We start from the raw sequence: 57,671 nt of genomic DNA, 5'->3' as shown, positions 1-57,671 counted from the left end.
AAGCTTCCTTTTCTCCCGCACTTAAGACATCGGGATGTAATAATTTTCCTGTGATGGTACGGATTCCTAAAGTGTATTCGGGAGTGATTTCTACTCCTGTATATTCTTCTGGTTTATTGGTTACTTGTAAATAGCGATCGCTGGTTACTTGATTAATCATTTTTTGGGAATTATCGATATGCCATTCGATTAATTCGTTAGTGGCATTTTTTAAACCTCTGGCCATTTTAACCTGATTAGATAACATCAATGTGGTTTTATTTTCACTAGCTAAAATTTCCACTTCTTTGCGTAAATCTTCTAATTGCTTTTCTTTGATTTCAATTTCCTTTTGCAAGCGTTCGATCCTTTCTTGGATAACCTTAACTTTTTGTTCCGATTCGCCAACTTTTCGCCAAATCTCATTAGTTGATTCTTGATTGGTTCCCGTGGTTTCCTGTTTTAGCTGTTTAATATGTTGATTAATTTCTTCGATTTCTTCTTCTAAAAGATATCTTTGTAAAAGCAATTGACTATAATTGCTAAATTTGGCATTATTTCGGATAATTCCCTGTAAATCAATTCTGATTAGGTCTTTTCCTATTCTGGTGGCGTTGTCCACTTCTAAGGACTCTAGTTCGGCAATTTGTTGCAGGATAAAGTCACGAGAATTTTTATCTAAACAACGACCACATAAACAACTTTCATCGTCAAGTATTGCTTTTAAAATTGCTGTAGAATTAGTTTTATAAGTGCTTTTTAAGCTAGTAACTTGCAAATCATCGGCCATTTCCTGCACAAAGTTAATCAGCAAAGGTATCGAAGCTTTTTTTAACCAAGAATCAATAGACTTTTGTAGGTTATTTAACTGAGTTTGTAAACCGATATGCTTTTTCTCTAAGTTATGAATTTCCTCTAATTTTTCTCGTAAGCTTTCAATCTGAGCGGCTTTTTCTTGAGCATCCTGATGGATGATTATAGCATCTTTTTCGTTATTTTTGGCATTTTTAATCTGACCTTTTTTAAGATCAATGTCTTCTTCTAATTCTCGCAATTCTTGCATCTTATCTTTAAAAGTTTGACTGGTTCCCTTGGCTTTATCTAAACGGTTTTCTAATTCTTGTAAGGCTTTTTCTGTATCATCACGCAGATTTCTTAATTCAGGGATACCCAAAACTTTTTCAATTGCTTCTTTTGCTTCTTTAGTTTGAGTTATCTGGGTATATTGTTCGATTTTTAAGCCATCAAAACAGAAAAAATCTCGAATAGATTTAGGAAGCAATGCTTCGATATATTCCCTAGAGTTACTTCTCATGGTTCCATCTTCATAAAATAATGCTTCCTCTACGCTGGGATAAAAAGTGCTGCCATTAACTTTTAGTTTCGCTGTGCGACTGATAAAGTAATTTTTATCGTTTTTAGTAAAATTTAATTCTACCCGCATTTCTCTTACTGATGATGAATCATCCTTACCTCGATAAAAATAGGTTTTCAGAGTCTCTTTAGATACAATATCTCCCCCATAGAGACACCATAAAATCGCCGTCATCAGAGAAGTTTTACCGTGGCCATTATTACCGAAGATGATCTGAATTTTTCTGTCGGGATGCAGGTTAAAAGTAATATTTTGACTGGGATAACATTTCCAATTAGTTAAGCGAATTTGTTTCAGTCTCAAAGTCATAGAGTTTATTTATTGTGAGGAGTCGGTATATTTTTCGATAAGTTCGACAATTTTAGGTGATAGCCGCCGATTTTGTAGAGTAATTTTTTCTACTTCTAAAGCCATGGCTTCCTTGAGCAGTTGGGGAGGTATCTCATATTTTTGTGCCAGTTCTTTAATTTTAGCAGTTATGTCCATGGATTTTCTGGGGGTTGGGGAGTGGGTATTGTCAAGTCTTAATGCTTATTTGCCAAGAGATACCTTGATGAGGATAAATTTTATAACAGATCTGAGTAGGTAAGGCCATAGTAACTTAATTCTTGGACTAATCTGTTGATAACTGTAGCTTGATTGCTGGCTGCCCGGGCAAAATCAATAACTCTTTTGATCTCCGATGCGATTAATTTTACCTCACCATCGCCCCAAGGAGGAACCACCAAGACATCGATTAAAATCGCTTTCTTCTTGGCCACGGCTGCCCGGAGAATTCTGCCGCGACGTTGAATAAATTGACGAGGAGAAGCATCGGCAGCGAGGATAATTCCCTGACTGACTTGTGGGATATCAACTCCCTCATCGAGACATTTTACCGCCACTAATGCGTCAAGATTTCCCGAAGATAACTGTGATAATAACATAACTCGATCGCTGTCTAAGGAACTATAGCGAGCGACTCTTTTTCCCTGACGCGCCAATCGGGTACTAATAGCAGTTGCTTGGGCAATATCGGCACAATAAATTAATGTTTGTTCTAAGGTGTGTTCAGCCAGAATACGATCAATTATAGTTAATTTTGCCCCCGCTGCTTTAATTAATTGCGCCCGTTGAATTAATAAACAATTCACGGCTTTACTGTCTTCTTGGCTAAATAAGCGAGCAATTTTTGCAGTTAACTGACGATATTTTTCCTGTTCTTCTTCTGCGAGATAGGTGACATAAACGTGATAATCGTACTCGCACAAAATCCCCTGCTGAATAGCTAACTCTAACCCGTATTCATAGACGATTCCCCCAAAATAATCTAAAACTTTTTCCGTACCGAGTTCATCGTAGGCACGCAAAGGAGTTGCTGATAAACCCAAACGATAACTAAAATCATCGCGTAAAAGACGCTGATAAACTCCCGCACCAGTAGCGTGAACTTCATCGGCAATTAATAAAGATTCTTTTGGCAAACCTCCCGCATCGGTAATTAAATCACTAACGGTATTTTTAGCTAACTCTCCATAGGTTCCCACCACAATTACAGGATATCTCTGAGAGGGCAATTCTTGATGATTAATTAACCGTAATTTGCGAAATAAAACCTCACGCCAAGCACGAGAATTACCCATCGCTACCACAGGAAAAGCATAGGTAGTTCGACAGTTTAATTCTTTCACCCACTGCTGGACTAATTCTTTAGTAGGTACACCGATAACAATTAATTCTAACCTTGATAAACCACTAGCGGCAGCTAGGGCTGTAATCGTTTTTCCCGCCCCTGTTGCCATGGCGAGTATCCCCTGATATTTGGCTTGTTTCCATGCACTTATTGCCTCAATTTGACGGGGCTGTGGTCTTATTTTTAGGGGAGAGGATAACTGATATTGGCTGGTATCGGCGGCAACTTTAAAAGTTTTTTTGCTACTGCTATCGGGTTCGGTAGTGGGTGGAAAATCAGGACGAAATTTTAAGAGAGATTGGGCTGCTGCTGCGGGAAAATCCCAAATATCTAGATGGGGAGTTTGATTGTGCCAGAGTTTTTCAAAATTATCAATTTTTCTCTGGACTCTTAACTGTTCCTGAGATTGCCAAGAGCGAAAAATATCGATACACTCGAAATTATCCTGTAAACTGCTGTGACTTTCATTCGCAGAACCAGTAAAAGCGATCACATTTTCAAAAGCATCAATAAATAGGCCTAACTTTTCATGGTATAAGCCAAAATTAGCTAAGTTTTTCGGGATGGCTAATTTAATTTCTAAGACTCCCTGACTTAATAACCAAGCTAAACAAGCAAAACGATTTTTAGTAATTTCGTCTAAGTCAATTTCTAGAACTGATAATAAAGATTTATTAATCACTTCTTCCCTTTGCTTTAATCCCTGGCTAATGGCCTCGATATCTTCTTTCGAGAGATAGGGAGAAGCAATTAAACGCATTTTTCCACCTCCGCGAATTAAAGCGGTTAATCCTTTGGCTAGAGAGACAAGGGAAGAACTAGAAAAAAAGCCGACTGCTCGACAATAGAGGGTAGATTGTGCTAAACAAGGTAGATAAAAATCGGCAATGAGATTATGGCGATCACTACGGTATTCTTCTAATAAGTCTAATTGTTGTAGTGGCAATTTAAATTCCTCCTCGATCTCGTTTTAAATCATAAATAACTTTTTCATAACACCAGCTTTTACTGCGTTGGGGATTTCTCAATCTAATATTTAAAAGCAATCGAGTCGCTAAAGCTTTATCTCCATTCACGAGGGTTAAAAGTTCTCTTTCTAAGTAGAAAAACTGATGCTGACTGATTGGCAAATTTTGACGATTATTTTTAGAAGTAGCTCTTTTCGGTTCACTGGGGGATAAAGATACGGTATCGACTAACCACCAGATAGCTACAGCTAACCCCAACAACAGCACCCCCATAAAAGAGTATAAAACGATGCCTAGTAAATTCATTAATCAATTCCCGTGTTTGTTAATGATCAAGGTTTTAGGCTAATCTACCCTATACAAAAACACCATAAAAGCTAAAATAGATAGCTGACAGTGATTCTGAACACAATAGTAATATAGACTAAACCGCCTTGTATTATCGTCTTCTTCTTGATTTTAATACCCTAGAAAACGGGTTAATTGCCTTAACACCCGAACAAAGTCATTATCTTAAAAAAGTTGTTCGTTTAAAATCCCATGACCGTTTTATTGCCCTAAATGGACAAGGACAAGCTTGGTTAGCGGAAATAATTGATAATTCGGCCTATCTTTTAGAAGCGATAAACGAAACTACCGAACTACCAGTACAAGTGAATTTAATGGTAGCAATTCCCAAAAATGGCTTTGATGATATCGTTCGCGCTGCCACCGAATTAGGAGTTTATCGGATTATTCCCCTGCTGACAGAACGCGGTTTAGTTAATCCTAGTCCTCAAAAAATCGACCGTTGGCGAAAAATTGCCCGGGAAGCTGTAGAACAATCAGAAAGACAGATTATTCCCATTATCGAAGAACCACAACCATTTTTAGCCATCCTTAACCGGGGAGCTAACCCACAGACAACTTGTTATATTGGTGTTACGCGTAGAACAGTGGCCCCGCTACTTTCTCAATTGCAAACATCAACCGAGATAACCATGGCCATCGGACCGGAAGGGGGATGGACGGAGGCAGAAATAGAACAAGCGATCACTGCTGATTTTCTGCCTGTATCACTGGGAAAACGCATTTTTAGAACAATTACCGCTCCCTTAGTGGCTCTCGCTATCATTAACGCCTATTTAGACAGCTAATTGACTAGAGTTTCTATGACCAAGACCAGCAATCGAGATAACTGGAATCATTTCGCTTCTTACCTAAAGCAAGAACTAGCAGCAGTTACCCTGTGGTCAGATTTTCCCTTTTTTGCCGAAACCACCCTGGTCAATCCCCATTAAAGACACCTACTGGGACACCGCCTTGCAACTCTATAGCACCCTTATCTTCCTCGAAAAAACTCCCCCTACCGCAACTTTATGACCCCTAGTAGCCCTTCTAACCCCTCTTTTGACTGGTTTAACCCCTCGCCCCAGCAAGACAGCGATTTACTGGCACAAATCGGCTTTATCCCCGGTTTCAAAGAATTTCTGACCCTGCGACAGGTTCACGCCTTGGAACACGCCACCGTCTGGGTATTGAGCGAAATGGCTGCCCGTCGTCAATCGCCTTTTGACCATTCCCAAGCGGATAACGAGGCCCTGGGGGGACTCTCCACCGATAGGGGTTTTTATCTCTACGGACAGGTTAATACAAATGAACTGCAAATTGCGGCCAAACAGGCGCTCCATCGTCTCAAAAATGGCGAGGGGCAATTGGCATTACATCCGCGTTGTGGCACCAATTTATCGGTAACTTTAGCCTTAACCGCCGGCTTAGTCTTAGGAACTCATCTTATCTTCCCCAGAGGTCTGATTTCTCAGTTATTAGGCTTAGGTTTAGCCACTGCCGCCGCTTTTCAAATCGGGCCGGATGTGGGAATGTCGGCCCAAAAATACCTGACTACGGCCATTCCTTTTAACTTAACAATCGTTAACATTGCACCAAAGGCAGACCTATGGGGACGTTCGGGGCATTTTGTCCAAACAGAGTGGCAAGATTTGCAATAAAACTTAAAGTAAAAACCCTTTCGGCAAACTCGCTCTGATTGTAACCTGTTAACTAAACCCTTAAAAAAAAACAACAGCTATGCCTGGAATCGAACGCGGAGCCGAAGTTAGAGTCAAACGGAAAGAGTCTTACTGGTACAACGATGTAGGAACCGTAGCCAGTGTTGATAAAAGTGGTATCCTCTATCCCGTTATCGTCCGTTTTAATACTGTTAACTACCACGGTTTTAGTGGTAGCGCCGGTGGACTGAATACCAATAACTTCGCTGAAAGTGAATTGGAACTCGTTAAGGCTGCCCCCGCTAAGAAATAAAGCTGACTAAAATTCAGCCTATCATCACCGACTGACTGACAGGAATTCTCTCTTGTTGGTCGGTTTTTTTTATAGTTATCAGTAATCAGTTATCAGTTAAGTAGTCGTGCAAAATAAATTTCCTAGTGAAGAAAGGCAAAAGGCAACAGGCAACAGGCAAAAGCTTTATCGAAATGTGTAATTAATTTTGCTTAGGTAGTTATCAGTAATCAGTTCACTGTTTACTGTTTACTGATATTACATTTTGGGCGCATCGCTTGCGCGCCAACCATATAAAAACTGACTAACAAATTATCTAAAAGTCGCTTGAACCTTTAGCCAACAAGAGTTAATTAGTTTAATTATCCTAGATAAGTTTTTAAATACTTGACAAAATATATCAAATAATTTATAATGTTAGATAACCAAAAATTATGATAATGTGCTATCAACATAATCGGTTTTGAGGTGTTTGAAAAATAGTTTTTCGGTAATCAAATCTGGAATTTATGAGCATTTTAGAACTGATAGAAAAAAGACTAGAAGAAAACTTTGCCCTCCACGAACAATACCTAAACCCCCAGATGGTTAGGGTACTAAAAACGATCGGCTATGATCGCCACTACGTTAAAGCTCAAGGTCCGTACCTATTCGACAATCACGGGGAAAAGTATCTGGACTTACTGAGTGGTTTTGGTGTTTTCGCTCTCGGACGCAATCACCCCAAGATCGTGCAAGCTTTACAAGAGGTATTGACGGCAGCATTGCCCAATTTAGTCCAATTGGATGCTTCTATCCTAGCGGGATTGCTGGCGGAACGGTTAGCAGCGATTGCACCTCCCGGATTAGAACGAGTTTTCTTTGCTAATTCCGGCACAGAAACCGTCGAGGCTGCCATTAAATTCAGCCGCTACGCCACCGGACGCAGCAAAATTGTTTACTGTCAGGGAGGCTACCACGGGTTAACCATGGGTTCCCTTTCCGCCACCGGCGATCCCCATTATCGCCAGGGATTTGGGCCTTTTGTCGCCGATTTTGAGGAAATTCCCTTCGGCGATCTGGCTGCGCTCGAAAAAGCTCTAATTAACCAAGAAGTAGCGGCTTTTATTACCGAACCGATCCAAGGTCACGGGGTGAGAATTCCCGAACCGAACTATCTCCCCGCGGCGGCTGCCCTTTGTCGTCGTTACGGCACTCTTTTTGTGGCCGATGAAGTGCAGACTGGTTTAGGCCGGACTGGCAAAATTTGGGCAGTGGAACATTGGGGGGTAGAACCGGACATTTTATGTGTTGCCAAGGCTCTTTCGGGTGGTTTTGTGCCAGTGGGAGCGGTTCTCTGTCGTCGCTGGATCTTCGATCGAGTATTCGATCGCATGGATCGTTCTGTGGTTCACGGTAGCACTTTTGGTAAAAATAATCTGGCCATGGCCGCCGGTATTGCCACTTTACAGGTGATTGAAGAGGAAAAATTAGTCGAGCGATCGGCCGTAATCGGTCAACAAATTATCGCAGAACTACAGCCGCTCGTAGATCAGTACGAATGTTTGCAGGAAGTGCGGGGATTGGGTATGATGATCGCCTTGGAATTTGCCGAGCCGAGCAGTTGGTCACTAAAAGCCGCCTGGAAAATGCTAGAAACCGCCAATAAAGGGCTATTTTCCCAGTTAATCGTCGTTCCCCTCTTTACCCGCCACCAAATCCTCTCCCAGGTTTCCGGCCACGGCATGAATATCATTAAGTTTATCCCCCCCCTCACCCTCTCCGACGAGGATTGCCGTTGGCTTGTTGCCGCCGTTAAAGATGTGGTCGCTGATGCACACCGCCTCCCTGGGGCCGCTTGGGAATTCGGCAAAACCTTGGCCAGCCAAGCTATACGCCAAAAAACCGCCAAAAAATAGGTTAATATGTCCAGTTTGTTTCATCCCCTCTGCGGTAGTAACCTTAGCACTCTCCTTCGTTTGTTTTTGACCAATGGCGGCATTGATCGCCCCAATTTGGCCCCAGCAACCCTGGCGCTGGCAGTTACCCTAGCGCGACTGCCTTTTTCTACCCTAGAACGGATTTTAATGACAGGGTTTTATGAGCGCCGCGTGGAGGTAAAAGCACCCATTTTTATTGTCGGCTATTGGCGCAGCGGCACGACCCATCTGCACAATTTACTCGGTCAATCGGAGCATTTTGGCTATATTTCGCCCCTAGCGGTGGGATTACCCTGGGATATCCTCGGTATCGTCCGCTTATTTCAACCGCTGCTAGAATTGGCCCTACCTAGCGATCGCCATGTGGATAACGTCGCCGTTACTCCCGATTCACCCCAAGAAGACTCGATCGCCCTGGCCAGCATGATCCCCCTTTCCTACTACCATGGTTTATACTTTCCCCAACGTTTTCAGTACCATTTCGATCGAGGGGTTTTTTTTCAGGGCTGCAGCGAGAAAGAAATTGCCAATTGGCAACGTTGGCATACTCATCTATTAAAAAAAGTTTCCATCCATCAAAAAGGCAAACAATTACTACTTAAAAACCCCGTTTATACGGCACACATCGCCAGATTGCGAGCTATCTGGCCCGATGCTAAATTTATTCATATCTACCGCAATCCCTATCTAGTTTTTCCCTCAACCCGCCACTTTTTTACCCGCATCCTACCAGAACTAGCACTACAATCCTACGATAATTTATCTATTGATGTCATCGAGCAAGCGATTCTGAAAAGTTATCCCCTAATGCTCAATTCTCTCCTGCGAGATAGTGCCGATTTACCCGCCGATAGTTTTGTAGAAATTCGTTTTGAAGATTTAGAAAAAGACCCCCTAGCGCAAATCGAGAAAATCTACGATCAACTGCAACTTCCCGACTTAAAAATATCTATGCCTCGCTTTGAGAAATATATCAGCAGTCTGCAAGGATATAAAAAAAATAATTATCCCCCAGATGCAAAAGCGATCGAATTAGTCGAATCTCATTGGCTACCATTTATTCAACGTTGGAACTATTTTTAGTTATCAGTTATCAGTTATCAGTTATTAGTCATCAGTTATCAGTTATCAGTTATCAGTCACAATTCACAATTCACAATTCACAATTCATAATTCATAATTCATAATTCATAATTCACAATTCACAATTCACAATTCATAATTCATAATTCATAATTCATAATTCATAATTCATAATTTAATATGAAATATCTTAAATTTATCTTTCTGGGTTTAGGTTTTGTTTTACTAGGGGTAATTTTACGTCAAACCAATCTGCAAGAAGTTTGGCAACAAATCACCCTAGTCGGTTGGTGGGGAATGACAGTAGTAATTATTTTTTATTTCCTAGAATTCCTCACCGATGTTTTTACTTGGCAACTAACTTTTAAAAGTATTCCTATCCAACCTCGATGGACAATTCGCCTATTATTAATTTACATGGTAGGGGCAGCCTTTAATCGGGTGACTCCCTTCGCTTCTTTGGGAGGAGAAGGTTTTAAAGCAGTGATGTTGAAAACTCACTATCAGATTAGCTATAAAGAAACCAGTGCCTCGATCATTCTGACAAAAACGTTAAATACTGCTTCCCTTGTCTTCTTTGCAATTATCGGGTTTTTTCTGCTCCTAGCTTCCCCAAAATTTTCTAATTCTTTTAAAACTTTGACTGGATTAAGTCTAGCTATATTCTCCAGTTGTATCCTGATATTTTTCTTGATTCAGCGATTCCGTTTATCCTCCCGAATAGTTAATCGATTAGGTCATTCTTTTTTAGGCGATCGCCTAGCTAAACCTTTAGAAAATCTTCGCAGTGTCGATGATCGTTTAGGGGAATTTTACCGGAATCTGCCCCTATTTAGAAATGGCTTGATTGTCGGTTTTCTCAATTGGCCCCTCGGAGTTTTAGAAATCTATGTTTTAATGCAGTTTCTCCAACATCCGATCAGTTTTGCCGATGCTTGGTTATTCGATTCTGTTGCCCAATTGGTGCGCGCTGGAACCTTTTTTATTCCCGCTAATATCGGTACTTTAGAAGGTTCTTTAGTGCTGCTGGGTGCTTCCTTAACTGGTAGTCTAGAATTAGGTTTAGCGATTTCTGTAATTCGCCGGGTTAAAGATATTCTCTGGATTATCTTAGGTTTATTGATCTGGTGGCTATTTTCCCTAAGACCGACTTTACCCGATCGCTCTTCAAAATAATCTCCATCAGTCAACTCCCGGCTCTTCTAGGTTCTCTGTGATAAGTTTAACTTACATAGGATCGATCGATCTTTGTGTCCTCTGTGTCTCTGTGGTTCCTTCCACTCCCTCGCCAGCGGTACTGTATCTTAGAATACATTTTACCCACCAAATCCAAGAGAGCCAACTCCCGATTATTCATCCTGTAATTTTTCGCGTACATTGCGAACAATCCGCGATAATTCAGTCTTTTCATCGACGCTAATTTTAGTCGGAGAACCACTAATAATCCGCTCGTAATTGCGGAAAGAATCCTTGATATCCGCCCCATCCTGACTGATAGTATATTCACGAATCCCTTTATCGTGCCAAGAACCGCGCATCTTAAAGACGTTAATCGCTCGCGACATTTCGCCACGAATTTCCACATACTGCAACATTAAAATCGTGTCGGTAATCGTAGAAATATGGGATTCGGTGATCGAGTGCGCTCCCATAAATTGGTCGGTGGTATTGGTGAAAAATCCCGTAATTTCCTCCTGTTTGGCGTATCCTGTCACCCCGATCACAAATTGCCGAAAAGCATTATTTGTCACCCCCCGCGCGAGTGCCGATAGAGAATCGATGGCAATACGGGAGGGTTTAAATTCCGAGATTTCCGACTTAATCATCTGTAAATGGTCTTCTAATCCCGCCGATTCGGGGTAAGAACACAATAATTTTAATAATCCCTTGCGTTCCATCTCCTCAAAATCGATCCCCCAAGAAGAAGCATTTCGGGACAATTGGGCGCGAGATTCTTCATAAGCGAACAAAATCGCCCGCTCACCGCGCCGACAGCCTTCTTCTAGAAATTTACTGACTAAGAGAGTTTTACCCGTACCTGTTGCTCCTGTGGCCAAAATAATCGAATCCTTGAAAAAACCGCCCCCACACATATCATCGAGGGTTTTTACTCCCGAAGAAATGCGGACATTAGAAGAGCGCTGAGTTAAACGCATGGCTCCGAGGGGGAAGATATTAATGCCATCATTGGTGATAGTAAAGGGATATTCCCCCTTCATGTGGGTTGTTCCCCGTAATTTGAGGATTTCCGCGGTTCTGCGTCGCCTTTCTCCCTCTAGCACGTTCCGCATAATTACCACATTATCAGAGACAAATTCCTCTACACCAAAACGCGCCACCGCTCCGTATTCTTCGATACGTTCCGTGGTCATAATTGAAGTCACTCCTAATAATTTTAACCTGGCGACGAGCCGAAAAATTTCCCGCCGCACCACTGACACCGCTTCGTACTGCTGAAAAACGGCAGTTACAGAGTCAATTGATACCAGTTTGGCTTTATATTTGGTAATTGCGTATTGAATGCGCTCGATCAGGGCCGAAAGATCAAAACTACCCACCACCTCTTGACCTTCCGGATCCGGAGAAGCATCGAGAATAAATAACTTACCCTGGTCAATTAATTCTTCTAAATCCCAACCAAAACTATAGGCATTTTGGATAATATCGGTGGGAGATTCTTCAAAAGTAACAAACAGGCCCGGATAGTCAAAATACTTGATCCCGTGGTAGAGAAATTGCACAGCAAGCAGGGTTTTTCCCGTGCCAGAAGTGCCACTCACTAAGGTAGTTCGCCCCATGGGTAAACCACCGTGAGTGATCTCATCAAAGCCTTCAATTAGGGTTCTAATTTTGCGAACACCTTTCGGTTTAATCGGTGGATTTGGTTGGCTATTAGAGTTAGATTGAGTCATTATTTATCCAGCGAGTATTTAAAGAGTAGGATTTTTATCTAATTTTTCCACAGAAACATATCGGGACTGACTAGACACTTTACACTATCTCGATTGCCATTGACTCTTGACTTTCCCCTAGAGGTACTAGATTATGTCCCGATCATTTCTTCTTCAATAAATATAAACCGTCTAATCACCTATTGCCGAAGGCCTAGCTATCATTTTCTCGTTCGCGAATTTCCTCGTACAGTAAGTCTAACCCGATTAGAACCTTCTCTCGATCGGACAAATCACCGATAATTTTCCGCACTGGGGGAGGGAGGACTTTCGCAAGGGTAGGAGTGGCGAGAATCTTGTCTTCCTCCGCTAGTTGCGGGTTTTTCAGCACGTCAATCACCTTGAGCGCATAAACTCCCTGAAATTCCTCTTCTAGGATATTTTTCAGGGTTTTTAAGGCTCGCACGGAGTTGGGGGTGTTTCCGGCGACGTACAGTTTTAAAACATAGGTTTTTTTAAAGACGCTCATAGGTTAGGATTAAAGGGGCTGGGGATAGGAGTTCATCGCTATTTATTGGGGAGATTTTAATCTATTCCCAATGATAAATCATAAGGGATATCCTCGCGAGGTATGGAACGACGGTACATTTCCCCTAGATGAGCAAGGATATCAATGAGAGCGAGACGATAATCTAGGAGAATTTCCTCACTTCTGCCTTCCAATTTTAATTGTTGGGAAAATTCATCCATTAACTCCATGTGAATTTCCAGAATTTGCGACACCGAGAGATCGGTAAAAAAGACATTATTAACCAACTCATCGATCGCTTGATTAATCGGATAATCCTGTAGGAAGTAATTTAAAATAATCTCCCGATAATCTCTTCTTACTTCCCGCAGTAATTCGTTTTTTTCCTCCGGGGCAAGATTGCGATAGAATAGCTGCGGGTTGCGTTTGTAGTAAACACCTAAATAGCCGAGTCTTTCTTTTAATTTTTCCGCTAAACGGCGCTGTTGTAGGAGGAGAAAACTGTGATTATTGGCCACGGGATTTGGTTGGTTAACAATCGTGGTACGCTCGGAAAAAGAGCAATTAGGAGCTAAATGGAGAAATCTAGCGATCGCTTGGTCGATGACGGAGGTGATGCTGTCTAATTCGTTGACGGTAATTTGTAATTCGGCACTATGATAGAGACAGGTGGGAGAGTCATTCGTCTCGGCAGTGATGTTCTTGTCAGCGACAATGATCACTACTGGCAGTAAAATCCCCCCTTCGTAGAGTTGATTAAAAGTCGGCTGTAGGGAAGGATGAAAGACCACCAGCAAACAATCGATTTTTTCCTTGTGTACCTCGATATTAGCCAGTAATTCGCTAGAAGACGACCCTAGGGTTAGATTATAGCGTTCATTAGCCAATAAAGCCGTCAAAGAATTAACCAGCCCCGGGGGTGAACTCACTCCCGTCAAGGGTGGGTCCGTTGGGACAAAAGCATAAATAGTCAGTCTCGGAGGCAACGTTTTCTCACCCGCAAGGTAGATAGAAAATAACAAACTATAGGTTAGACTTTCTCTGTCGAGAAGACAACCCCCTCGCCATCAGATCGGCGAAGTTAAAGTTAACTTTGCTTTTTGGCAGTGGGTATTGTAGTTAATTGTAATCAATGGGGAGGCTGTCTAGATCAGCGAGCGTCATAATCAAGGTAGATTCAAGTTCTAGGACTACTAATAGTTTGGCCATCAGTTTGTTAATTATGCCCTAAAGTTACCGCCACCGCCCACCCAATTATACTAAATCCAGTTATCAAAGACTGATTATCTATTTCTCTTTTGCCTTTTGCATGAGTGCCTTTTGCCTGTCCCCATAAGTAGCCTATACTCAACGGATTTAGTATTATCCCCATGCCTAGCGTTACCCTCAGCCTCGATCACTTTAATCAATCCGTTACTACCTGTGAATTAATTGTTGACAGGGCAAGTCTTTGCGATTTAATTAATACGGGCAATCCAGAAGCGATCGTGGTGGTGGATGAGCGGTATTGTCCCCTAGGACTGATTGAGAGTCAAGCCCTGATTGCTTACCTCCTCTATCAACAACAGCACCCCGAAACCAGAAACCCCTCCTGCAACCGTCTCGATCTAAGCGGTTGGCTGCGCCCGATTATCCCTCTTAACTCGCGCATGGCCGTGAGTGAGTTTCTGACAACCCTGACGGGAGAAGCGATCGCCCTAGCCCCTATTTTAGTGGATGCTCAGGGCAAACTGTTAGGACGCTTAGACACGGGCAAACTTCTGCAATTTTGTCTCGGGCGATCGATTCTCGATGATCCCCCTCCGCAGCCCCGCATCAGCGATCGCATTTCCCCCCGCAGCGATCGTCCTCTGAAATTTCTGGAACAATTACCGCTGCCGCTGCTGCTCTACAGTCCAGAAGCGGGAATTTTATACCAAAATCAGGCTTGGTGTCAACAAATCGGGGCAGCTTTCCCCGCTAATATCGATAACTCTCCCTTTGCTTTAGTTAATGACCCCTTAACCCTCCCATCCCCCACCCCCCCCCTGTTCCCCCAGCGTCTAGAAACGGTGACATCGGGTTTAACTAAGACTTGGCGCCTGTTGTCCGTGCCGTTAAATTTAACGGATAATTATCCTTTGATCGAGAAAGCTTCAGGACTATGGTTACTGTTAGCCACCGATATCACCGAACAACAGCAATATTGTCAGGAATTAGCGGTTAAAAATGCCGATTTAGTCCATTTAAATCGTCTTAAGGATGAATTTCTCGCCTGTGTTAGCCATGAGTTTAAATCGCCCCTCACCGCCGTTATCGGTCTCTCCAGTCTGCTGCGGGAACAAAAAATTGGTGAACTTAACCCCCGACAGTCCAAATATGCCGATTTAATCTATCGCAGCGGTCGCCAGTTGATGGCTTTGGTCAATGATCTCCTCGATTTAACCCGCCTAGAGACAGGACAACTACAATTAACTTTATCTAGAGTCAAAATCGATCGCCTCTGTCAACGGGTTTACGATATCATCGTCGATAAGTATCCCCAACGTCTCGATCTCCCCAGCAGCTATCGTCTTGACATCGAATCCGGGTTAGATTATGTTCTGGCCGATGAAGCCCGTTTACAACAGATGTTAGTGCATTTGTTAGATAATGCGGTAAAATTCACCATTGATGGCGGTAATTTGGGCATTAAAGTTAATCGTTGGGAAAATTGGCTGGCTTTTACCGTCTGGGATACGGGAATCGGTATTCCAGAAGAATCCCAGCATCTGATTTTTCAGAAATTCCAACAGCTAGAAAGTCCTTTCACCCGTCAATTTGAGGGTGCGGGTTTAAGTTTAGTCCTCAGCCAAAAATTGGCACGCTGTCACGGCGGCGATCTATCCTTTGTCTCCAAGGCCCAGGAAGGTAGTGAATTTACTTTACTACTGCCGGTTCATCCCCAAGGTGCCGAGCAGGAGTCCGCTACTCCCCAGCGTCTGGTGTTGGTGGTGGAAGCTAATCCCCAAGTGATCGAACAGTTTGTCGATCGCTTGAGTGAATTGGGATTAAAAACCATTATCGCTCGTAGCGGCACTGAGGCGATCGAAAAAGCCCGTCAGTTAAAACCCCGTTGTGTTTTTCTCAATCCTAATCTACCCCTCTTGTCCGGTTGGGATGTGTTAACGCTGCTGAAATCCCATCCCCAAACCAAAGATATAAAAGTTATTGTCACCGCCGCCGATTCCGATCGCAACCGCAGTCAACAGCAAGGGGCCGATAGTTTTCTGGTTCCGCCGATCACATCGGCTGCGCTGCAAGCTTGCCTGAATCTGACCGTTTCCCCCGTTCCTAGCCGCAAACGGCGTACTGCTCCGACTCTGCTGCGTTTACACGGCCATTATGCCCCCAATTTCTCCGATTTATCTTCCTTTAGCTGGATTTGGAATAATCAATTAGTTCGGGAGAATTATCGTTTTATTGAGGCCGATAGTTGCGAACAGGCGGAACTTTTAGCTACTGTCTGGGAGGTGGACGCTATCTTAATCGATAGTTCGATCGCGGAAGATTTATACTCTTATCTGCAAACCTTGAGCGAGTCGGAAACCCTCGCTAATTTACCCCTAGTCACCCTTGATGTGGCTGTCACCGAGGTGGCTAATCAAATCCCCGGTTTAGTCGTTTTTCCCTGTTTGGCCCCCCCAACGGAAAACCGCATCGAACAGCTATTAAAGGTAATCGAGACTGCTGATCTGGCTTTTTCTCGCCACAAAGAACGGTAAAGGCAAGTCAGGCAAGTCTTGGGAGTACAAGCAATTTCTGCTGATTTAAGGCGCAAAGAAACCCCCATCCCATACAAATGGCTGATATTCTCATTGCATCAACAGCTATTAGCCATAATCTCATCGTCATTTCTGATGACTCAGAGCTGCTGATAGTTCAGAGATTAACCGTAGAAAATTGGCTGCGATGATGTAGGGAGATAAGCTGTTCATCATTGTAATCAAACCAATCTTATCCTAGGTTGGGTTTCGTTCCTCAACCCAATCTACAGATTACTAAAAATTGTTGATAAGTAACAATTTTAGTTATTCCAAATTGTTGCAAAATCAATAAATCTTGATCGCCTGTAATTAAAAAGTCAGCTTGACTATCTTTGGCTAAGGCTAAAAGGTAGTTATCTTTAGCGTCTCTACAGATATTAATTTTTGATTTAGTCTCAATACATAACCCAATTATGCTTAAAAGTTCAAGTAACTCTTGAACTTTACTTTTGGGAAAATACTTTTGTAATTTTGGTCTTTTGGTAACAAGGTTAATTTCATTAAGTAGCTGTGGAGAAAAAATCGGCACAAGAGTTTTTTCAATCAGTAGATATTTTAAACTAGCTAACTGTTTACCAATAAGAAAGCTAATCCAAAGGTTAGTATCAATAATAACTTTAATCGGTGGCTTGTTGTCCATAAATTTTAGCCCTAACTTCCTCCACTTCTTCGGTAATTGTCTCTAGGGAAAGCTCATCAGTTTTAAAGGTTTCTAAAAGTTGGGTTAATTTGTGATTTAAAGTTTCTTTTTCGAGTTCTTTACTGAGTTGTATTTTGTCACTTTCTGGGAGTTGTTTAACCAAATCTAAAATCTGGTCAAAGTTTAAGGTTAGTTGGTAAGTTTTTTGGTTCATTTTCTCAAATTATTGTTTATTGATAAAGCGAGGTATTAGGTATCAAGTGCCTGAAAAGCTGATGTTTACATGAGCAAACCCCCTAAAATTAGACTTGATAAAAAACCTGAGATCGTTATATTCTACAGGTGACAAGCTTTTAAACGAGAGAGCCACGCCCCACGCACCAATTATATCATTCATTCTGCCTGAATATCAAACAGGAACTAGAAACCTGTTACTAGGGAGAGATTGCTACGGGGGGATATTCGGCAGCAGTTAAATAATCATAATAAAAACCACTCCAGACACAGAGGACACAGTAGCGGCTCTTGTCGGGTGCGTTAGTAATAGCATAACGCACCCATTTTATTAAGATGGTGCGTTACGGCGCGATCATAGTTTAATTATTAACAAATCCCCTTTAAATACGCGCAAACACACACCCTACAAGCTCAATTTTTTCCAAAAAAATCGACCCGCCGCTAGGCGGGAAAAAGAGAAAAATTGAAAAAAGTAAAAAAGGGTAAAAAGGGAAAAAAAGGGGAAAAGGGTTACAGAGTCCTCCCAGCACTGCACACCACCCGAAAACCGTTGTTGACGGTGTCGTCGCTGTTGCGGCGGTAGTCGGGGTTGCGGTAAGCGGAACGGCAGTCATAAGGAAAGTTGAACCAAGAACCGCCCCGCAGTATTCGATCATCATTATCATTTGTCAGCCAAGCACTGCCATCCCTTGGTGCATTCTCATAGTTATAGTGCCAATTGTCTTCGCACCACTCCCAAACATTGCCACTCATGTCATAAAGCCCCCAAGCATTTGGCTTTTTCTGACCAACAGGATGAGTTGTATACTGAGAATTTCCGTCATACCAAGCATAATCTCCTAACTGATTAGCATCATCACCGAAATAAAAGCGAGTGGTTGTCCCTGCACGACAGGCATATTCCCATTCCGCTTCTGTGGGGAGGCGATAGGTTTTCCCGGTTATTTGACTCAATTTTTTACAAAAGGCTTGAGCATCGTTCCAATAAACCCGTTCTACCGGATTTTGCGGATTGTTTTTATAATTAGAGGGATTTGTTCCCATTACTGCTTGATATTGTGCCTGAGTCACCGGATATTTGCCAATCGCAAAACTGTTTACTTTAACTAGATGTTGAGGCTTTTCAGACTTGTCAGCATCGGGATCACTGTCAGGAGATCCCATGAGAAATTGACCTGCTGGTAAGCCTACCATCTCCAGTGTTACTCCCTTGGGTAGTTTCTCTGTAAATGGAGTTAGATTTATCGGTTGAGGACGAAATTGAGTAATAGACTGACATGAAGAAACAACACTAGCGACACTCCCGGCTGTAACTAACCCCAACTGTTTTAAAACTTTACGGCGCGACCATCTTTTTGACATTTTTTCAAGCCTCCTAAATTTTTGAAGTAGGTGAACTATGGGAATCTTAAGAATTAGTAAAGTGTAGGGTGGATTAGGCGGTTACAAATCCCGTCAAAAAAGCAAAATTAACAATCCGCCGTAACGCACCGATTATATGATTAATTGTACCTGAATATCAAACAGCAACTAGAAGCCTGTTCCCCGGCAGTGGGAGTTAGGAGTTGCTAACAGGGGGAACAGTGATGACAAAGCGGATAATAGTTCCGATAACTGCTGTTGACAAGATGGTGATTAATGCCCAAATTTTGGCTTTCTGGGAGCCTTTAATCTCTTTTAAATCACCTTGTAAGGTGTTGAATTCTCCCTGTAATGCCTTGAGGTCTCCCTTGACTTCGGCCTCAAATCTGACTTGAACAATCTTCATGTCTGTGACATCTTTCTGGAGCGCGTCTAGCTTCTGATTGGTCTCTTTAAGATTCTGATTAATCTGGTCTAGCATTTTTCCTAAATCGGTTTCGATGGTGAGGCCGCTCATGGGTTAGACTCCTAATTAATTGGTGCTGTTGTTTCTGACTTAGATTTCAGTGTTTGAACAAATTGTAAAACTTTTTGTTGCTTTTCTGGTGTCAGTTCTCGCCATTGTTCAAGTATTTCTTCTTCTTTACCCATAAATACCTCGCTCTTGAATTATGAATTGTTTGGTTTTGAGCAAGGCTCATTAATAAAAACCACTCCAGACACAGAGGAAACAAAGATCATATCATTTTGGGTTTGCGGTGGACGTTGTAGAATAGAGAAAACCTAATGCGCTGATAGATGCTATGCCCTCTCCTGCTATTACCACGATCATCAAGATGGTTGAGTCTCTGCCTGATGAGCTTCAAGAGCAGTTAGTAGAGTATGTTCGAGCTTATATTGCAGAAATTGAAGAAGAAAAACGATGGGATCAGTCGTTTAAACAGACGAAGAATAATCTAGTCGCAGCAGCACGGAAAGCCAAAGAAGAGATTGCAGCAGGCTTGTCCACGCCGATGGATTATGAGCAGCTATGAAGTCCGCGACATTGCCCTCATTTTGGCAGAAGTATCGCGACTTGAAACCAGCAGTCAAAGCCGGAGCCAGGAAAGCATATCGGTTATGGGTAGAGAATCCGTTTCATCCGTCGTTAAATTTTAAGTGTATTGACAGCGACGAAGATATTTGGTCAGTGCGTGTAACGAAGAGTCATCGAGCTTTGGGAGTGCTGTCAGGGGATACAGTGACCTGGTTTTGGATTGGCGATCATGATGAGTACGAAAAGTTTTATTCGTAAAACACAGGAACTACAAGCCTATTCCACTGGAACTTTAAAAACCCCCTTGCCACTCTCCTATACTTTTTAAACAGGATTTAGTATCACTCCCTCATAATGACATTCGATAAACTAGATGGCATAGCGACTTTTTTCGGAAGTATCAAAGCGAGCAAGCGTAATTTTTTTGGCGAGGATAGAAGTTTTTCGAGGCAAAAAAACAGAACGTTGCCGGAAATATTCGCCAAAATATTGACGGTAGAGAGGACAACTCACTCGGCAAAACTTACCTTGTCGGTGAATTAGTCCGAGACTTTCTAGGTGAAAAGCTGCCATTAAATCAATTTCTATGTCTTTTTCCGCCATCACCACCTTAGCAAAGATAGCCGCTAAATTGCCCTTTAAGTATTGCAGATGCCAAAGTAAACGTTTAAGATGGCCAGCAAAAATATTATTTTCCTCGCCGATAGAAGTAGCCAAAATGCTTTCTAGGCTACAATTACCCCGAGCAAGATGATAGCAAGCAAGACGAATTAAATAGGGATTACCCCCTAGAAATATCCGTAATTTTTCGCAGTCAAAATTCTGATCTAATCCCTGTCTTTGACTTAATTCTCGTACTTGTGCGCTGGTAAAATTAGGCAATTCGATCGGTAAACCAAGACTAAAAGGAGATCGATAGGTATCTGAGGTTTTATCAAGCTCCTGTGCATGGGAATAGGCGACAATTAAACGTAATTTTTGCCAGAGAGGTTTGTTTTTGCCTTCCTCGTGCCAGAGGTGCAGAATACTAAAAAATTCTTCCCTTAGCTGTGGATAGGGTAAAAGATATTCAAGATCATCAAAGGCAAGCACTAAAGGGCGATCGAGATGGGAGAGAATATGCTTTTCTAGATAGATTTTACAGTTAATTTTACCCCCCAAGAAGTCATCCCAATCCTGTGGGAGATGATTTTCTAAATCTAACTGGCGACTAATACTAACGCAAAGCCAACGCAGCCATTGATTTAAATCTTGAAAAATTGAGCTTTCTGCTAACCGAAAACTGAAATAAAGTGTATGGTATTGCTGTTGTTGAGCATAATTAATAATTCTGGTTATCAGGGAAGTTTTTCCCATTTTTCTGGCCGCATTAATCCGGATCAGACTACCCCCGCGCAAGATCTCTTGATAACAAGTCTGTTCCAGATTGTTTCTGTTAATATAAAAGGGGGAATTGAGGGGGACTTGTCCCTCTGGTAACTCAGGCAATAGTTGAGGATTAATAGTATCAGTTTCTGGTAAGTTAGGACGATAATAATCGCTATTTTCTAAAGTTAAATTAAAAGCTTGAAAACAATGTTTTAGGGTTTGTTTATCCACTCCCGATTCACAAGCAAATACCTTCATCAAAGTATCTACCCCTAAAAGAATTTTCTCGCTGAGGACTTCTAGGGTGAAACGATGACCACAATTATCCCGATATTCCGCTTCTTGTTTAGCAGTAAGTAATTTTTCTAGTCCCGTGGGGGTGAGGATAATCCCGCGTCTGCGGCGCTGTTTTTCTGGTTTTTTCATGATAGTTTTTCCCTGTCCTGAACTCAAACTCTACACCCCTAGAGGTTTTGAGTTTCCTATAGACTTCTCCTCAACAGGGAAACAATCGATTCCGTAATTTTTGCCGACATTCCGCACATCTTCATATACTTGTATATATTTTTACATTCCCCAAGATGTTTTAACGAAAAACCTTCATTGTAGAAACTACTATTAAGAACATTTTCAATAATTGATTTTTTCTGATAAAAAAGTTTACAATCCTTTACATTGACAGAAATCGATGATTGTAGCTATAATCCTTACTGGCAAAGGGTTGTAAGCAATATTTGGGTAAAATCATTAATTGAATGTTAAGAAGTGCGGAAAGTGGGTCACTGGTTTAGCGATGGAGAGGATCGGGACAATAACCAGACCACTTATTTTCTTCCCCGTCTAAGTTATTTCTGGGATAGGGGTAAATCTTAGCCTACTTGCTGACGATAGCTATTCATTTCTAGGCTATCTTCCCCATAAAGATCCTCAATGTGTTCATGACAACAATCGATCGCAAATTGATCGAATTCTCCTGGTTCAATTTGATACATTTTGGCAAAAATATCGGGTTGAACACGACAAAATTCTGGTCTCTGGTCATAAATGGTACAGAGACGGGTTTGGCGATCAAAGTGTATACACCAACCTTCTTCCCCCACCATGCTGAGATATTGACTTAATTGTGCGGGAGTCAGATATTCTTCTAAGTCAGGACGCTCATCGGGATTTAGTTGACAACAAGCTCCACAATTTTTAATACATTTCCAATTGGCCATATAACCGCTGTGCCGCGATGAATTAATCCTAGTACCTACTGACTAGCTTACTAGCAAATAGTCCCTATTTCCCGTTCCAGCAGCAATTACCCTCAATAGTTTTAATCTAAACCGGCGATCAGGAGTGAGAGCTTGACTAGGCAAGGATCGAATAAAATGGGCGTTGTAAGGGTCGAACTTACGGCATCCTGCTTGTAAGGCAGGCGCTCTACCACTGAGCTAAACGCCCGAATTAATTTCGTACTTTCTCAGTATAACATATATTTTCAAAAAAGTATATTATTTTTTTGAGCGAGTTAATTTTTTTCCGATGCCCTCTGGTCGAACTCACGATCGCATTACCCTAATTCTGTTGCCACCGATTGCGGGGGCGAGTTTTTTGGTCAGTGGCAGTGGTAAATTAACCCTATTACTGTTGGCCAGTTATTTGTTTAGCGGATTTCTGTTTGGACCGGATCTTGACATCCACTCGGTACAATACAAACGTTGGGGTTATCTGCGCTGGTTGTGGCTACCCTATCGTTCCATGATCCGTCATCGCGGTTGGTTATCCCACGGTTTATTGATCGGCACGGTCTTCCGATTATTTTATCTGGGTAGTTTTCTTTTACTAGCGGCGATCGTCATCATTCCGATCCTGCAAAGTTTTTGGGGTATAGACTGGGATTGGCGACTGTGGCCGCAGCAAGCGATCGCATTATGGCATCACCATCCCCAGGTAGCGATCGCTATTTTCCTTGGTTTAGAATTAGGGGCGATGAGTCATAGTTGTAGTGATTGGATCGGATCGGCCTACAAACGTTCTCGAAAAGTGGCTCAAAAACCGGTAAAAAAGAAAAAACGTTAATAGTCCGCGTCCACAATTTCTAATTAGGGTTTGCGGCAAAAAGTTGTTCGTGGGGGCAGGGTGTGGGGTGTGGGGTGTAGGGTGTAGGGTTTTAGCGATTTTGAGGGGGTCAATTACCTAATTTTCAGGGAAAAAGTCCAGGGATTTTCCCGCCGATCACTCCCATATCTGGTACTTTTTGATTGACAAAAAGTCTAAAAGTCTTACCCAACAAGGTTTTTAGATTTATTCAGCAAACCCTAATCGGCCTTACTTTGATATTCTTGCCAAGTTTTCGGACTGATAAAGAGAGTTCCTTTTTCTTGCTTGTCGGGAAACTGGATATAATTTTTCTCTAAATAATCCTTGAGTTTTGGTGATTGCAGAAATTGCTTTTCAAATCGATAGAGAAAAACCAAATCTGGCTGTCTTTTTTCGATAACTTCTAGGATAAAATCCCCATCAAGATTCTGATTGATAAATCTCTTTCTGGTGATGACGGCAGTTTCTGGGGGTGTTTTCAAGAAATATTGATATATGTAGTGAGGATTGTCTGTTAAGAGAAGTTTATCGGAGTTTTTAAATTTTTCAAACACAGCTTCTGCTAAAAGAGGTTTATACCTTTTATTAAATTGAACGTAGGCATTAATTGAGGGATCACGATTGGTGATTATTCTTAAGGTATTAAAGAGAAATTGACCAGAAAGGGGAAGAAAAATTAGCATTTTGAGAACTAATTCCCTGGTTATTTTTCGATTTTGCTGAAATTCTCCGAGGCTATCAGTAATTTTTAACTGTTCGACAAACAAGGCAATTATCCAAACGGCAGGAATAATTAAATGGATATAATAATAAGGCCAAATTGGGGCGACTGTGGCAAATCTGAACAGATTAGAACCCAACCAGATTAAGGGCGGTAAAAGTGGTATTATATTGCGAGTAAAAACCATCGCTATAATAGCTATCACTGTGACGATCAGATAAATTGGCTCGTGCTGTAGGGCGCTTTGTAAGAGAGTCCATAAGGTGAGATTTTCTTCACCGAAACTAGCGGCAACACTGACATGAGATTTAATAATATTTTCGTAGGAAAAAGGAAAAATAGTCAGGGAACCTAAGACAAAGACTAAAACGACAGCGACTGACCAAATAACAATATCAATGATTCTTTTAATAAAACTATTCTGTTGATTAAGAAAAATAATTAAAGCTACAGTTGGGATAATAGTAATGCCCGAAAGTTTAATTTGCAGGGAAAAAACCAAAGCAATGGCACTGAGTAAATACAGCCCATACTTAAGCTTACCCGTGAATTTAACGGCTTTAAAGATGATAAAAATACTTAAAATTGTAAAAAAAAGTGAGGGTAACTCCCGCAACATTGTCGTTGACATGGTAATATAAACTAGACAGGTTGAGAGAATAAATACCGATAAACAAGAAGCCAATATTCCGCAATTAACTCTCAGAATTAGATAAAAAATTCCTAACATAATTGTGGATAAAGAAAGCACCATAAGGCGGGCGGCATGGATAGTAAATCCTGTCACGCTTAACCAACCATTTAGTAAAAGAGATAAACCCGATAAATGATCGTGCCAAACTTGTTCGTAGAGACGATAACCTTGTTTAGTGACGTAGGCAAGTACCATGGCCACCGCTTCATCAAAATTAAGGATATAGGGATAATGAAGCGGGACTTTCCAGAAAACGATCCCTAGGAAAAAAACTGCAATGGCAATTAATGCCATTAAATCAAAACGATAAGATTTCTTATTCATACCAAATCCGGTTATTAAAGACTGATTATCTATTGCCCCTTTTGCCTATTACCTTTTGCCTGTCCTCATAAGTAGCCTATACTCAACGGATTTAGTATCATAACTTTTTCTGGACAAGAATTGCTGCGTATCCTATCACAGATTGAGACATCAGTTATGGGTTAAAAAAGATACAAAGATTACTTTTCAGAACTACGCCCTAAATCTTTAGATCTATGATAGGCCGCCACCACTGCCTCGATAATAGTCGATCGAAAAGAGCCTTTTTCTAATTGTCTCACCCCGGCAATCGTCGTTCCCCCAGGGCTAGTGACGCGATCCTTTAATTCTCCCGGATGTATGGCCGATTCTTTTAATAGGGTTGCCGTCCCCAAAACTGTTTCTATAGCTAATTGAGATGCGATCGCTCGCGGTAATCCAGCCGCCACACCACCATCGCTTAAAGCTTCCACCATCAAGGCCACAAATGCCGGACCCGATCCCGATAATCCCGTTACCGCGTCCATCAAAGCTTCGGGAACTTCCACCACCGAACCGACCGCAGCAAAAATATCTCTGGCTACGGCCAGATGTTCCGGTTCCGCATGACGACCGGCCGCCATCGCTGTAACCCCTTGTCCCACCGTGGCCGGGGTATTGGGCATCGTCCGGATGACGGGGCGATCGGGAAAGCCCATTTCTAAGCGATTGAGGGTAACTCCCGCTAAAATCGAGATAATTAGGGGTTTTTCGGGTATTCCCAGCAAACTATTCACTACTTGCTCTAAAATTTGCGGTTTTACCGCTAAGATTAACACCTCAGTTGCTCTGGCGGCTTCCCGGTTATCCTCGCTGACTTGCACTCCGTAGGTATTAACCCAAAAGTTGCGCCGTTGGGATTGGGGTTCACTGACTAACACCGTTTCGGGACTATAAATATTTTTTTTTAATAAACGGCTGAGAATGGCCTCGGCCATCACTCCACCGCCAATAATTCCTAAACGAATAGACACAGTATTATTTAAAGTAAAAAGTAAAAAGAAAAAAAGGCCGATTTAGAGGTCTTACCCCCAAAAAAACGCATCCTCTCGAGAATCGAGCGATTTCTAGCTTCGACAAACTTGACGAGAGGACTATGGGAGGATTCATTGAGCTAATCGACTGCTTTCGGCGCCCCAAGCAGGTGCGGGGGAAACGGGACGAGCCATTTTCGGGTTGTCGGTGATATCGTGAATGGTTCCGGAAAGGGTGCTAACTTTAACGCAGCTGGGAGTAAAGAGGAAAATACTCTCACCGATGCGTTCTTGATGACCATCAATCGCGTAAGTGCCACCGGCGACAAAATCCACGGCTCTTTGTGCTTCTTCGGGATCCATGACGTTGAGGTTTAAAACCACCGATTTGCGTTCTCTCAGGGTTTGGATAACTTGGGGCATTTCCTCGAAGGAATGGGGCTCGATCACCACTACTTCTGCATTATTGTTGTTAATACCTGGCATACCGATCACGTTGCTTCTGTTGAGTCCCATAGATGTGGCTGTACTGAGATTTAAAGGTTCGCGTTGACGACGATTAAGGGGTTCTTCTTCTTCGTTTTGATCCCTATCTTGGGGGGAAGACTTTTCCCAGTTCATTTCTTCGTAGTCGGTTTCGTCTTCGTCTTCTGGTTGTTCGGAGATGCCGACAAAATCTTTGAGTTTGGTAAAAATGTTGTTCACAGTCTAAGTGTCCTTCAAAAGATTTTTTAGGTGGTCTTGGCTAGAGTCGGGGTTGTTTTAGTCACCCTTAACATTTTTGGCTCTCACTTGGTACAGGGGAACTGTTTTGTTAAGGGTTCCTCATTTTAGTCGTCTGGAGGCAGCGGTTAGTTCCCTCTTTTCAGTTATCGGTTATCAGTTATCAGGGGATAGTTTTCAGGGATTGAGCAAAAGTCAATTCCTCATTTCTAACCACCATTTTCTAGACTAGACGCTGTAATTTTAAGATATATTGTCACCGATTATTAAAATTTCTAGGGGTTTTTTCTGTAAATTTAGGCAGATGGTTCAGTAAATGCGATCGCCGAAGATGCCAGTTCCCACCCGGATCAAAGTGGCTCCGGCCTTGATAGCCAGAGGATAATCGTTAGACATCCCCATGGATAGATGAGGCAGGCATAAACTAGAGCTATTCTCGATTATTTGGGCTAAATCTCTGGTTTTTTCAAAGGCGGCTAACTTTTCCCCGGCGGATAATCCCTGGGGCAGAATTGTCATCAAACCTTGAATTTTTAGCTGTTGACAGTTGACTAAAGCGGGAATATCTGCTAGTAATTCGGCCTTGTCCCAACCGAACTTATCGGGATCGGGGACAACTTTCACCTGTAGCAAAACTTGGGGATTAATATCTAATTCCCCAGCTAGGCGATCGAGTCTTTGGGCTAATTTTAAACTATCGAGGGAATGGATTAAATCAAAAGATTCTAGGACTTTGCGGGCTTTATTTGCCTGTAGATGCCCGATAAAGTGCCAAGAAATATCTGGGAGGTCTTTTAGTTCTTGCTGCTTCGAGATTGCTTCCTGTAGCTTACTTTCAGCAAAATCTCTCACTCCTGCCCGGTAAGCTTGACGGATATAATCGCTCGATACCTGTTTACTGACGGCAATCAGGCGCGTGGAGGGGGGTAGGGTAAGACGGATTGACTCGATACGACTAGCGATCGTCATGAACTAGACTGAAAAGGTTTGTTGATAAGTTTGGTTGAGACTGTTAAATTCTTGCACATTACTGCGCCGTCGCAAATTCCGCAGCCGGTTTTCCACCAAAAGACGAGCATCGGAACGACTAATCGGATCGAACGAGACTTTTTTGGGACCCACCGTCACCAGAAAAAAAAGACGTTGGGCATAAAGAGTGGTGAATAATTCCTGATGTTCTTCTAATAGACAGACTCTGTATAATAGACCGAAAGTGGGATGATTGAGATAGGTTTCGTTACTCATTCAAGCGAGCGCTAAAGGAAAAGGATTGAGCGAACTAGAAAGTTTTTCAACAACAAAATCAAGCGGATGGCTCACAAACAACTGATTTTTCGGGGGTTTCCCTAGCCTGATTTTACCAGAATCCTTCAATGACAACTAACGATGCCAGTCTATGTCATGATTTCCTGAGTTTTCACTTTTTCCCTGTTAACGTGGATACATCTCGGTGACAACTTGTCACCATCAGAAATTAGCTCGGCTGCAAAAATCAAAAATCCTCCGTTAGGTGAGAAGAATCCGAGACTCCGAGAATCCGAGACAGGAAGATTAAAAAGACAAGAGAGAACTAAACTAACGATAAAAACTAAGATTATCTCAAATTGATCCGTTTTTTTTCAAATTTTAACCCGATAGCGGCGATCGGTGAACTGAAAACTCACATCTGATCAGTGGTCACTGATAACTGATCACTGAATCACTGATGAAATGCCCTAAGCTTGTATTAAGCCTTTTTTAACTTCAAATTCCTTTAACCTCAATCAATATGGATTTTTCTAGTCTTGTTGCCAGTCAGCTAAATGCCGGCGTTATCTGGCCCGAAGGAATTCTGATTATTACCCTGATGGTAATTTTAATCGGCGATTTAATCGTGGGACGGAGTGCCAGAAGTTGGCTGCCCTACGTTGCGATCGCTGGTCTGCTCGCTGCTGTGGTTGCTCTTTATTTTGCCTGGGACAATCCGAAACCAGTGGCCTTTTTAGGGGCTTTTGAGGGGGATAATCTCAGTATCGTCTTTAGGGCGATTATTGCCCTTTCTACCGCCTCCACAGTGCTGATGTCTATCCGTTATGTGGAACAAGCGGGAACCTCCCTAGCGGAATTCTTGGCCATTATGCTCACCGCAACCCTCGGGGGAATGTTCCTATCTGGCGCTAGTGAATTGGTGATGATCTTCATCTCCCTAGAAATGCTCAGTATTTCCTCCTATCTAATGACCGGTTACATGAAGCGGGATCCTCGATCGAACGAGGCCGCTTTAAAATACCTGTTAATTGGAGCTTCTAGCTCGGCGATTTTCCTCTATGGTGTTTCCCTTCTCTACGGTTTATCCGGAGGTGAAACCAGTTTAAGTGCCATTGCCCAAAAATTAACCGATGTTAACGGTGGTCAGTCCCTGGCCTTAGCGATCGCATTAGTGTTTGTGATTGCTGGTATCGCCTTCAAAATTTCGGCGGTTCCCTTTCACCAGTGGACTCCTGATGTGTACGAAGGTTCACCCACTCCCGTGGTGGCTTTCCTCTCGGTGGGTTCCAAAGCGGCCGGTTTTGCCCTAGCAATTCGCCTCTTAGTGACGGTTTTCGGTCTAGTCAGCGAACAATGGCGGTTTATCTTTATCGCTCTAGCAATTTTGAGCATGATCCTCGGCAACGTGGTCGCCTTGGCCCAAACTAGCATGAAACGGATGTTAGCCTATTCCTCGATCGGTCAGGCGGGTTTTGTCATGATTGGTTTAACCGCCGGTACTGACGCGGGTTACTCTAGCATGATTTTCTATCTGTTAATTTACCTGTTCATGAACCTAGGGGCTTTTGCCTGTGTGATTCTCTTTGCTCTCAGAACTGGAACCGATCAGATCGCTGAGTATTCGGGACTCTACCAGAAGGATCCGCTCCTAACCCTCTGTTTAAGCATCTGTCTGCTTTCTTTGGGCGGAATTCCGCCTCTAGCGGGCTTCTTTGGCAAGATTTATCTATTCTGGGCCGGTTGGCAAGCGGGACTTTATGCCCTCGTCCTCGTGGGTTTAGTCACCAGTGTGGCCTCGATTTACTACTATATCCGTGTGGTCAAAATGATGGTGGTCAAGGAACCCCAAGAGATGTCCGATGCGGTGAAAAATTACCCCGCTATCAATTGGACTCTTGCCGGGATGCGTCCCCTACAGGTGGGTATTGTCCTCTCCCTAGTGGCGACTTCCCTAGCTGGTATCCTTTCCAATCCTCTCTTTACCCTAGCGACGGATTCCGTCACCACTACCCCCATCCTGCAATCGGCGGCTCTGGTGACGCACATTTCCCAAGCGAATTGAGAATCCCCGTTGATTTATCGGCGTTGTCAGATCAGAATAACAACGCCTATTGTAGGGCTAATTCCGGAATTAGCCCTACAGCTAATCCGTTTTTAATAATGTGATTAACTCTCATCTTGTTCTAAAATAGAGGCTAAAATATCTGGAGTTAATCCGTTAGCTTCTGCTTCATCACTAGCTTGATCCATAATTGTTGATAATCTCGCCACTGCTTTTTGACGATATTTTTCTAATTCTAATTGAATAGTTTCAGTTAATTTGTTTTCTATTTTCGCTCGGTCATTGGGTTTAATTTTAGCGTAATAAGTAGCTGGTTATAATTAAATTAAAAATGGATTTTAGGTTCGATACCCCCTGCCCCCCTTGATAAGGGGGGTGTTGATCCCCCCTGCCCCCCTTGATAAGGGGGGTGTTGATCCCCCCTGCCCCCCTTGATAAGGGGGGTGTTGATCCCCCCTGCCCCCCTTGATAAGGGGGGTGTCTGATAATTTTTAACGCCTACCTAACTTAATTGATGGTTTTTTTACTTTTAATAGACCTCTATTGTAGCACGAAATCACCATACTCATTCAATTTGACAATATTGATGTAAAAGTTGCCATTGGATCAAAAAAATCAATGAATAGAAACATGGACTAAAAATAAAACCCTCTCAACTGGCTAATTGAAGGGGCATTTATTGTATTTTTGGTGAGCAATTTAGCCAACTTTTGTGGTTTCTTTTTCGATGGATTGGGACGGCTTTAGTTTGCGCTTGAGGGTTGAAGCTGCGCCGAGAGTGCTAAGGACTCCAAGACCAAAGAGGGAGGCAGGTTCAGGTACTTGTTGTACTTGTTGTACTGTCCCAAAAGTTACGGGGAAAGCTACTGAAGCCAAAACATTTGGGGTTGTACCGAAGGCGACTTCAAAACCAGGAGTACTATCAAAACCAATTCCATAAAGTGGACCACCGAAACCCGTGGACGAGTTCACAAACGCTAAATTAGCTGAGTTAATCCCATCAGCATTAGCTGTATTAAAAGTTAACGTTGAAGATGTGGCATTAACCAAAAATTGCCCTGTTCCCGAAATGCTAGAAGTGTTCGCAGCATTTAAAACAGGAAAAGGATTACCATTAACTGTCAGGATAAGGTTAACGTTGGTAAAGGGATTAGGAGTACCATTCTGGATAGTATAGCTGCCTACTGGCACATCTACGGTTCCCACTAAAGAAGCGGTATCACTACCACTACTCCAACTGCGGTTAACAGTAAAAGTAACGGCCGTTGCTGCCACAGGAGTTAGCATAGCAGCCAGAGAAGTTGCGCCAGCTAAAGCTAGGGTAGGAATTAATCGGTTTTTAATCATCTTGATTGAGCAAACGGGTGAATAGAGGCAACTATCGTCTTCCTCGCAGTCAGGTTAAGCAACAGCCCAACCCAAGAGAAAAAGAAGACAACAAGAGCATACACATCCCCCCCAACAAATGTATCAAAAGCTACAATTTAATAAATCTTTACATTCTTCATTCGTTGAGTATAGGCTACATATCAGGACAGACAAAAGGGTGAATAAATAATCAGTTTTTAATAACCGGATTTAGTATTAAGTAAGTGGTTATAATTAAATTGAAGATAGATTTTGTCTTTGATCCCCCCTTAATCCCCCCTTGATAAGGGGGGTGTCTGATGATTTTTAACGCCTACCTACTTAAGACTTTTTCTAAGCTTAACCTGCTTTTTGCTTTACTCAAATTGGCCAAGTAAAAGACTCATTTCGTTAACCACATTTTCACTTGCTTTTAATGCTTCTTTTCTAATTGCTTGAATTTCAGCCATACTTTTTACTATTCTCTGCTGTTCAGATTTGGGTGGAATAGGCACTAAAACTTTAGACAAGTCATCTACTAAAATAGTAGGAATAGCATGACCTGTCATGTACCTTTTAACCTGACGCAAAAAAAAGTCTGTTCGCATATATACTAATAAAAACAAAGGCTCGACTCCCTGAATATTTCTTAATACTGAAAATCCATTTGAGCAAATTGCTCCGTCTTCATCTTCCGTGATTAGGGCTGTTGCTTGGCGTGGTGTTCCTGTACTTGCTCCTGAAATTGCTGTAATAATATCACCTTTGTACACTCTATAAGTTGCGCGAGATGGGGCTTCATGTGCTTTGATTATTTGTTGAGAAACAACTTGCATTGTACGATAATCAACATCGGAGATAGCGATATATCTAATTTCACTATCTTTGGCTAAACGAAAATCAGCTGAATCTCTCAAAATATCGGCAATTTCACCTAAAGGTTTCGCTCCAATAGATTTTAGATGTTCTAATAATTTTTGGTCATTGGGTAAATAATGTTCGGCATCCAGTCTGGAATTGAGCAGGGTGTTCTTAACTGTATAAATACAATCGCTGTTTTGTGCAAATTCGCCGTTGATAAATGACCTAAAAGATTGAGAAATATCATCTATATCATCGTCAACTATTGGCCAACCTGATTTTGTTCGAGCTATAACTCCCGACTCGTTGCGCTTATATATTGTTTGTCCTTTAACGTCATAGCCTATTTTTTTGATTTGTGCCATAAAACAAGAATCATTGTCTGCTGGTAATTTTTGAACCACTAAAAGTGATGTCTTGATTCCAGTGCCGTAGGGTACAAAGGCTTCCGGCGGTATGGAAACAACACCTAATATTTTTGTTTGGGAGCGCAACCAATGGCGAATCGGTCCATTAGAGATATTTTGTAATAGACCATCGGGCAGAACAATTGCCATGCGCCCACCTGCTCGCAATAATTTTATAGATTTCTCAATAAATAAAATATCGGGCGACTGACCCGCTAAAATGGTTGGGGAAACTTCCCAACTATTGGACGCTGATTTATGCCATTTCCGGGCAAGAAGATATGATTTAAGAATTTTCTGGTCTTCTACTTTGCCTTTATTTCCGAAAGGAGGATTGGTCAAGATAACATCAAAGGAATTATTTAATTTTTCATCTTCGATAAGCGCATTAGTGCAGATAATTTCTGAACCTGTGCCACCTTCAAAAACTAAACGAATCATTCCCGAAAGGGCGACATCAGGATTAAATTCAATTCCTGTAATACTTTCTTGCACAAAACTTGCTATATTGAACTCTGGATTATTTTGTCGAACATGGTTTATTGCTTGAATTAAAAAACCACCACTTCCGCAAGCAGGATCTATAATTTTTTCGTTTGGTTTGGGGTCTATCATTTCAACCGCAAGGCGGACAATTGGGTGAGGGGTAAAAAATTCTCCCCTATCTCCACGCTGGTGTCTATTTACAAAAGTCTGGAAGGCTTCACCTTTTATATCGCCAGATGTTTTACTTAAATTGATGTACTGTAACTTTCCTACAATATAAGCAAGAGTCAAAGGTTTTAACTTGAATGTGTTATCGGTGAAAAATCCCCGATAATGATTCTTGATGGAGGTAAATAATTGACTGAGACGCGACATAAATTCATCGGACTTATTTGCTCCGATGGCTTTATATTCACTTGCTGTAACGCCAAAATTTACAGATTGCTTGGCAGATTTTTCATCATGAAGTTTGATGATGATTAGTTTAACCATCTCGTGAAAAACCTTGTCTTTGAGCATTCCTTCGTTGGCGTAAATATAATTATGGCACTCTTCAAAAACTGCTGCAAGATTGTTAGAAGGTCGTAATTCCTGAATTTGGGGGAGTTTTTCAGGTAACAGGCTGTCTTCGGAAAATAACAATCCTTGCTCTTTCATTTACTGCGCTTGATTTGACCCTTTTCTGTTGCGGGTTGTTGAATAGATAGACTATTTTTAGCCTTGACTGCATTCCCAGCAAACCAGTCTTTTAGTGGACAGAGATAATCGCCATCTTGATTAAACAAGAACTTGCTCCTATACTCTAATTATAGAATATAAATTAGAGTATGTCAAGAGATAAAAAATTCAGTTTAATGTTAAACAAAGTGAGTAAAAAAGCTGAGAGATTGTTTAGGGCAGAAATCTTGAGGGATTATATCAAAACATTGAGGAAGACTGAATTTATTCAGTCATGCTCTCCTGTTATTTTGGTAAGATTGTTCAGCCTTTTGATCAGGTGGGTGGCACTCATCTGATTTATTTTTAGCTAAACATTAAAACGGAATAGTAAAACATCACCCTCTTGAACAATGTATTCCTTGCCTTCACTTCTGACTAAACCTTTTTCTTTAGCGGCGCTCATCGTGCGACTATTAACTAAATCCTGATAAGACACGGTTTCTGCACGAATAAAACCCCGTTCAAAATCCGAGTGAATAACTCCAGCTGCTTGAGGTGCTTTCATGCCAGAAATAATCGTCCATGCGCGGGTTTCTTGGGGACCGGTGGTGAGATAGGTACGCAGTCCTAATAACTCGTAGGTAGCTTTAATTAAAGATTTTAATCCCCCTTCTTCTACTCCTAAAGAACCAAGAAAATCTTTTCTTTCTTCCTCCGACAATTCCACTAATTCCGATTCTACTTGAGCAGAAACGATCACAACTTTTGCCTGTTCCTGTTGGGCAATTTGACGGACACTTTCTACCCAATCATTACCCGTGGCCAGATCATCTTCGCTCACATTAGCGGCATAAATAATCGGTTTACGACTCAATAAACCGAGATTTTTAATTAATTCTTCTTCCTCTTTGCTTAAATCCACTTTTCGCGCCGAAATACCGTCATTAAGACAAATTAGGATTTTTTCAAGTATAGCCAATTCTTCGGCGGCTTCCTTGCTATTTTTCGCCTGTTTGCGTAAACGTTCCACCCGCTTCTCCACCTGTCCCAAATCCGCTAGAGCTAACTCTAGATTAATCACCTCGATATCCCGGGCCGGATCCACGGACCCAGAAACATGAATAATATCATCATTATCAAAACAGCGCACCACATGAACGATCGCGTCCACTTCCCGGATATTAGCCAAAAATTGATTACCCAATCCTTCCCCGCGACTGGCACCCTTGACTAATCCGGCGATATCGACAAATTCAATCCGCGTCGGCACGATTTTCTCAGAATTAGAGATTTTAGCCAAAACCTCCAGACGTTCATCGGGGACGGATACCACACCCACATTCGGTTCAATGGTACAAAAGGGAAAATTAGCGGCCTCGGCCTTGGCATTAGCCACCAGAGCGTTAAATAGGGTCGATTTCCCCACATTTGGCAGTCCCACGATTCCAGCTTTTAACATAAAAATTGCTTGATAAACATCATTCCGACCTCTCACTATATCAGGCTGCCTCTCGTTTTTGTAAATCCGGTTGAGGAGAAAAACTGTTGATAGTTAACCGCTTAGTTAGGGTTTGCTGAATAAATCTAAAAACCTTGTTGGGTAAGACTTTTAGACCAAATCCGTTTTTAATAGTGTGATTAACTCTCAAGTTATCAATTGTTTCTCCCCACACCCCACACCCCACACCCCACACCCCACACCCACGAAAAACTTATTTAGCAAACCCTAGTTAACATTTATTCAAGTTCCTTAACTAAAATTAGGCGAGATTTTACAAGAGATTGCGAGAATGGGATGTAATGCTTGAGACTGAGTTAGGGTGAAGAGTAAGAAAGAATACACCTGTAGCACTGGGCAAAATTATGGCAAGACAGGCCTTTCGCTTCTAACTACGTCCTGAGAGTAATTTTCAGTGCTATGACAGTATATTTCCTAGGGCGATCGAGTGTAAATATCGTCCCATCGCCACAACTCATCACTAAATCATTGTTGGGGGTATCTGTATGAATCAAAGTATCGGAGCAAACACGCGTAATGTGGCCCTTGTCGGCCCCTACTCCAGTGGAAAAACCTCCTTACTGGAAAGTTTACTTTTCGTAACAGGAGCGATCACCAGAAAAGGCAAAATTAGCGATCGCAATACCGTCGGTGATAGTTCCACGCAAGCGCGGGATCGACAGATGAGTGTAGAAGTTTCCATTGCCCATAGTCAATACCAAGACCTAAATTTTACCTTTCTCGATTGCCCCGGTTCGATCGAATTTGCCAGTGAAACCTATAATGCCCTCGTCGGGGCCGGTGCTGCTATTATCGTTTGTGAACCGGTGGTCGATCGAGTTCTCACCCTGGCTCCCTTGCTAAAATTCCTCGATGATTGGGAAATTCCGCATCTAATCTTCATCAACAAGATGGATCGCTGTAATAGTCACTTTAACGAAGTCCTACAAGCTCTTAAATCCGTTTCTAGTCGTCCCCTCGTTCCCCAGCAATATCCCATCCGGCAGAACAACGAAATTATCGGATTCATCGATTTAATCAACGAACAAGCTTATCATTACCATGCTAACAGTCCCGCCGATCCTGTACCTTTACCCGACCACCTCAAGGAAGAAGAACAGAGCGCTCGACAGGAAATGCTAGAAACGATCGCCGAATTTGATGATCATCTTTTAGAAGAACTCCTCGAAGATATTAACCCCTCCCGGGAAGAAATTCTCCAAGACTTAAAACAAGAACTGGGAGCCGATCAGATAGTACCCGTGTTCTTCGGTATGGCGGAACGGGACTATGGTGTGCGTCATCTCCTCACCGCTTTAGTGGAAGAAGCGCCGGCCCCGACAATTACCGCCAATCGTCGCGGTCTCGATCCGGGTACCGATGGAGATGCAGTGGTACAAATCCTCAAAACCTATTTTACTCCCCAGGGCGGTCGCCTCTCCCTAGGGCGAATCTGGCAGGGAACCCTTAACGATGGCATGGCCTTGAACGGTGTGCGGATTGGTGGTATCTATCGTCTCATGGGACAACAACAACAACCCCTACAGCAGGCCCAAGCGGGGGAAATTGTCGCTCTCGGTCGTTTGGAGGGAATCGCCACCGGAGACGTGGTTAGCAGCGGCAGTCAAAAACCCGATCTTCCCAGAGGATTACAGCTTAAACCCGTCTTTGCCTTGGCCATTGCCGCCGCCAATCGCAAGGATGAAGTGAAATTAAGTTCAGCTTTGACAAAACTGCTCGAAGAAGATCCTTCCCTCTACTGGGAACAACACGGTGATACTAAAGAAGTGATTCTCTGGGGACAGGGAGAAATTCATCTGCAAGTGGCCCTCGATCGCCTAGCACGCAAGTATAATCTACCGATGACCACCCATTTACCCCAAGTTCCCTACAAGGAAACGATCAAAACCAGCACCAAATCCCACGGACGTTATAAACACCAAACCGGCGGTCACGGTGCTTTTGGTGATGTGTACCTCGATATTAAACCCCTGGCCCGGGGGGAAGGTTTCCACTTCCATGAAAGCATTGTCGGTGGTGTTGTCCCCAAACAGTATATCCCCGGGGTGGAAACGGGAGTGCGGGAATATCTCGGTCATGGTCCTTTGGGTTTCCCCGTGGTCGATATCGATGTTACTCTCACCGATGGTTCCTATCACAGTGTCGATAGTTCCGAACAAGCTTTTAAACAAGCGGCCCGTCTAGCGATGACGGAAGGACTGCCTAAATGTCATCCGGTCTTATTAGAACCAATTCTATCGGTGACGGTTCTCGCTCCCTCAGAATACACCGCCAAGGTTTTACAGTTAATCAGTGGTAAACGCGGTCAAATTCAGGGTTTTGAAGCTTCTGAGGAGTGGAAAGGTTGGGATCAGGTGACGGCCTATCTCCCCCAAGCAGAAATGCACGATTTGATCGTTGAATTGCGTTCTCTGACTATGGGTGTCGGTTTCTTCCAGTGGGATGAGGATCACCTGCAAGAAGTGCCGGATAAACTGCGCGATGCGGTTTTAGCTATGCAGGGTAATGGTAACAAGTAAAGTCTTCTTGGCTGTCAGTAAGGTAGAGCGATAAATTAGCAAGAGATGGGCTTTTATTGGCTCATCTCTCCCTTTTCTGGCAAAAAATGACAGAAGGGTTCCATAAGATTATCCTAGTGCTATACTGCCCCAAATTAGTCCAGGAATTCTCAACCTAGAGGGGTTAGAATCTTCTAGGGAAGGGATGAATCAATGGACGATAATCCAAGGAGTGGAAATGGGCAGACCCAGCAGTTTACAATTAAAGTTTCAGAAAAACAACCGGTCAATTACGGAAGTTTCTGTGGGTGGTGCATCAGTTCTAGTCTGCCAAGGCAAGATGATAATTGCCGATGGGGAAACAAAAAGCGATATAAAAAGGTCATTGTGAGAGCGGTTGCCGAAGTTGGTAAAAAGGAGATGAACAATGTTAAAACATTAAGACCTGCAAGGATCAATCTCGGTTTTGTGGGATGGATGAGAATGAACTTGACAGGGTATATCGAAAAATATAAAATTTCTTGAGGGATAACCAAGAAAAAATACGGCAGTTATCTTAATGACGAGGCCGTAGGCGAAACGAGTTTATACCTTGTTTTTCAGAGAAACCCTGTCAAAATCAATGAAATGTCTATAGCTAAAGCCTATTAAAATTAATCATTATGCTCACCTCTTATCAGGAACTACAAAAAAAACTTAGTTTGTCGTTACAAGACTTAAATAGTTTTGCCGACAAATTCCAAGAAAGTTATGATATTATAGTATCTGCAAACGAAATCAATGAGAATCAGGGTGTCGGGGTTCTTTTAAAGAGAATTTTCCCTGATACTGGTGGGATAGTCTCCTTGCGAACCACTAATCTCTACGGAGGAGAGCAAGATTTTGGAGTCCAGAATTTCTGTCTAGATGTGCGCGGTTGTTCCTACGGGGAAATTTTAGTAAAAATTCAAAATTTATTTGTTTATTTAAAACCGAAAAGAGTCTTAGTAATTCCCTACTTTATCGAAGATTTTTATGTAGCCACAGCGATTAAATCTCTCTTTCAGGTCCCCGTTTGTACCTACCTGATGGATGATCAGAATATCTATGTCAGGGCTGTGTCCGATGGTATTGTTAGGCAATTAATCGATAATAGTGATCTAGTTTTAGGCATTTCTAAGCCTCTTTGTCAAGCCTATAGTAAAAAATACGAAAGAAAAATTTGGTTTGTACCGCCCCTAGTAGAAAGTTATTTAATACCCCCAGAAATTACCGTACCCGATTCTATGGCAAGAGGGATTTTAATCGGTAATATCTGGTCTCAGACTTGGTTAGAAAATCTCAGGCAATTATGTCGAGAATCCCAGATAAAATTAGATTGGTATGGCAATCCTAATCGTCAATGGTTGCAATTCCAAGAAGCAGAGTTAGAACAAGATGGTATCTTTTTTAAAGGTTACTGCAGCCAAGATGCTCTCATCTACTACTTACGTCAAGCCCCTTTTGCAATCGTTCCCACCGCCAGTTCTGAAAACGAGCAAGAGCGTCCCGAATTCGCCTGTTTGAGTTTGCCTTCCCGCATTCCCTTTATTACCGCCGTTGCTAATACTCCGATCATCATTGTTGGTCGTAAAGATAGTGCCGCCGCTCAGTTCGTCAAAGAATTCGAACTAGGAACTGTCTGTGATTATAAAGCTCAAAGCTTATTAACAGAAATAGAGAAACTGCAAATAGAAAGCAATCAACTGCGGTTCCGTTATTCCAGTCAAAAATTAGCCAAAAGCTTAAAAGCCGATCATTTTGATGATTGGCTCTGGAGATCGTTAGAACAGGGAAAACCCATCGATAATCGCTTTGAACAATTCGAGAAAAATAGCCTTAAGTGCAGTGTGATCGTCACCGCTAGTGAAGTCAATCAAAGTCACGGGACAGGAGCCTTGGTCAGAAGAATCTTTCCCGATGATAGCGAGATTATTTCCATCCGTTCCGATAATCACTATGGTGGTGAACAACAATTCGGGGTCTTAAGCTTCCACCTTGACCATAAGAAAATGTCGCGACCGGCGATATTTCAATCAATTCTCCAAACTCTCGGACACCATCAAGTCCAAAAAGTTTTTTGTGTCCCCTACTATGCCAGCGATATTCTGACATCGATCGCTATTAAGGAATTATTTAATGTTCCCCTTGCCACCTACATCATGGACGATCAGAATATCTGCGTTCAGGAGATTCCCGATGCTTTAATGAAAGAGTTTTTAAGCAAATGTTCCGTTCGTTTTGCCACCCATCCCGAACTCCGCGACGCTTACGAAAATAAGTACGGCTACAAATTTTGGCTCCTACCGGCGATCGTTCCCCACCGTCTCATTAATAGTGAAGTTGCCGAAGTTTCTCCCCAACGCTGTCAAGAAAAATGGGGAGCTTTATTAGGGAGCATTTGGAGTCCCCAATGGTTCCAATCTCTTTTAGAGAGTATTCAAGGAGCAGGAATTAAACTAGATTGGTATGGCAATTCTAACTATTATTGGCTCAAAGAATCTGCCGCAGAATTAGAAAAATGGGGACTTTATAGCCAAGGACTCTATCCCGAAGAAAAACTAGCACAACAACTACAAGCATATCCCTTTGTTATTGTTCCCACGGGAACCATGGACGAAAGAGATGATCGGACAGAATTGTCTCGCCTTAGTTTACCCGGCCGGATTATTTTTAACCTCGCCACCGCTAACACCCCGGTAATTCTTTTAGGCAGTAATAAAACCTCGGCGGCTAACTTTATTAATCGCTTTCAAATCGGTGTGGTTTGTGATTATACACCCGAAAGTTTGGCCGCAGCCGTGGACTACGTTCTTAACCCAGAAAATCAGCAAAGAATGCGAGAAAATGCCGTTAAAGTAGCGGCAAAATTCTCCGATCGAGGGATCGATCAATGGGTGTGGCAGTCCCTAGAAAAAGAACAAGCAGCCGATGACAGATTTGAAGCAATTTTACCTCGATCGCCGATCGATGCCGTGACTTTTATTGAACCCCCCGTTCCCTCAATTATTTATAAAGATTATGCTCAAGTCTATCAAGTGATGCGACGTTTACGAGGGCAAAAATATCAGCCCGATTTTGTGGTTGATGTGGGAGCTTCCCACGGTATTTGGTCTCATACCGCTAGTCAATTATTCCCAGAAGCTCGCTTTATCCTCATCGATCCGCTAATCTCAAAATACGAGCAATCAGCCAGAAATTACTATATCTGTAATATTCCTAAAGCGGAATTACTAGAAATTGCCATCTCTAATCAAGCTGGTCAGTTAAGTTTTCAAGTTTCCCCCGATTTGTACGGTAGTTTCTTACTCACTCCCGCCGATTTTAGAAACTATGAAACGATTACAGTGGCAGTAAAAACCCTCGATCAGGTGGCGACAGATGAGGAAATTTCTGGCAGAGGAATATTAAAATTAGACGTGCAATGTGCCGAGCATATCGTCTTAGAAGGAGCCAAAGAATTTATCGCTCAGGTGGATTTAGTCGTTGCTGAACTCTCCTTTATTCGCTATGATCAGGACGCTCTCGTTTTCAATGAAATGCTTAATCTTTTGGATCAGCTTGGTTTCCGTTATTATGACGAAACCGGCGAATGGAGATCCCCCATTGATGGCACACTCCTCCAAAAGGAAGTGGTCTTTATTCGTCAAGATTTGTTAGTTCCCGAAACTAGCCGCAAAATTGAAAATTCTCCCAGTCAAGCTTAAGACAATTTACCCAATCACTAGCCAAAATGATCAAACAATTATTAGCCAAAAATAAAATAGTTCAGCGAGTTAAAGCAGTCAAAGATTTATTTCTAGAAAAACTTGATTCACTCAATCATGTCCAACTTGAACAAATCCAAAAACTTGAGAAACTTAATCAGCTTGATCCCTTAGATTTTAAGGTTGAGCAACTCAATAACTCCACGGAGCAAATCCGACAAGAAAATGCAGAAACCAAGCGAAAGGCTGATTTATCACTGGAAAATCAAGCTTTTTTGCTCAAGTTTTCCGTTGATCTCGTTCAAGGCATTCAACAATTTAACCAAGATTCTCAACAACAACAGCAAGCTATTTATCAGGCTATTGAAAGAATTTATCAAGATTCTCAACAACAACAGCAAGCTATTTATCAAACTTTTCAAGCATTTCAAGAGGAAACTCGAGAACGTTTCCAACTTAATCAACAACTGTTAAGTAAAGTTTATGAGGATATTCATAATTATAAATTTAAGGTTGTCACTAATCAATCAAATTTTCAAGGGATTGAAGTTGAATTGATGTGTTATTTATACTCCTATCTTCCCTATCCTTCTGCCTTAGATATTGGAGCCAATCAGGGGGATGTAACAGAACGACTATTGCAAACAGGCTATGAAGTTTATGCCTTTGAACCGTTTTTACCCGTTGTGGAAAAATTAAAAAATCGTCTATCTAATTTCTCTAATCTTCGCATTTTTCCTTTAGCATTAGGAGCGATAAATGAGGAGAGGGAGCTTCACCTAGTCGGGGATCAAAATCTAGTTAATGACCCCAATAGTCAACCCCTTTATCCTGACGCTGACTATACTCTACTGAGCAGTATTAACATCCATTCGTTACCAGAAGGAATGGTTTTTACAGAAACAGTCCCTATTACGGTGACAACTCTGGAAACCTTACATCAGCAACAGCAGGTTCCCTCGGAAGTTGGTTTGGTAAAAATTGATACCGAAGGTTTTGATTTAGAAGTGATAAGAGGTATGGGTGACTATCGTTATCCTGTGGTAGTTGCGGAATTTTGGGATGAAAAGTTTCCTTTTGGTGAGTTTGGGGTGGACAACCGCTTACCGAATCTTGTCGAAGCAATGAAATTACGCGGCTATCGTTGGTTTATTGTAATTTATCGAGTATTTCCTAATAATGAGGTGAGTTTTTATTGTAATCACTTAATATCCGTTGGTAGTTCATGGGGAAATGTTTTCTTTTTTCAGGAGCATTCTGTTTTTAGTGAAGCACTTAAATGGTGTTCCTGTGTCATGCCCGCAACTTATTTCTCTAATGCTTATTAAAATCTTGGATAAATATTGAGTTGTTTACGGAATAACTAATAGGTGAGTAATGATTATGAAAAAAAATATATCTTTAACCAGTGAAATTTTGATTCTCGTCGGTTTGGGAATTGCTTTTTTGCTAGTAGGCATATTCTTGGGTTCTAGATTACACCCCGTCTGGATAGATGAAGTAGCATTTGCAGAACCAGCAGCTAATCTAGCTTTATACGGCAGTTTTACCTCGGCTTCTTGGTGGCATCAAAATGCTCAAGAGTTCCATGCTGGCGTTTCTTTTCTTTATACAGTTTTGCTGGCCTTATGGATAAAAGTTTTGGGATTTAGTATTGAAAAAGTTAGGCTTTTTAATTATGTGTTAATGCTTCTTAGCATCACTGTAATCTGGTTATTCATCAAGAACTTGCCTTTAATTAAGTTTTCTTGGCTAAGAATCATCCTAGTGGTTAGTTGTCTTTTGCCAGCAGGAATTACCTTTATTTATACATCGGGAAGGTACGACACTTCCGGCATTTTCTTATCAGCACTGGTTTTGGGAGCTTTTTTAATAAAAGATGCTAAAATCCGATGGCTTACTATGACAATTATTGGATTTTTCTTTACCCTTTCTGGATTGTCAGCAGTGGCCTTTGCCATAATTTTTGGCGTTATCCTACTCCTTTTCAACTTTCAGCGATTTTGGCGGGAATTTGTCGCTCTAAGTGGGGGATTTATTTTAGGAATGTTATTTCTTTATGCACTTTACTCAACCAATGGTGTTTGGGATGATTTTGTTGGTATGACTTTGGGTCAGATTGCTGACAATGCCAACCGCAACAGAAGTGTCATTGATATAATATTTTCCAAAGTGAGCAAACTTTTTGACCCGAAAGATTATGTGTGTCGTGGCTGCTTGCATCCGTCTTTTCCCCCGCTGTCAGTACTGCTGCTCATCTTGATATTTTATGAACTATTGACCAAATCTTTCCGGTGGCGTTCTCCTTCCTTTTTTGCTTTGATCAGCGTTATTACCATACCAACTACTATGTGTTTTCTGGGGAAATATCCACTTTATTATAGTTGGATGTCGATGTTTCCCTTGATCATTTGTATTTGCTGGAGTTTTAATAATATTTTAGAAAAAAATACTGGCAAAATTCAGACAACAATTATTACTATAGCTTTTTTGGTTTTATTGTTTTATGCCAACTTACTAGGACTACCTTACCGAGCGCAAATTACCTTACAACAATGGGAAAATAATGACTATGCTAAAGTACAAAACTTTCTTGACAACAAAATCAATCAGGAGGATAACATTTATGCTGATTTTCAGGCATTCTACGCCCTCAAGTCTCGGTTTAAACGAGTTTATTTCCCCCTTTATAATGCTCAGATGACACCAGAGGATAGGGATAATCTTTCATTAATTGTTATTGATCCTAGGGACAGTGCTAGAGCGCCCTGGAATCCCGGATTAGCAGGAATTGTTGGCGACTCACTCCCCCAGTGGTACGATACAGGAGAACAGTTAGATACAGGCACTTATGGGATAAAATTGTACCGAAAAAGATAAACCGGCAGAAATTCAAGGGATATAAACTCTGAAAAACTGCTTGAACAGGCACTTAATTCGCCAATTCTTAAGGAGTTACAAGCAAAAGGATTTAGTCAAGAAGAGCTTTTATCAGTTTCCCATACCTTTGTAGCCATCAAGTAAAACTATTAAGAAAAATACAACGCTAAGTCGAACAAAAGAACTCATGAGTGAACTCGCTCCCCATAACCCATCTCTGAGGGCTGACTATCAAAAGCACCAGGACAATCTGGATGACTCCGTTCTTCAGTTAGACCGTCAAGCCTTTCAACGGTTAGCTAACTTAGGCTACCACCCCAGCATTGTCTTTGACATTGGTGCCTCTGACGGTGTTTGGTCTTTCTACATGAAACAAGTCTTGCCCCAGGCTAACTTTCACCTCTTTGAGCCACTGATTGATCACAGTCCTGACTATCGCCAGTTTATGGAGGAAACCTTAAGAATTTATCCGTCCTTCTCCTTGCACAAGTACGCACTAGGCGATCGCAATTGTCATCTGGCCATGACTGTCTTCGACAATATTTTAGCCAGCAGTTGTCTGGGCGTCACTCCTCCCGATCAAGAGACACGACTCGTCGAGGTTCCCATGCTAAGGTTGGATGAAGCAATGCAACAATTGAATCTACCCCAACCTCAGGTCATTAAAATTGATACTCAAGGTAACGAGTTAAGTATTTTGAAGGGAGCCACCCAGACCCTAGCCAAAGTGGACGTTCTTTTGCTAGAATGTTGGTTGTATCGTGGATATGGGCCAGAAACTCCTCTATTAACGGAAATTGCTAACTGGCTACTTCCCTTCAATTTCCGACTGTGGGATGTTACTGAGCCTTATCGAAACCCAGAAGGGGTTTTGGCTTCTCTAGATTGTGTCTTTGTCCACACGAATGCCAGTTTTTCAAAAAATTGGTACTATTAAAGCCTTCTACTCCCTTGTTTCTGCGGGAACTAATCAGGTTCTGGAGGAGTCCTAGACAACCTAGATGCAAAATCAATTACCAGCTAAGCGATGAACTTTTAATCTTGATTAATGCCAGGTCTAGTAGAACTAAATGAACCAAGATCTTGACAAACCGAACGGTTCTTAGTTAGTCTTAGACTCGATAAACCTGATAACATATCTCTACTCTGATCACCGCCATGATGTGGTTACATAACCTCTGCTATTTGTCATCATGATGTAGTTATCCCCCTCTAAGTAAAACTTTTGGAGTTCAAAGAAAACTATGGCCCTTCTTTCTAGCAGTGCTTTAACCTTCCTCAATATTGCCTATTTTAAGGCTCCAGTCTCCCCCATTAGCTTTAATCAAGCTACCTATAGTTGGGTAGAGGCTGTACAGGGATGGGCGGCAGCCGCTTCTGATCCTGCGACCTTCAACAGCGCGGGAAATGCGAATCCCCCCACCTACGGATATCTCATTTCTCCTAGTACGGGAAATGCTCAACAGTACGTTAAGGAGGTCTATCAGAATCTTTTTGGTTCTGCTCCCTCCACAGAGCATCTCAATTATTGGACAAACTGGCTCACAAACTTCGGCAATCAGACCTATATTGGCAAAGACGGAACCAACTATGGCATTGCCAACTATAAGGCTTTAGTTGTCGCAGTTTATGAATATGCTACCGCAGACGAGCGTACTGCCCTCACTAACCGTCAAGAGGTTTCGCAGTACTTCAGCACCTCCATGCAGAATAATCCTTCGGGAAGCGTGCCTTCATTTAATACGGCCCAGTATAATGCTGGGTGGGCGAGTATTAGCACGGTTGATAAGACCGCCGCTAGCGTAACGGCGGCTAAAGCCAAAGTCGATCAGTACATAGCAACGACGGGTAATGTGGGCAACAGTAAAATCCTCACCGCAGATGTGGACAACCTCACCGCCAATAGCTTCCTCGCTCCGACGGTCAATAATTTCGGTCTGTTTAACGCCACCTTCAACAGTGGTGACAGTCTCACCGGTTCTGGCACCAACCCCACCCTGACAGTTCTCAACACCGGTGGAGCCACCCTCAGTACCGGTCCGGTGCTACCGACGATGAAGGGAATCGAGACCCTCAAAGTGGTGAATACAAGCACAGGCACAGGCGCAGACTTAACGGTGTTAGGTGCTAATGTTGTTGGGGTTAAAAATGTTGACCTATCAGATAGTACAGGAGGACTGCAACTCAGCAACTTCCAGACGGCGGTAGAAAAAGTCTCAGTCAGTCGTACTGGCCTCACTACTGACGTAGACCTTTCTATCACTATTGCGGGTGCCGCTCTGGCGGGTGACAAAGATACGGTGGCTGTCACTCTCGATCAGGTGGGTCGCTATAGCCCCGTCACCGGTGCTGCCATCCGGTTCTTAGACTTAGATCTTAACCCAGTATCCGGTGGCAATGGTTACGAAAAAATTTCCATCGCAAGCAAGGGTCTAGCCAACGCTGTGGCTGGTCTGTCCGCCACTGGCTCGCAGGAAATCACCATCACTGGAGATCAAGACCTCCTCATCGCTGCTGCTCTCCCCAACACCGCCGTCAAGCTGGACGCTTCTGCCCTTACAGGTGATCTGGACGTGACCGCGGGCAACGGCACAGTGAATTTCGTCGGCGGCAAAGGTGATGACACTTTCCGTTTCAATCGCATTACTACTATTACAGCCGGTACCTTCACCGCTACCGATAAAGTGGACGGCGGCGACGGTGCTAACACTTTGGAAGTAGAGGCGGCAGATGCAGAAACCATTACCGCGGCCGATCCCAACATCAAAAATATCCAAAGCCTGACTTTATCTACTGGTGGCACGGCTACCAAGACTCTCCGGGCTGACCTAATCGGTGATGAGATTACCACGGTGAACCTAGCCGCAGGAACTTTCGGTAACTACACGATCCGCTTTGCTGCGGGTGCCAACTCGATTAACGTCTTAGATGATACAGTTGGTACTCTCAACGTAGAAGCCAATGGTGGTGATAACAACGATTCTTTGACCTTCACCATCGACGGCAATGATCCCGGAACTCCTTTACTCATAGAGAAGGCTAACCTTGCTGTCGGCAACCTCAACCTGAATAACACCAACACGCCTAACCGCTCGATCGAGCAACTTAAGCTTGTCGTCAATAACTCTGCTGCTGGTGGTCATACAATTGGCGCAATAACCCTTCCTCAGGCTGCTGGTGTGGTGGAAACCATCACCATCACTGGTAACTCCAGCCTGACAATCGGTGGTGCAGTGAAAGCCGAGAAACTGGATGCTTCCGGCCTGACGGAGGCAACCGCCGGCACCACTGGTTTAACCATGAGCGCACTATTATCGGTATCCGATGTGGGAATTAACCTCACCGGCTCCACTTTCGATGATGTTCTGACTGGTAGTGTTAACAATGACTTCATCAGTGGTGGTGCTGGAAAAGACATAATAAATGGTGATAATGGTGCTGACCAAATCAAACTAGGGGATGGGTTCGACACAGTTATCTTTACCCACGGTAACGCGGGGGGTGCAGGTAACCTGAATAAGCAGGAGTCCTACACCACCGTCACCGATTTCCTCACTGGCGCTACGGCAACCACAACAGACCAGATTCGGGTTTCTGCATTCCTTACTGGTGGTTTAAATTTCGAGCGACTTAACGGTGTTGCTGTAGTTGCCGGTAATGCCGTGGCTACCATTGGTGTGGCTCAAGGTGCTGATGTTGACTATTCAACTCTCACTGCGAATTTCCTGACAATTACTGGTACTGGCAATATCGTTGCCGCTAGCTCCGCCCAAGCGGGCTTTAATGCGGCCATCGCTGGTGGAAAGATCACGGTTGCTGCGGCTGGTATTCATATTCTCACCTCCTACTACGATTCGGCTAATAGCCAGATGGTACTTGGTCAGGTTAATGTTGGTGGCGACAGCAAGATGAATGCTGGAGATGCTTTCACCATCATTTCCCGCTTCACCATGACTGCTGGAGATTACGCTAACTTCGGCAACGCTCAGTTTGGTACGTTTATCTAATCCTCTGCCCCTCGGCTAGAAAAAACCTCCCCTTATTGGGGGGGGTTTTTGGTTTTTTATAGTTCTAGGGTTCTACCTTTGCGTCCTGTGGGTAACGCACAGAAAACGGGTTTCTCCGAGAAACCCGTTTTCTACCTTTGCCCCTACTTTTTCAGCTTTTCTGGGGGAAGTAGTAGGGTTAATTCATGAATTAACCCTACCCTTGATAAGGGTGGTAATAGCTTCAATTTCCCTGCGACTTTTCCGGGGGAAATCGCTTTAAGAGTTGCTGCTTGGAACAATGGAGAAGTAAAGGAGTAAATTCTTCTGGGGACAATTGTAAAATCCGGCTGATAATAGCTTGCAGTGGTGGGTCTAACTCACCAAAACGGACTCGGAGCAGGTTTTCCACTACCAGACGTTCCCCCTCTTGCAGACCCCGTTCTTCTCCTTCGGCCAGTGCCTCTTGATAGACTCTCGTTTGTTTTAAATCACTTAGTTCAAACATAGCTTCAATTTCCTCGCGACTTTTCTGGGGGAAGTAGTAGGTTAATTCATCAATCAACTCTCATAGTAGGGTTAATTCATGAATTAACCCTACCGGCTCTTCTAGGTTCTGTGTGATAAGTTTAATTTACATAGGATCGATCAATCTTTGTGTCCTTTGTGTCTTTGTGGTTCGTTCCCCCCCTCTAGGAGGAATGTATCTTAGAATACATTTTACCCACCAAACCCAAGAGAGCCGAAAGAGAGTTGTTTCACCTCTTGGGAGGTAAATTGATAGTTTGCTGAGACCGGTTGCGGTTGTCCGATTAGGTCAAAGAAACTGTCGGGAAAGCGCAGGAAGATTTGGTAAAAGAGACTGTCAGTTTTCACGAGAAATCTCGCTTCTAGGGTTTATTGGCAGTTGCCGAATTGCTTGGCTAAAAGGTTAATACTCTAGTATTAATAGGCATTGTATAATTTTTTCTCCTTGCTGTCACCCACAAAAATCTAGGGGACATGGCTCTTTTCCTGTATAATCGAGTCTTAATTTTATAACTTGTCATTATATTTGAGGAAAATCTATGAGTTGGACAGAAGGATATGTATCGGAAGTTAACTACACTAGCGGTTTTTACGGCGAGTTAAGTCCCCTAAAATTAGGTTTAGCGACTCTGATTAAATCGATTCAACCCCCCGATTCTAGCCAAGAATTTACCTATTGTGAATTGGCCTGTGGTCAGGGTTTTACCACGAATATTCTAGCGGCTACCTATCCCCATGCCCAATTTTATGCCAATGATTTCAACCCTAGCCATATCGCCACGGCTAGAGATTTAGCGGCCAAGGCGGGAATGAAGAATATTCTTTTCTTTGATGATAGTTTTGAGGAATTTTTAGAGCGAGATTTACCTCAATTTGATTTCATCAGTCTGCACGGAATTTATAGCTGGATTAGTGCCAGAAATCGCCAAGCAATAGTTAATTTTATTCGCCGCAATCTCAAGGTGGGGGGATTAGTTTATATCTCCTATAATGCTCTTCCGGGTTGGTCAGCAGCGATGCCGATGCAGGCTTTAATGTTACGTCATGGTCAACACAGTTCCGAACCAATTTTAACAAGGATTGAACAGGCACTTAATTTTACGGGGGAATTATTAGAAGCTAATGCGAGTTATTTTGCCCAAAATCCAATCTTAAAAAGTCGTTACGAGCGCCTGAAGGAACAAAATCGTTATTATTTAGCTCACGAGTATTTCAATCAGGAATGGAATTCTTTTTACTTTGATGAAGTGGCGAAAGAATTAGAGGATGCTAAACTTAAATATGTGGGTTCCGCTCATATTAATGACCATATTGATGCGGTCAATCTCTCTCAGGCAGCTCAAAAGAAATTAGCACAAATTAGCGACCCAATCTATCGGGAAGTGGTGCGAGATTTCTTTGTTAATAGCCAATTCCGCCGTGATATTTTTAGTCGAGGCTCCTTAAGTTTAACCAACCAAGAACAGCTTAAACAACTACAAGAAACCCGGTTTGCTCTACTTGTTAATCCCGCAAATATCAAGTTCGAGCAGCAGTTTCCCGTGGGAGAAGTTAAGTTACAGGAGGCAGTTTATCAGCCAATTTGTGAAGTTTTGGCGGAATCTCCCCAAACTTTACTGCAACTACAAAATCACCCCAAAACCTCAAATATTAACTTAAATGGTCTTTACCAAGCTCTCGTGATTTTAACTGGTATTGGCTATATTCATCCTGCTGTGGATGAGCAAACTTGCCAACAACGGAAACCATCTACTGATGCTTTTAATAATGCAGTGAAAGCGAAAGCAGTCTATAGTGAGGAATTAAGCTTTTTAGCTTCTCCTTTGATTGGGACTGGAGTAGTGGTCAATCGTTTAGAACAATTATTCCTCTTGGCTAAATCCTCTAACCAAGATGCCGTACAATTTGTTTGGCAAATTTTGGCAAGTCAAGGCAAAAAAGTGGTTAAGGATGGGAAAACTTTGGAAACAGAGGAGGAGAATATTGCTCATCTGAAAACAGTGTACGAGGAGTTTAGTCAAGGACGTTTACTAACATTGCAAAAACTGGGTATTGAATAGATAAGGAAAATCAGGGGCTCTCCCAGGTTTGGTGGGTAAAATGTATTCTAAGATACAGTCTTGCGGCCCAGTGAGTGGAAGGAACCACAGAGACACAAAGGACACAGAGATCGATCACTACTATATAAGTTAAACTTATCACACAAAGAAGAGGAGAGCCAATCAGGCTCCCTATCTTTCTTCACATCCCCGTCCAATGCACGCTTGCGGTGATAATGGCGACACGACGATCACTCTTGGTACGACATCTAGCAAACACAAAATAAGCATCTTGTCAAGGGGTCTGTAAAAATTATTTACCAACTGGCGAAAGAAGGACTGTCCAGTGCTAAAGCGATGATTGCGGCGGTAGTCGTCAAAAATAGGATGTGGAGTCAGCTATTAGCTATTTTGCCCCCTATTATCGCCGATAATAGCAAGTCTGACAATTTATCTCAGCCTCACCTGGCCACGGCAGGCCCCTCGTAGAAGTTGGACAAGGGGCAAAGTTTAATAGGGAATCACTGAATAGGCCGCCAGCTTGTTAGAGTATTGGGAGTAATTTTGAGCGAGCGATGATACTACAGCCTTTCCTTTCTTCCGCTTGGAGTTTTAATCTTCCCCTGTTAGCCTCGGCAGCTACAGCCGAAACTGCCGATAGTGCCTTAGTTTTAGCCTGCGTGCTGCTGAGTTTGACCGTTATTTATTTCGCCTGTAAACTGGGGGGGGAAATATGCGTCCGATTCAACTTGCCCCCCGTGCTAGGAGAATTAGTCGGTGGCGTGATCATCGGGGTTTCTGCGCTAAAATTACTGGTTTTTCCAGAAGGAGGAGCGGGATTCGAGGATTCTCTCCTAATTCACTTCCTACAATCCACGTCATCCCTCACCCCAGAGGAATCTCCCGCCGTTTTTAGTGCTGCCAGTGAGGTAATTTCCGTCCTCTCGGAATTGGGGGTAATTATCCTGCTGTTCGAGATCGGTTTAGAGTCGGACTTGCAGGAATTAATTCGCGTCGGTCCGCAGGCAGCCGTCGTCGCAGTGGTGGGAGTTGCGGTTCCCTTTTTGGTGGGTACTTTGGGTTTAATCTATATCTTTCATCTGGCCACCATTCCCGCTATTTTTGCCGGCGCAGCTTTAACCGCTACCAGTATCGGCATTACCGCCAAGGTTTTAGCAGAAATAGGGCAGTTATCGGCGAAAGAAGGTCAAATTATCATCGGGGCAGCGGTTCTCGATGATATTCTCGGTATTATCGTTCTCGCTGTCGTTGCTTCTTTGGTGAAGACCGGAGAAGTGCAAATTAGCAAAGTAATTTATCTAGTTATTAGTTCTAGCGCTTTTGTGATCGGGGCGATCCTGATCGGTCGTTTTTTAAGCCCCTTTTACGTTCAATTAGTTAATAGCATGAAAACTAGGGGACAATTGCTCTTAGTTTCCCTAATTTTCGCCTTTATTCTTGCCTATATTGCCCAAGTTATCCAATTAGAAGCGATTCTCGGTTCCTTTGCTGCCGGCCTGGTCTTAGGGGAAACGGAAAAGCGATCGGAATTGGCAGAACAAGTGTTCCCGATCGCCGATTTATTTGTACCGATATTTTTCGTCTGTGTGGGGGCAAAAACCGATTTAAGTGTCCTTAATCCCGCTATTCCCACTAATCGAGAAGGATTAGTCTTGGCCGCTTTCTTAATTGTCGTCGCTATTTTGGGTAAAGTGGTGACGGGGTTAGCCGTTTTCAGCAAGGAAAAACTCAATCGCTTGGCGATCGGAGTTGGCATGATTCCCCGGGGTGAAGTGGGTTTAGTCTTTGCCGGAGTCGGGGCCGCTAGTGGCGCTTTATCCCCCGCTGCCGATGCGGCCATTATTATGATGGTGATCTTGACTACCTTTATCGCTCCGCCCCTGTTAAGGTTAGTATTTAAAGAACCTACCGCCAGTCCTCAATCAGTGCTCAGTGATCAGTGATCAGTGAGCAGTTACCAGTGGTAGTGTTAAGTGAGCAGTATTGAATGGCACTAACAGCGCTGTCTTTTCATTGATGACTGATAACTGATAACTGATAACTGATCAGAAACATAGCAGACCATGCCAACGTCCCATAAGCTTGTTTTTATTGATAGTCATTCTCAGAGCATTAACGGAGCTATGGATGGCAAAAAATCGACAAAATCGTCCATTTTTACCGAAAAAAGGTAATTGATAACTGAGCAACGGGAGCATCGATCGTGAGATTTCATTGGTTATTCCTAAGCGCATTAACTTGGTTGCTGGTGGCGGCCCCTGCTTGGGCGGGCAAGCTCGTCTTTTGGCGATTCGACACCAATGAGAATCGTCTGGTGTTCACCACCGACAATCGAGTGCAACCGCGAGCGCAAATGATCACTAACCCCACCAGGATCGTGATCGATCTGCCCGGGATCAAGTTAGGGCAACCTAATATTAACCGGCCCATTGGCAATATCGTCAGAAGTGTCCGTATTGGTCAATTTGATGCGGAAACTACCCGTTTAGTGATTGAATTGGCCCCCGGCTACACCTTTGATCCTCAACAGGTAAAAATTCGCGGAATTTCCCCCACCCAATGGACAGTGGAACTGCCAGAACCCCAACCGATTAGGGAGGAAACGCAACCACCCGTCACCCCTGACCCCACACCTACCCCCGATCGCGGTTCCACCCGTCCCACTCCCCCACCTCCAGTTAGCCAGACGGACAACAACGATGATTTTCAGGTAACTCGCAATGGTCTTTTTGTCCGTTTAGAGCAGAATGGTGATGAGCGATCGATCCGCAGTCAACGCAGCCGGGACGGCAAAAAAATCGAATTTGAATTACCCGGGGCCACTTTACCCGGTAGTCTCACCGGTCAAACTATCCCTGTCAATCGCTATGGGGTCGGCGATATTCAATTCAGTCAGACTGCCAATCAACGGGCCAAGATTTACCTGAGCGTTAATAAGGATAGTCCCGATTGGCAAGCTCTCTATAGTCGTTTTGGTGGTTTGGTTTTACTGCCTAGGGGGGGTCTGGGTTCCGTGGATAATATCTCCTCACCTCCCCCCACTAACGCCACTAATCCCACTCCCCGTCCCAATAATCCCCCCGCGAAAACTGCCAATAATCCCCCTTCTAGCAGTCGTTTGGCCACGATATCCTCGATCGATCTGGCAGGTAATAACGATCGCCTCTTAATTCGCGCGGATTTACCCCTAAAAGCTAACGGCATTGTTAACCGGGATGGTGTCTATGAACTACGCATCGAAAATGCTAAGTTAGCCGAGTCTTTTCGCGGTCCGCGCTTTGGTCGCCATAGTCCTATCTATCAATTGCGGGTACGTCAGGAAAGCGCCAATAAGGTGCTGATTTTGGTACAGACGGCCGCGGGTTTTCAACTGGGACAATTAACTCAAACGGGCAATCAAACCCTAGCCCTAGAATTGCTTTCCTCCCGCAATTCTAGCCCCGTTTCTCAGGTTCCTGACTTCACCACTATCCCTGTCCCTTTACCCCCAGATACGGGGCAATTTAACCCACCTCCGCGCCCCTCTAACCCCACTCCTAATCCCCCCCAACAACGCAATAGCCGCTTTCTGGTGGTGATCGATCCGGGCCACGGTGGTAAGGATCCGGGGGCGATCGGAATTGGTGGCCTTCAGGAAAAAAACGTAATTCTGCCCATTTCCCTAGAAGTTACCCGCATCCTGCAACAACAGGGCATCGATGTGCGTCTAACTAGGGATAGCGATTTTTTTGTCACCCTGCAAGGGCGCACGGATCTGGCTAACCGGATTGATGCCGATCTATTTGTCAGTATCCACGCTAACTCTATGGGGAAAGCACGACCGGATGTCAATGGCCTAGAGGTGTATTACTTCGGTGATCGCCGTTTATCGGACACCATCCATCGCAATATTGTCCGCAGTGTCGATATGCGCGATCGGGGGGTGCGTCGGGCCCGTTTCTATGTGCTGAGAACCTCGAAAATGCCCTCTACCCTCGTGGAAGTGGGTTTCGTTACTGGCGCTGAGGATGCTGCTAAATTAGCCAATGCCAACTTTCAACGACAAATGGCGGCGGCGATCGCTGGGGGGATTATTGAATATATTCAACGAAATCTCCGTTAATGATTAAATGATTGGAGCATTAGTTTACCAATCAAAAAATCCGTGTTTTAATATCATCAAATAAAGCTACTTTAGATCAGCGTTTTCCTCGATATCTATGAGAGAATCACAACTTAGTCCGATTGGTGTGTTTGATAGTGGTGTGGGTGGACTGACCGTTTTAAGGGAGTTGTATCGACAACTGCCCCAAGAATCAATTCTCTATTTCGCTGATACCGCTAGACTTCCTTACGGAACCCGTTCTAAAGGGGAAATTATCGAATTTGTCCGGGAAATTCTCACTTGGATGGGCGAGCGCCGGGTGAAAATGGTGATTATGGCCTGTAATACCAGTTCCGCCTTGGCTTTAGAAGAAGTGCGGGCCGAATTTAAAGATTTACCAATTTTGGGGGTAATTTTACCCGGGGCAAAAACTGCCGTTGAAAAAGGAAAGCGCATTGGTGTGATTTCTACCCCGGCTACGGCTAAAAGTAATGCCTATAAACAAGCGATTCAAGAAATCGATCCTACTGCCCAAGTTTGGCAAATTCCCTGTCCCGAATTTGTACCTTTGATCGAGGCTAACCGCATTTTTGACCCCTACACCAAGCAAGTGGCTAGGGAATATCTTCAGCCTTTACTGGCAGAAAATATTGATACTCTGGTCTATGGTTGTACCCATTATCGCCATCTTTCCCCGGTTTTACGTCGTCTTTTACCTAGTTCTGTGCGCTTGGTAGATCCCGCCGCTTCCGTTGTGCGAGCGGCGGAAAAAGAGCTAGAATTATTAGGTCTAAAAAATCCTGAAACACCCCTACCTACTAACTTCGCAGTTAGCGGTGATCCTAACACTTTTGCTCGTTTATCTCGTCAATGGCTCGGTTTTTCTCCCGGGGTAGAAAAGGTTTATTTACCCGTCCCTGTTTTATAACCGTTAGCCTTTTCACTGAGCAGTAATCAGTGTGCAGTAATCAGTGAAAAGACAGTAGGAAACTGCTATTTACAGCCTTTCTCGTCAAGGTGAAGCACAGACACTAATAGTTGCTAATCAACTATTTCAGCTGCAAGAACGAACCTCATGTATCTGAGAAACGCTGTAATACTGCTGACTTAAAACTCAAATCTGATCAACTGATAACTGATAACTGATAACTGATAACTGATAACTGATTAGGAGTTGATTTTAGCTTTGTTGGCGATCGATAGTAAGAGGTAGATCACCAGTAGATACACCATTGGTAACACTAAGGTCATGGTAGGCATTGTTTGATTAGGGAGGAGAGAAGATAGTTAAAATTAGGTAGGCTCGATCTTTCCCCATTGATCATTGAATGACTAGCGACGAGAAAACCGGCCAAATCTGCAAACAGATCGAGCTTATCCGTCAGTCACTCTACCAAGGGATAGGGATCGAGTTGGACAGGTAATCGTCTTCGACTCCATTCTTCGCACCAGAAACCGACGAGAAAAAATTCCTCATCTTAACAATTTCTAGGTGAGAACTGGGGGTTAATTTCTTGCAACTGCCACTATTAACTTAACATAAGTTGTCAAGGACTGGGAAAAAATTTTTTAATATCATTTTTCAAAAGTAATGGCAGAGATGGTTAATTTCCCTCACCCCCAACCCTTCTCCCCTTCTGGGAGAGGGGAGTAAAATACCTGCCAGGAATAAAGAAAAATGATATAAGAAACCCCACAAAAAGTAATGAGAGGAGGGGAATAGCGAGTGCCGATTCAGACGGATTTAGGTGTTGGGTGTTGGGTTTCCCTTTCCCTGAGAATTGAGAGGTTTTCTTTAACATATTTATTCGCTCAACTCAACCCACGAAATTAGACTTTGATTAAGTATTGACTGATTCTAGATGTCTTAAAATCTGTTCTCTTAAATCATCCAAATAATTCTCTACCACATCCCAAACTGTATTAAGGTCAATTCCCCCTAAATAATCATGTACTAAAATATTCCTAAAACCAGAAATATTACGCCAGTCAACATCGGGAATATTTGCCTTTAATTCCTCCGAAAGCCGTTGAGTTGATTCTGCCAAAGTTTGTCAGCGTCTAATGATAGCATCGCTGATCATTGAATTAGCAAAAAACTCCTGTTTTCCTCCTTGGAAATACTCCTTAATTTTATCAATACAGTCTAAAATGTATTCAAGATAAACTTGATCTTCATTCATAACTTAATTGCCTCCTTTAAGATTCGCTGTTTAATTAGATGATGAAGGCTTTTTTCAGTTACTATATCCACTTTACACCCTAAGAGATCCTCTAAATCAACTAATAATCCACCTGGAAACCAAGGGGATGTTTTAGCTAAATCATAATCAATTAAAAAATCAACATCACTATTTTCGGTTTCCTCACCTCTAGCAACGGAACCAAATACACGCACATTAAAAGCACCATGTTTGGTGGCAATTTTTAGGATATCCTCTCGTTTGTCTTGTATGAGTTGTTTTAGGGTCATAAAATAACATCCATCCCGAAGGTTTTTAATGAACAATTAACAGACTATAGCAAAGAGCGGGATAGTTAGGACATAATAGAGAAAAAGAAATGAGGAGAAGCTTTCATGGCAGCACCCTATAGTGATGATTTAAGACAGAAAGCAGTGAGTGCCGTAGAGCGAGGGGAGAAAAAAAGCCATGTCT

45 protein-coding genes, 1 tRNA gene and 5 pseudogenes (1 of these 51 running past the window's edge) are annotated in these 57,671 nt (G+C 42.8%); 23 read left to right on the top strand and 28 right to left on the bottom strand.

The window, feature by feature from the left end:
* The 4 genes from IM473_RS16335 to IM473_RS16320 all read right to left on the bottom strand — a co-directional run.
* Positions 1-1,663, bottom strand: the 5' portion of a protein-coding gene (locus tag IM473_RS16335) for an AAA family ATPase (protein WP_287657593.1). Its footprint begins 278 nt before the window's first position; only the first 1,663 of its 1,941 coding nucleotides appear in the window; its start codon is at positions 1,661-1,663; the stop codon falls past the left edge of the window.
* A 9-nt stretch (positions 1,664-1,672) separates the two neighbouring features.
* Positions 1,673-1,840 (bottom strand): hypothetical protein, encoded by a 168-nt coding sequence (locus IM473_RS16330; protein ID WP_287657592.1) that lies wholly within the window; start codon positions 1,838-1,840, stop codon positions 1,673-1,675.
* Positions 1,841-1,920: 80 nt separating this feature from the next.
* A complete protein-coding gene (locus IM473_RS16325) occupies positions 1,921-3,972 on the bottom strand; it encodes a DEAD/DEAH box helicase family protein (protein WP_287657591.1) in 2,052 nt (683 codons plus the stop codon).
* Position 3,973: 1 nt separating this feature from the next.
* Positions 3,974-4,300 (bottom strand): hypothetical protein, encoded by a 327-nt coding sequence (locus IM473_RS16320; protein ID WP_287657590.1) that lies wholly within the window; start codon positions 4,298-4,300, stop codon positions 3,974-3,976.
* A gap of 128 nt (positions 4,301-4,428) precedes the next feature.
* Here IM473_RS16320 and IM473_RS16315 point away from each other — a divergent pair, with 128 nt between their 5' ends.
* The 7 genes from IM473_RS16315 to IM473_RS16285 all read left to right on the top strand — a co-directional run bounded on the left by IM473_RS16315 (position 4,429) and on the right by IM473_RS16285 (position 10,452).
* A complete protein-coding gene (locus IM473_RS16315; RefSeq protein ID WP_287657589.1) occupies positions 4,429-5,130 on the top strand; it encodes a 16S rRNA (uracil(1498)-N(3))-methyltransferase in 702 nt (233 codons plus the stop codon).
* Positions 5,131-5,145: 15 nt separating this feature from the next.
* Positions 5,146-5,274, top strand: coding sequence for a hypothetical protein (locus IM473_RS16310; protein WP_287657588.1), 129 nt, complete (start codon positions 5,146-5,148; stop codon positions 5,272-5,274).
* A 78-nt stretch (positions 5,275-5,352) separates the two neighbouring features.
* Entirely contained in the window at positions 5,353-5,982 is a 630-nt protein-coding gene (locus tag IM473_RS16305) for a DUF6391 domain-containing protein (protein ID WP_287657586.1), read from the top strand.
* A gap of 79 nt (positions 5,983-6,061) precedes the next feature.
* Positions 6,062-6,295 (top strand): photosystem I reaction center subunit IV, encoded by a 234-nt coding sequence (locus IM473_RS16300; protein ID WP_002800416.1) that lies wholly within the window; start codon positions 6,062-6,064, stop codon positions 6,293-6,295.
* Positions 6,296-6,783: 488 nt separating this feature from the next.
* Positions 6,784-8,172, top strand: a complete 1,389-nt coding sequence (locus IM473_RS16295; RefSeq protein WP_287657585.1) for an aspartate aminotransferase family protein — start codon at positions 6,784-6,786, stop codon at positions 8,170-8,172.
* Positions 8,173-8,178: 6 nt separating this feature from the next.
* A complete protein-coding gene (locus tag IM473_RS16290; RefSeq protein ID WP_287657584.1) occupies positions 8,179-9,276 on the top strand; it encodes a sulfotransferase family protein in 1,098 nt (365 codons plus the stop codon).
* 180 nt (positions 9,277-9,456) lie between these two features.
* The gene (locus tag IM473_RS16285; RefSeq protein WP_287657583.1) at positions 9,457-10,452 is read left to right on the top strand and encodes a lysylphosphatidylglycerol synthase transmembrane domain-containing protein; all 996 of its coding nucleotides are present in this window, start codon (positions 9,457-9,459) and stop codon (positions 10,450-10,452) included.
* A 173-nt stretch (positions 10,453-10,625) separates the two neighbouring features.
* Here the strand turns inward: IM473_RS16285 and kaiC are convergent, their stop codons facing one another.
* From kaiC to IM473_RS16270, 3 genes are all read right to left on the bottom strand, one after another.
* The gene (kaiC, locus tag IM473_RS16280; RefSeq protein ID WP_287657582.1) at positions 10,626-12,188 is read right to left on the bottom strand and encodes a circadian clock protein KaiC; all 1,563 of its coding nucleotides are present in this window, start codon (positions 12,186-12,188) and stop codon (positions 10,626-10,628) included.
* A 193-nt stretch (positions 12,189-12,381) separates the two neighbouring features.
* Positions 12,382-12,696 carry a circadian clock protein KaiB gene (kaiB, locus tag IM473_RS16275; protein ID WP_002733742.1) on the bottom strand — a complete coding sequence of 105 codons (315 nt, stop codon included), beginning with the start codon at positions 12,694-12,696 and terminating at the stop codon, positions 12,382-12,384.
* 56 nt (positions 12,697-12,752) lie between these two features.
* On the bottom strand, positions 12,753-13,682 hold the full coding sequence (locus IM473_RS16270) for a circadian clock protein KaiA (RefSeq protein ID WP_287657581.1): 930 nt from the start codon (positions 13,680-13,682) through the stop codon (positions 12,753-12,755).
* A gap of 384 nt (positions 13,683-14,066) precedes the next feature.
* Between IM473_RS16270 and IM473_RS16265 the strand changes: the two genes are divergently transcribed.
* Complete coding sequence (locus IM473_RS16265) at positions 14,067-16,439, top strand: ATP-binding response regulator (protein ID WP_287657580.1); 2,373 nt, start codon at positions 14,067-14,069, stop codon at positions 16,437-16,439.
* Between the two features lie 256 nt (positions 16,440-16,695).
* Here the strand turns inward: IM473_RS16265 and IM473_RS16260 are convergent, their stop codons facing one another.
* From IM473_RS16260 to IM473_RS16240, 5 genes and pseudogenes are all read right to left on the bottom strand, one after another.
* Positions 16,696-17,121 (bottom strand): putative toxin-antitoxin system toxin component, PIN family, encoded by a 426-nt coding sequence (locus IM473_RS16260; RefSeq protein ID WP_287657579.1) that lies wholly within the window; start codon positions 17,119-17,121, stop codon positions 16,696-16,698.
* Entirely contained in the window at positions 17,099-17,335 is a 237-nt protein-coding gene (gene vap15 / locus IM473_RS16255; RefSeq protein WP_287657577.1) for a type II toxin-antitoxin system VapB15 family antitoxin, read from the bottom strand. The genes IM473_RS16260 and vap15 overlap by 23 nt, the downstream gene beginning before the upstream one ends.
* A gap of 533 nt (positions 17,336-17,868) precedes the next feature.
* A pseudogene (locus IM473_RS16250) lies at positions 17,869-18,600 on the bottom strand (formylglycine-generating enzyme family protein); the annotation flags it as partial.
* 316 nt (positions 18,601-18,916) lie between these two features.
* Positions 18,917-19,237 (bottom strand): hypothetical protein, encoded by a 321-nt coding sequence (locus IM473_RS16245; protein WP_287657574.1) that lies wholly within the window; start codon positions 19,235-19,237, stop codon positions 18,917-18,919.
* 11 nt (positions 19,238-19,248) lie between these two features.
* Entirely contained in the window at positions 19,249-19,371 is a 123-nt protein-coding gene (locus tag IM473_RS16240; RefSeq protein WP_016514863.1) for a hypothetical protein, read from the bottom strand.
* A gap of 152 nt (positions 19,372-19,523) precedes the next feature.
* On the opposite strand from IM473_RS16240, the gene IM473_RS16235 reads away from it, so the two are divergent.
* Together IM473_RS16235 and IM473_RS22780 are read left to right on the top strand one after the other, a co-directional pair.
* Positions 19,524-19,754: a hypothetical protein gene (locus IM473_RS16235; RefSeq protein WP_002752916.1), complete on the top strand. Its 231-nt coding sequence runs from the start codon at positions 19,524-19,526 to the stop codon at positions 19,752-19,754.
* The gene (locus IM473_RS22780) at positions 19,751-20,014 is read left to right on the top strand and encodes a ParE family toxin-like protein (RefSeq protein WP_502845933.1); all 264 of its coding nucleotides are present in this window, start codon (positions 19,751-19,753) and stop codon (positions 20,012-20,014) included. The genes IM473_RS16235 and IM473_RS22780 overlap by 4 nt, the downstream gene beginning before the upstream one ends.
* Before the next feature lie 111 nt (positions 20,015-20,125).
* Here IM473_RS22780 and IM473_RS16230 read toward each other — a convergent pair whose 3' ends face one another.
* The 3 genes from IM473_RS16230 to IM473_RS16220 form a co-directional block, all read right to left on the bottom strand.
* The gene (locus IM473_RS16230; protein WP_287657572.1) at positions 20,126-21,550 is read right to left on the bottom strand and encodes an AAA-like domain-containing protein; all 1,425 of its coding nucleotides are present in this window, start codon (positions 21,548-21,550) and stop codon (positions 20,126-20,128) included.
* Positions 21,551-21,993: 443 nt separating this feature from the next.
* Positions 21,994-22,341, bottom strand: a complete 348-nt coding sequence (locus IM473_RS16225; RefSeq protein ID WP_287657570.1) for a YkgJ family cysteine cluster protein — start codon at positions 22,339-22,341, stop codon at positions 21,994-21,996.
* Between the two features lie 157 nt (positions 22,342-22,498).
* Positions 22,499-22,570, bottom strand: a tRNA-Val gene (locus IM473_RS16220).
* An 81-nt stretch (positions 22,571-22,651) separates the two neighbouring features.
* Here IM473_RS16220 and IM473_RS16215 point away from each other — a divergent pair.
* Positions 22,652-23,188, top strand: a complete 537-nt coding sequence (locus tag IM473_RS16215) for a metal-binding protein (protein WP_287657568.1) — start codon at positions 22,652-22,654, stop codon at positions 23,186-23,188.
* Positions 23,189-23,427: 239 nt separating this feature from the next.
* Here IM473_RS16215 and IM473_RS16210 read toward each other — a convergent pair whose 3' ends face one another.
* From IM473_RS16210 to pipX, 5 genes are all read right to left on the bottom strand, one after another.
* Positions 23,428-24,948 carry an ArnT family glycosyltransferase gene (locus IM473_RS16210; RefSeq protein WP_287657567.1) on the bottom strand — a complete coding sequence of 507 codons (1,521 nt, stop codon included), beginning with the start codon at positions 24,946-24,948 and terminating at the stop codon, positions 23,428-23,430.
* A 179-nt stretch (positions 24,949-25,127) separates the two neighbouring features.
* On the bottom strand, positions 25,128-25,940 hold the full coding sequence (gene proC, locus IM473_RS16205) for a pyrroline-5-carboxylate reductase (RefSeq protein WP_287657566.1): 813 nt from the start codon (positions 25,938-25,940) through the stop codon (positions 25,128-25,130).
* Between the two features lie 132 nt (positions 25,941-26,072).
* A complete protein-coding gene (locus tag IM473_RS16200) occupies positions 26,073-26,645 on the bottom strand; it encodes a cell division protein SepF (protein WP_287657565.1) in 573 nt (190 codons plus the stop codon).
* A gap of 327 nt (positions 26,646-26,972) precedes the next feature.
* Entirely contained in the window at positions 26,973-27,632 is a 660-nt protein-coding gene (locus IM473_RS16195; protein WP_287657564.1) for a YggS family pyridoxal phosphate-dependent enzyme, read from the bottom strand.
* Between the two features lie 3 nt (positions 27,633-27,635).
* Positions 27,636-27,908, bottom strand: a complete 273-nt coding sequence (gene pipX / locus IM473_RS16190) for a transcriptional coactivator PipX (protein WP_002800387.1) — start codon at positions 27,906-27,908, stop codon at positions 27,636-27,638.
* A 523-nt stretch (positions 27,909-28,431) separates the two neighbouring features.
* Here pipX and IM473_RS16185 point away from each other — a divergent pair.
* A complete protein-coding gene (locus tag IM473_RS16185; protein WP_287657563.1) occupies positions 28,432-29,973 on the top strand; it encodes an NAD(P)H-quinone oxidoreductase subunit N in 1,542 nt (513 codons plus the stop codon).
* Between the two features lie 104 nt (positions 29,974-30,077).
* Here the strand turns inward: IM473_RS16185 and IM473_RS22600 are convergent.
* The 4 genes and pseudogenes from IM473_RS22600 to ychF form a co-directional block, all read right to left on the bottom strand.
* Positions 30,078-30,284 (bottom strand): annotated as a pseudogene (locus tag IM473_RS22600) (hypothetical protein); the annotation flags it as partial.
* A gap of 388 nt (positions 30,285-30,672) precedes the next feature.
* Positions 30,673-31,320 carry a PEP-CTERM sorting domain-containing protein gene (locus IM473_RS16180; protein WP_287657562.1) on the bottom strand — a complete coding sequence of 216 codons (648 nt, stop codon included), beginning with the start codon at positions 31,318-31,320 and terminating at the stop codon, positions 30,673-30,675.
* Positions 31,321-31,697: 377 nt separating this feature from the next.
* On the bottom strand, positions 31,698-33,731 hold the full coding sequence (locus IM473_RS16175; protein ID WP_287657561.1) for an N-6 DNA methylase: 2,034 nt from the start codon (positions 33,729-33,731) through the stop codon (positions 31,698-31,700).
* Between the two features lie 370 nt (positions 33,732-34,101).
* Positions 34,102-35,193: a redox-regulated ATPase YchF gene (gene ychF / locus IM473_RS16170; protein WP_043997508.1), complete on the bottom strand. Its 1,092-nt coding sequence runs from the start codon at positions 35,191-35,193 to the stop codon at positions 34,102-34,104.
* Between the two features lie 545 nt (positions 35,194-35,738).
* Between ychF and IM473_RS16165 the strand changes: the two genes are divergently transcribed.
* From IM473_RS16165 to IM473_RS16135, 7 genes and pseudogenes are all read left to right on the top strand, one after another.
* Positions 35,739-37,772 (top strand): elongation factor G, encoded by a 2,034-nt coding sequence (locus IM473_RS16165; protein ID WP_287657559.1) that lies wholly within the window; start codon positions 35,739-35,741, stop codon positions 37,770-37,772.
* Between the two features lie 154 nt (positions 37,773-37,926).
* Positions 37,927-38,142 (top strand): annotated as a pseudogene (locus IM473_RS16160) (PhzF family phenazine biosynthesis protein); the annotation flags it as partial.
* A gap of 271 nt (positions 38,143-38,413) precedes the next feature.
* On the top strand, positions 38,414-41,476 hold the full coding sequence (locus IM473_RS16155; RefSeq protein WP_287657557.1) for an FkbM family methyltransferase: 3,063 nt from the start codon (positions 38,414-38,416) through the stop codon (positions 41,474-41,476).
* A gap of 26 nt (positions 41,477-41,502) precedes the next feature.
* On the top strand, positions 41,503-42,804 hold the full coding sequence (locus IM473_RS16150) for an FkbM family methyltransferase (RefSeq protein WP_287657555.1): 1,302 nt from the start codon (positions 41,503-41,505) through the stop codon (positions 42,802-42,804).
* A gap of 55 nt (positions 42,805-42,859) precedes the next feature.
* Entirely contained in the window at positions 42,860-44,356 is a 1,497-nt protein-coding gene (locus IM473_RS16145; protein ID WP_287657553.1) for a glycosyltransferase family protein, read from the top strand.
* Positions 44,357-44,543: 187 nt separating this feature from the next.
* Positions 44,544-45,293, top strand: coding sequence for an FkbM family methyltransferase (locus tag IM473_RS16140; RefSeq protein ID WP_287657551.1), 750 nt, complete (start codon positions 44,544-44,546; stop codon positions 45,291-45,293).
* A gap of 307 nt (positions 45,294-45,600) precedes the next feature.
* Positions 45,601-48,363, top strand: coding sequence for a beta strand repeat-containing protein (locus IM473_RS16135; protein ID WP_287657549.1), 2,763 nt, complete (start codon positions 45,601-45,603; stop codon positions 48,361-48,363).
* Between the two features lie 223 nt (positions 48,364-48,586).
* Here the strand turns inward: IM473_RS16135 and IM473_RS16130 are convergent, their stop codons facing one another.
* Positions 48,587-48,850, bottom strand: a complete 264-nt coding sequence (locus IM473_RS16130; protein ID WP_287657547.1) for a hypothetical protein — start codon at positions 48,848-48,850, stop codon at positions 48,587-48,589.
* 236 nt (positions 48,851-49,086) lie between these two features.
* Positions 49,087-49,218: pseudogene (locus IM473_RS16125) on the bottom strand (DUF2887 domain-containing protein); the annotation flags it as partial.
* A 191-nt stretch (positions 49,219-49,409) separates the two neighbouring features.
* On the opposite strand from IM473_RS16125, the gene IM473_RS16120 reads away from it, so the two are divergent.
* The 4 genes from IM473_RS16120 (at position 49,410) to murI (ending at position 55,942) form a co-directional block, all read left to right on the top strand.
* Positions 49,410-50,930, top strand: a complete 1,521-nt coding sequence (locus IM473_RS16120) for a methyltransferase regulatory domain-containing protein (protein WP_287657545.1) — start codon at positions 49,410-49,412, stop codon at positions 50,928-50,930.
* 554 nt (positions 50,931-51,484) lie between these two features.
* Complete coding sequence (locus tag IM473_RS16115; protein ID WP_287657543.1) at positions 51,485-52,873, top strand: cation:proton antiporter; 1,389 nt, start codon at positions 51,485-51,487, stop codon at positions 52,871-52,873.
* 260 nt (positions 52,874-53,133) lie between these two features.
* Positions 53,134-55,032 carry an N-acetylmuramoyl-L-alanine amidase gene (locus tag IM473_RS16110; RefSeq protein WP_287657542.1) on the top strand — a complete coding sequence of 633 codons (1,899 nt, stop codon included), beginning with the start codon at positions 53,134-53,136 and terminating at the stop codon, positions 55,030-55,032.
* Between the two features lie 97 nt (positions 55,033-55,129).
* Positions 55,130-55,942 (top strand): glutamate racemase, encoded by an 813-nt coding sequence (murI, locus tag IM473_RS16105; protein WP_287657540.1) that lies wholly within the window; start codon positions 55,130-55,132, stop codon positions 55,940-55,942.
* Positions 55,943-56,855: 913 nt separating this feature from the next.
* On the opposite strand, the pseudogene IM473_RS16100 reads toward murI, so the two are convergent.
* A pseudogene (locus tag IM473_RS16100) lies at positions 56,856-57,197 on the bottom strand (HepT-like ribonuclease domain-containing protein).
* A complete protein-coding gene (locus IM473_RS16095) occupies positions 57,194-57,487 on the bottom strand; it encodes a nucleotidyltransferase family protein (RefSeq protein WP_287657539.1) in 294 nt (97 codons plus the stop codon). The pseudogene IM473_RS16100 and the gene IM473_RS16095 overlap by 4 nt, the downstream one beginning before the upstream one ends.
* Positions 57,488-57,671 lie beyond the last annotated feature (184 nt).

Source organism: Microcystis sp. M015S2 (assembly GCF_020245945.1).
GTDB lineage: Bacteria > Cyanobacteriota > Cyanobacteriia > Cyanobacteriales > Microcystaceae > Microcystis.
The sequence above is the reverse complement of the archived record's forward strand: the minus strand, read 5'-3'. Positions and strand labels throughout refer to the sequence as shown.

What these genes read in the sequence shown, in the direction of transcription:
- IM473_RS16120 (WP_287657545.1), top strand. Translation starts at nt 49,410, where the DNA reads ATGAGTTGGACAGAAGGATATGTATCGGAAGTTAACTACACTAGCGGT.
- IM473_RS16185 (WP_287657563.1), top strand. Translation starts at nt 28,432, where the DNA reads ATGGATTTTTCTAGTCTTGTTGCCAGTCAGCTAAATGCCGGCGTTATC.
- IM473_RS16210 (WP_287657567.1), bottom strand. Translation starts at nt 24,948, where the DNA reads ATGAATAAGAAATCTTATCGTTTTGATTTAATGGCATTAATTGCCATT.
- IM473_RS16150 (WP_287657555.1), top strand. Translation starts at nt 41,503, where the DNA reads ATGATCAAACAATTATTAGCCAAAAATAAAATAGTTCAGCGAGTTAAA.
- IM473_RS16240 (WP_016514863.1), bottom strand. Translation starts at nt 19,371, where the DNA reads ATGGGTAAAGAAGAAGAAATACTTGAACAATGGCGAGAACTGACACCA.
- IM473_RS16175 (WP_287657561.1), bottom strand. Translation starts at nt 33,731, where the DNA reads ATGAAAGAGCAAGGATTGTTATTTTCCGAAGACAGCCTGTTACCTGAA.
- IM473_RS16285 (WP_287657583.1), top strand. Translation starts at nt 9,457, where the DNA reads ATGAAATATCTTAAATTTATCTTTCTGGGTTTAGGTTTTGTTTTACTA.
- kaiB (WP_002733742.1), bottom strand. Translation starts at nt 12,696, where the DNA reads ATGAGCGTCTTTAAAAAAACCTATGTTTTAAAACTGTACGTCGCCGGA.
- pipX (WP_002800387.1), bottom strand. Translation starts at nt 27,908, where the DNA reads ATGAGTAACGAAACCTATCTCAATCATCCCACTTTCGGTCTATTATAC.
- IM473_RS16300 (WP_002800416.1), top strand. Translation starts at nt 6,062, where the DNA reads ATGCCTGGAATCGAACGCGGAGCCGAAGTTAGAGTCAAACGGAAAGAG.
- IM473_RS16165 (WP_287657559.1), top strand. Translation starts at nt 35,739, where the DNA reads ATGAATCAAAGTATCGGAGCAAACACGCGTAATGTGGCCCTTGTCGGC.
- IM473_RS16180 (WP_287657562.1), bottom strand. Translation starts at nt 31,320, where the DNA reads ATGATTAAAAACCGATTAATTCCTACCCTAGCTTTAGCTGGCGCAACT.
- kaiC (WP_287657582.1), bottom strand. Translation starts at nt 12,188, where the DNA reads ATGACTCAATCTAACTCTAATAGCCAACCAAATCCACCGATTAAACCG.
- IM473_RS16145 (WP_287657553.1), top strand. Translation starts at nt 42,860, where the DNA reads ATGAAAAAAAATATATCTTTAACCAGTGAAATTTTGATTCTCGTCGGT.
- IM473_RS16140 (WP_287657551.1), top strand. Translation starts at nt 44,544, where the DNA reads ATGAGTGAACTCGCTCCCCATAACCCATCTCTGAGGGCTGACTATCAA.
- IM473_RS16155 (WP_287657557.1), top strand. Translation starts at nt 38,414, where the DNA reads ATGCTCACCTCTTATCAGGAACTACAAAAAAAACTTAGTTTGTCGTTA.
- ychF (WP_043997508.1), bottom strand. Translation starts at nt 35,193, where the DNA reads ATGTTAAAAGCTGGAATCGTGGGACTGCCAAATGTGGGGAAATCGACC.
- IM473_RS16305 (WP_287657586.1), top strand. Translation starts at nt 5,353, where the DNA reads ATGACCCCTAGTAGCCCTTCTAACCCCTCTTTTGACTGGTTTAACCCC.
- IM473_RS16135 (WP_287657549.1), top strand. Translation starts at nt 45,601, where the DNA reads ATGGCCCTTCTTTCTAGCAGTGCTTTAACCTTCCTCAATATTGCCTAT.
- IM473_RS16330 (WP_287657592.1), bottom strand. Translation starts at nt 1,840, where the DNA reads ATGGACATAACTGCTAAAATTAAAGAACTGGCACAAAAATATGAGATA.
- IM473_RS16320 (WP_287657590.1), bottom strand. Translation starts at nt 4,300, where the DNA reads ATGAATTTACTAGGCATCGTTTTATACTCTTTTATGGGGGTGCTGTTG.
- IM473_RS16225 (WP_287657570.1), bottom strand. Translation starts at nt 22,341, where the DNA reads ATGGCCAATTGGAAATGTATTAAAAATTGTGGAGCTTGTTGTCAACTA.
- IM473_RS16290 (WP_287657584.1), top strand. Translation starts at nt 8,179, where the DNA reads ATGTCCAGTTTGTTTCATCCCCTCTGCGGTAGTAACCTTAGCACTCTC.
- IM473_RS16265 (WP_287657580.1), top strand. Translation starts at nt 14,067, where the DNA reads ATGCCTAGCGTTACCCTCAGCCTCGATCACTTTAATCAATCCGTTACT.
- IM473_RS16230 (WP_287657572.1), bottom strand. Translation starts at nt 21,550, where the DNA reads ATGAAAAAACCAGAAAAACAGCGCCGCAGACGCGGGATTATCCTCACC.
- IM473_RS16095 (WP_287657539.1), bottom strand. Translation starts at nt 57,487, where the DNA reads ATGACCCTAAAACAACTCATACAAGACAAACGAGAGGATATCCTAAAA.
- IM473_RS16215 (WP_287657568.1), top strand. Translation starts at nt 22,652, where the DNA reads ATGCCCTCTGGTCGAACTCACGATCGCATTACCCTAATTCTGTTGCCA.
- IM473_RS16260 (WP_287657579.1), bottom strand. Translation starts at nt 17,121, where the DNA reads ATGGACAACAAGCCACCGATTAAAGTTATTATTGATACTAACCTTTGG.
- vap15 (WP_287657577.1), bottom strand. Translation starts at nt 17,335, where the DNA reads ATGAACCAAAAAACTTACCAACTAACCTTAAACTTTGACCAGATTTTA.
- IM473_RS16235 (WP_002752916.1), top strand. Translation starts at nt 19,524, where the DNA reads ATGCCCTCTCCTGCTATTACCACGATCATCAAGATGGTTGAGTCTCTG.
- IM473_RS16310 (WP_287657588.1), top strand. Translation starts at nt 5,146, where the DNA reads ATGACCAAGACCAGCAATCGAGATAACTGGAATCATTTCGCTTCTTAC.
- IM473_RS16295 (WP_287657585.1), top strand. Translation starts at nt 6,784, where the DNA reads ATGAGCATTTTAGAACTGATAGAAAAAAGACTAGAAGAAAACTTTGCC.
- IM473_RS16130 (WP_287657547.1), bottom strand. Translation starts at nt 48,850, where the DNA reads ATGTTTGAACTAAGTGATTTAAAACAAACGAGAGTCTATCAAGAGGCA.
- IM473_RS22780 (WP_502845933.1), top strand. Translation starts at nt 19,751, where the DNA reads ATGAAGTCCGCGACATTGCCCTCATTTTGGCAGAAGTATCGCGACTTG.
- murI (WP_287657540.1), top strand. Translation starts at nt 55,130, where the DNA reads ATGAGAGAATCACAACTTAGTCCGATTGGTGTGTTTGATAGTGGTGTG.
- IM473_RS16115 (WP_287657543.1), top strand. Translation starts at nt 51,485, where the DNA reads ATGATACTACAGCCTTTCCTTTCTTCCGCTTGGAGTTTTAATCTTCCC.
- IM473_RS16195 (WP_287657564.1), bottom strand. Translation starts at nt 27,632, where the DNA reads ATGACGATCGCTAGTCGTATCGAGTCAATCCGTCTTACCCTACCCCCC.
- IM473_RS16245 (WP_287657574.1), bottom strand. Translation starts at nt 19,237, where the DNA reads ATGAGCGGCCTCACCATCGAAACCGATTTAGGAAAAATGCTAGACCAG.